This is a genomic window from Paraburkholderia pallida (genome assembly GCF_004524855.1).
GTDB classification, from domain to species: domain Bacteria; phylum Pseudomonadota; class Gammaproteobacteria; order Burkholderiales; family Burkholderiaceae; genus Paraburkholderia; species Paraburkholderia oxyphila.
In genome coordinates, this window is the sequence record NZ_CP038152.1 from 458,156 (window position 1) to 514,275 (window position 56,120).

At 61.0% G+C, this 56,120-nt stretch carries 57 protein-coding genes and 3 pseudogenes (2 of these 60 running past the window's edge); 16 read left to right on the top strand and 44 right to left on the bottom strand.

Annotated elements, in window-relative coordinates; translation table 11 throughout:
- The 11 genes from E1956_RS44810 to E1956_RS44855 all read right to left on the bottom strand — a co-directional run.
- On the bottom strand, positions 1-1,242 hold the 5' portion of the coding sequence (locus tag E1956_RS44810; RefSeq protein ID WP_134760446.1) for a DUF5710 domain-containing protein. 1,410 nt of this gene lie to the left of the window's left edge; 1,242 of the gene's 2,652 nt are visible here — the first part of the coding sequence; its start codon is at positions 1,240-1,242; the stop codon falls past the left edge of the window.
- Positions 1,235-3,577, bottom strand: coding sequence for a type IV secretory system conjugative DNA transfer family protein (locus E1956_RS44815; protein ID WP_134760447.1), 2,343 nt, complete (start codon positions 3,575-3,577; stop codon positions 1,235-1,237). The genes E1956_RS44810 and E1956_RS44815 overlap by 8 nt, the downstream gene beginning before the upstream one ends.
- Positions 3,574-4,341, bottom strand: a complete 768-nt coding sequence (locus E1956_RS44820; RefSeq protein WP_232072507.1) for a FadR/GntR family transcriptional regulator — start codon at positions 4,339-4,341, stop codon at positions 3,574-3,576. The genes E1956_RS44815 and E1956_RS44820 overlap by 4 nt, the downstream gene beginning before the upstream one ends.
- Positions 4,338-5,489, bottom strand: a complete 1,152-nt coding sequence (locus E1956_RS44825; protein ID WP_134760449.1) for an ATPase, T2SS/T4P/T4SS family — start codon at positions 5,487-5,489, stop codon at positions 4,338-4,340. Before E1956_RS44825 ends, E1956_RS44820 begins: the two co-directional genes overlap by 4 nt.
- A 22-nt stretch (positions 5,490-5,511) precedes the next feature.
- On the bottom strand, positions 5,512-6,735 hold the full coding sequence (gene virB10, locus E1956_RS44830; protein WP_134760451.1) for a type IV secretion system protein VirB10: 1,224 nt from the start codon (positions 6,733-6,735) through the stop codon (positions 5,512-5,514).
- Complete coding sequence (locus E1956_RS44835) at positions 6,728-7,576, bottom strand: TrbG/VirB9 family P-type conjugative transfer protein (protein ID WP_134760453.1); 849 nt, start codon at positions 7,574-7,576, stop codon at positions 6,728-6,730. Before E1956_RS44835 ends, virB10 begins: the two co-directional genes overlap by 8 nt.
- Positions 7,573-8,463, bottom strand: a complete 891-nt coding sequence (locus E1956_RS44840) for a VirB8 family type IV secretion system protein (RefSeq protein WP_134760455.1) — start codon at positions 8,461-8,463, stop codon at positions 7,573-7,575. The genes E1956_RS44835 and E1956_RS44840 overlap by 4 nt, the downstream gene beginning before the upstream one ends.
- A complete protein-coding gene (locus E1956_RS47475) occupies positions 8,460-8,585 on the bottom strand; it encodes a hypothetical protein (RefSeq protein ID WP_256377831.1) in 126 nt (41 codons plus the stop codon). The genes E1956_RS44840 and E1956_RS47475 overlap by 4 nt, the downstream gene beginning before the upstream one ends.
- A gap of 63 nt (positions 8,586-8,648) precedes the next feature.
- Complete coding sequence (locus E1956_RS44845) at positions 8,649-9,005, bottom strand: hypothetical protein (RefSeq protein WP_232072509.1); 357 nt, start codon at positions 9,003-9,005, stop codon at positions 8,649-8,651.
- Positions 9,006-9,030: 25 nt separating this feature from the next.
- Positions 9,031-9,969 carry a TrbL/VirB6 family protein gene (locus tag E1956_RS44850; protein WP_134760468.1) on the bottom strand — a complete coding sequence of 313 codons (939 nt, stop codon included), beginning with the start codon at positions 9,967-9,969 and terminating at the stop codon, positions 9,031-9,033.
- A 14-nt stretch (positions 9,970-9,983) separates the two neighbouring features.
- Positions 9,984-10,634: a TrbJ/VirB5 family protein gene (locus tag E1956_RS44855; RefSeq protein WP_134760470.1), complete on the bottom strand. Its 651-nt coding sequence runs from the start codon at positions 10,632-10,634 to the stop codon at positions 9,984-9,986.
- Positions 10,635-10,685: 51 nt separating this feature from the next.
- Between E1956_RS44855 and E1956_RS44860 the strand changes: the two genes are divergently transcribed.
- Positions 10,686-10,874, top strand: coding sequence for a hypothetical protein (locus E1956_RS44860; RefSeq protein WP_134760472.1), 189 nt, complete (start codon positions 10,686-10,688; stop codon positions 10,872-10,874).
- Positions 10,875-10,995: 121 nt separating this feature from the next.
- On the opposite strand, the gene E1956_RS44865 is transcribed toward E1956_RS44860, so the two are convergent.
- The 16 genes from E1956_RS44865 to E1956_RS44940 all read right to left on the bottom strand — a co-directional run bounded on the left by E1956_RS44865 (position 10,996) and on the right by E1956_RS44940 (position 23,596).
- On the bottom strand, positions 10,996-11,490 hold the full coding sequence (locus E1956_RS44865; RefSeq protein ID WP_134760474.1) for a hypothetical protein: 495 nt from the start codon (positions 11,488-11,490) through the stop codon (positions 10,996-10,998).
- Positions 11,487-13,886: a VirB4 family type IV secretion/conjugal transfer ATPase gene (locus E1956_RS44870; RefSeq protein WP_134760476.1), complete on the bottom strand. Its 2,400-nt coding sequence runs from the start codon at positions 13,884-13,886 to the stop codon at positions 11,487-11,489. Before E1956_RS44870 ends, E1956_RS44865 begins: the two co-directional genes overlap by 4 nt.
- Positions 13,877-14,089 (bottom strand): hypothetical protein, encoded by a 213-nt coding sequence (locus E1956_RS44875; RefSeq protein WP_134760478.1) that lies wholly within the window; start codon positions 14,087-14,089, stop codon positions 13,877-13,879. The genes E1956_RS44870 and E1956_RS44875 overlap by 10 nt, the downstream gene beginning before the upstream one ends.
- A complete protein-coding gene (locus E1956_RS44880) occupies positions 14,082-14,510 on the bottom strand; it encodes a VirB3 family type IV secretion system protein (protein ID WP_134760480.1) in 429 nt (142 codons plus the stop codon). Before E1956_RS44880 ends, E1956_RS44875 begins: the two co-directional genes overlap by 8 nt.
- Positions 14,511-14,515: 5 nt before the next feature.
- Positions 14,516-14,863, bottom strand: a complete 348-nt coding sequence (locus E1956_RS44885) for a hypothetical protein (protein ID WP_232072510.1) — start codon at positions 14,861-14,863, stop codon at positions 14,516-14,518.
- 12 nt (positions 14,864-14,875) lie between these two features.
- Positions 14,876-15,535 (bottom strand): lytic transglycosylase domain-containing protein, encoded by a 660-nt coding sequence (locus E1956_RS44890; RefSeq protein ID WP_134760482.1) that lies wholly within the window; start codon positions 15,533-15,535, stop codon positions 14,876-14,878.
- Positions 15,536-15,572: 37 nt separating this feature from the next.
- A complete protein-coding gene (locus E1956_RS44895) occupies positions 15,573-15,866 on the bottom strand; it encodes a hypothetical protein (protein WP_134760484.1) in 294 nt (97 codons plus the stop codon).
- 3 nt (positions 15,867-15,869) lie between these two features.
- On the bottom strand, positions 15,870-16,082 hold the full coding sequence (locus E1956_RS44900; protein ID WP_134760486.1) for a hypothetical protein: 213 nt from the start codon (positions 16,080-16,082) through the stop codon (positions 15,870-15,872).
- Positions 16,083-16,146: 64 nt separating this feature from the next.
- Positions 16,147-16,362 carry a hypothetical protein gene (locus tag E1956_RS44905; protein ID WP_134760488.1) on the bottom strand — a complete coding sequence of 72 codons (216 nt, stop codon included), beginning with the start codon at positions 16,360-16,362 and terminating at the stop codon, positions 16,147-16,149.
- 358 nt (positions 16,363-16,720) lie between these two features.
- On the bottom strand, positions 16,721-17,023 hold the full coding sequence (locus tag E1956_RS44915) for a hypothetical protein (protein ID WP_134760492.1): 303 nt from the start codon (positions 17,021-17,023) through the stop codon (positions 16,721-16,723).
- Positions 17,024-17,471: 448 nt separating this feature from the next.
- Positions 17,472-18,473, bottom strand: a complete 1,002-nt coding sequence (locus E1956_RS44920; protein WP_134760494.1) for a fatty acid desaturase — start codon at positions 18,471-18,473, stop codon at positions 17,472-17,474.
- Positions 18,457-19,170 carry a helix-turn-helix transcriptional regulator gene (locus tag E1956_RS44925; RefSeq protein ID WP_134760496.1) on the bottom strand — a complete coding sequence of 238 codons (714 nt, stop codon included), beginning with the start codon at positions 19,168-19,170 and terminating at the stop codon, positions 18,457-18,459. Before E1956_RS44925 ends, E1956_RS44920 begins: the two co-directional genes overlap by 17 nt.
- A 27-nt stretch (positions 19,171-19,197) precedes the next feature.
- A complete protein-coding gene (locus tag E1956_RS44930; RefSeq protein WP_134760498.1) occupies positions 19,198-19,449 on the bottom strand; it encodes a hypothetical protein in 252 nt (83 codons plus the stop codon).
- Between the two features lie 1,083 nt (positions 19,450-20,532).
- Positions 20,533-21,561, bottom strand: a complete 1,029-nt coding sequence (gene mnmH, locus E1956_RS44935; protein ID WP_134760500.1) for a tRNA 2-selenouridine(34) synthase MnmH — start codon at positions 21,559-21,561, stop codon at positions 20,533-20,535.
- Positions 21,562-21,970: 409 nt separating this feature from the next.
- The gene (locus E1956_RS47480) at positions 21,971-22,099 is read right to left on the bottom strand and encodes a hypothetical protein (RefSeq protein ID WP_256377832.1); all 129 of its coding nucleotides are present in this window, start codon (positions 22,097-22,099) and stop codon (positions 21,971-21,973) included.
- Between the two features lie 102 nt (positions 22,100-22,201).
- A complete protein-coding gene (locus E1956_RS44940) occupies positions 22,202-23,596 on the bottom strand; it encodes a replication initiation protein (RefSeq protein ID WP_134760502.1) in 1,395 nt (464 codons plus the stop codon).
- Positions 23,597-24,651: 1,055 nt separating this feature from the next.
- Here E1956_RS44940 and E1956_RS44945 point away from each other — a divergent pair.
- The 3 genes and pseudogenes from E1956_RS44945 to E1956_RS44955 all read left to right on the top strand — a co-directional run.
- Positions 24,652-25,857, top strand: a complete 1,206-nt coding sequence (locus E1956_RS44945) for a ParA family protein (RefSeq protein ID WP_134760504.1) — start codon at positions 24,652-24,654, stop codon at positions 25,855-25,857.
- On the top strand, positions 25,854-26,843 hold the full coding sequence (locus E1956_RS44950; protein WP_134760506.1) for a ParB/RepB/Spo0J family partition protein: 990 nt from the start codon (positions 25,854-25,856) through the stop codon (positions 26,841-26,843). The genes E1956_RS44945 and E1956_RS44950 overlap by 4 nt, the downstream gene beginning before the upstream one ends.
- Before the next feature lie 678 nt (positions 26,844-27,521).
- Positions 27,522-27,656 (top strand): annotated as a pseudogene (locus E1956_RS44955) (type II toxin-antitoxin system ParD family antitoxin); the annotation flags it as partial.
- 223 nt (positions 27,657-27,879) lie between these two features.
- Here E1956_RS44955 and E1956_RS44960 read toward each other — a convergent pair.
- From E1956_RS44960 to E1956_RS44970, 3 genes are all read right to left on the bottom strand, one after another.
- The gene (locus E1956_RS44960) at positions 27,880-28,137 is read right to left on the bottom strand and encodes a tyrosine-type recombinase/integrase (RefSeq protein WP_167760360.1); all 258 of its coding nucleotides are present in this window, start codon (positions 28,135-28,137) and stop codon (positions 27,880-27,882) included.
- A 2,050-nt stretch (positions 28,138-30,187) separates the two neighbouring features.
- Entirely contained in the window at positions 30,188-30,865 is a 678-nt protein-coding gene (locus E1956_RS44965; RefSeq protein ID WP_134760512.1) for a hypothetical protein, read from the bottom strand.
- Complete coding sequence (locus E1956_RS44970; protein ID WP_134760514.1) at positions 30,834-31,811, bottom strand: AAA family ATPase; 978 nt, start codon at positions 31,809-31,811, stop codon at positions 30,834-30,836. Before E1956_RS44970 ends, E1956_RS44965 begins: the two co-directional genes overlap by 32 nt.
- 108 nt (positions 31,812-31,919) lie before the next feature.
- Here E1956_RS44970 and E1956_RS44975 point away from each other — a divergent pair, with 108 nt between their 5' ends.
- The 4 genes and pseudogenes from E1956_RS44975 (at position 31,920) to E1956_RS47290 (ending at position 34,360) form a co-directional block, all read left to right on the top strand.
- Positions 31,920-32,417, top strand: coding sequence for a transposase (locus tag E1956_RS44975; RefSeq protein ID WP_134760004.1), 498 nt, complete (start codon positions 31,920-31,922; stop codon positions 32,415-32,417).
- Positions 32,393-32,749, top strand: a complete 357-nt coding sequence (gene tnpB, locus E1956_RS44980) for an IS66 family insertion sequence element accessory protein TnpB (protein WP_034194821.1) — start codon at positions 32,393-32,395, stop codon at positions 32,747-32,749. The genes E1956_RS44975 and tnpB overlap by 25 nt, the downstream gene beginning before the upstream one ends.
- An 81-nt stretch (positions 32,750-32,830) precedes the next feature.
- Positions 32,831-34,141 (top strand): annotated as a pseudogene (locus E1956_RS44985) (IS66 family transposase); the annotation flags it as partial.
- Positions 34,142-34,249: 108 nt separating this feature from the next.
- Positions 34,250-34,360: a transposase domain-containing protein gene (locus tag E1956_RS47290; protein ID WP_232072627.1), complete on the top strand. Its 111-nt coding sequence runs from the start codon at positions 34,250-34,252 to the stop codon at positions 34,358-34,360.
- A gap of 85 nt (positions 34,361-34,445) precedes the next feature.
- Here the strand turns inward: E1956_RS47290 and E1956_RS44990 are convergent, their stop codons facing one another.
- From E1956_RS44990 to E1956_RS45020, 7 genes are all read right to left on the bottom strand, one after another.
- Positions 34,446-36,440 (bottom strand): integrase, encoded by a 1,995-nt coding sequence (locus E1956_RS44990; protein WP_134760516.1) that lies wholly within the window; start codon positions 36,438-36,440, stop codon positions 34,446-34,448.
- On the bottom strand, positions 36,437-37,084 hold the full coding sequence (locus tag E1956_RS44995) for a hypothetical protein (RefSeq protein ID WP_134760518.1): 648 nt from the start codon (positions 37,082-37,084) through the stop codon (positions 36,437-36,439). The genes E1956_RS44990 and E1956_RS44995 overlap by 4 nt, the downstream gene beginning before the upstream one ends.
- Before the next feature lie 618 nt (positions 37,085-37,702).
- Positions 37,703-37,837 (bottom strand): HHHH-motif protein, encoded by a 135-nt coding sequence (locus E1956_RS47295; protein ID WP_232072513.1) that lies wholly within the window; start codon positions 37,835-37,837, stop codon positions 37,703-37,705.
- 68 nt (positions 37,838-37,905) lie between these two features.
- Positions 37,906-38,178 carry a hypothetical protein gene (locus E1956_RS45000; protein WP_232072515.1) on the bottom strand — a complete coding sequence of 91 codons (273 nt, stop codon included), beginning with the start codon at positions 38,176-38,178 and terminating at the stop codon, positions 37,906-37,908.
- 927 nt (positions 38,179-39,105) lie between these two features.
- The gene (locus E1956_RS45010; protein ID WP_134760520.1) at positions 39,106-40,083 is read right to left on the bottom strand and encodes a zinc-binding alcohol dehydrogenase family protein; all 978 of its coding nucleotides are present in this window, start codon (positions 40,081-40,083) and stop codon (positions 39,106-39,108) included.
- A gap of 53 nt (positions 40,084-40,136) precedes the next feature.
- A complete protein-coding gene (locus E1956_RS45015) occupies positions 40,137-40,685 on the bottom strand; it encodes a YybH family protein (RefSeq protein WP_232072517.1) in 549 nt (182 codons plus the stop codon).
- Positions 40,686-40,713: 28 nt separating this feature from the next.
- Entirely contained in the window at positions 40,714-41,706 is a 993-nt protein-coding gene (locus tag E1956_RS45020; protein WP_134760523.1) for an amidohydrolase family protein, read from the bottom strand.
- 230 nt (positions 41,707-41,936) lie between these two features.
- On the opposite strand from E1956_RS45020, the gene E1956_RS45025 reads away from it, so the two are divergent.
- Positions 41,937-42,848, top strand: a complete 912-nt coding sequence (locus E1956_RS45025; protein ID WP_134760525.1) for a LysR family transcriptional regulator — start codon at positions 41,937-41,939, stop codon at positions 42,846-42,848.
- Between the two features lie 14 nt (positions 42,849-42,862).
- Here E1956_RS45025 and E1956_RS45030 read toward each other — a convergent pair whose 3' ends face one another.
- The 3 genes from E1956_RS45030 to E1956_RS45040 form a co-directional block, all read right to left on the bottom strand.
- Entirely contained in the window at positions 42,863-43,489 is a 627-nt protein-coding gene (locus tag E1956_RS45030) for a queuosine precursor transporter (RefSeq protein ID WP_167760361.1), read from the bottom strand.
- A gap of 119 nt (positions 43,490-43,608) precedes the next feature.
- Complete coding sequence (locus tag E1956_RS45035; RefSeq protein ID WP_134760529.1) at positions 43,609-44,520, bottom strand: LysR family transcriptional regulator; 912 nt, start codon at positions 44,518-44,520, stop codon at positions 43,609-43,611.
- A gap of 111 nt (positions 44,521-44,631) precedes the next feature.
- Positions 44,632-45,090, bottom strand: a complete 459-nt coding sequence (locus tag E1956_RS45040; RefSeq protein WP_232072519.1) for a nuclear transport factor 2 family protein — start codon at positions 45,088-45,090, stop codon at positions 44,632-44,634.
- A gap of 213 nt (positions 45,091-45,303) precedes the next feature.
- On the opposite strand from E1956_RS45040, the gene E1956_RS45045 reads away from it, so the two are divergent.
- From E1956_RS45045 to E1956_RS45065, 5 genes are all read left to right on the top strand, one after another.
- Positions 45,304-46,770, top strand: coding sequence for an aldehyde dehydrogenase family protein (locus E1956_RS45045; protein WP_134760898.1), 1,467 nt, complete (start codon positions 45,304-45,306; stop codon positions 46,768-46,770).
- A 92-nt stretch (positions 46,771-46,862) separates the two neighbouring features.
- Entirely contained in the window at positions 46,863-47,501 is a 639-nt protein-coding gene (locus E1956_RS45050; RefSeq protein ID WP_134760531.1) for an NADPH-dependent F420 reductase, read from the top strand.
- A 42-nt stretch (positions 47,502-47,543) separates the two neighbouring features.
- Positions 47,544-48,803 carry a hypothetical protein gene (locus E1956_RS45055; RefSeq protein ID WP_134760533.1) on the top strand — a complete coding sequence of 420 codons (1,260 nt, stop codon included), beginning with the start codon at positions 47,544-47,546 and terminating at the stop codon, positions 48,801-48,803.
- A 33-nt stretch (positions 48,804-48,836) separates the two neighbouring features.
- A complete protein-coding gene (locus E1956_RS45060) occupies positions 48,837-50,201 on the top strand; it encodes a hypothetical protein (RefSeq protein WP_134760535.1) in 1,365 nt (454 codons plus the stop codon).
- Positions 50,202-51,377 carry a hypothetical protein gene (locus tag E1956_RS45065; RefSeq protein WP_134760537.1) on the top strand — a complete coding sequence of 392 codons (1,176 nt, stop codon included), beginning with the start codon at positions 50,202-50,204 and terminating at the stop codon, positions 51,375-51,377.
- A 568-nt stretch (positions 51,378-51,945) separates the two neighbouring features.
- Here E1956_RS45065 and E1956_RS45070 read toward each other — a convergent pair.
- Positions 51,946-52,215 carry a DUF1488 family protein gene (locus E1956_RS45070; protein ID WP_134760539.1) on the bottom strand — a complete coding sequence of 90 codons (270 nt, stop codon included), beginning with the start codon at positions 52,213-52,215 and terminating at the stop codon, positions 51,946-51,948.
- A 246-nt stretch (positions 52,216-52,461) separates the two neighbouring features.
- Between E1956_RS45070 and E1956_RS47985 the strand changes: the two are divergent.
- A pseudogene (locus tag E1956_RS47985) lies at positions 52,462-53,560 on the top strand (IS701 family transposase); the annotation flags it as partial.
- A gap of 167 nt (positions 53,561-53,727) precedes the next feature.
- Here the strand turns inward: E1956_RS47985 and E1956_RS45080 are convergent.
- Positions 53,728-54,657 carry a hypothetical protein gene (locus E1956_RS45080; RefSeq protein WP_134760541.1) on the bottom strand — a complete coding sequence of 310 codons (930 nt, stop codon included), beginning with the start codon at positions 54,655-54,657 and terminating at the stop codon, positions 53,728-53,730.
- Positions 54,658-55,247: 590 nt separating this feature from the next.
- Positions 55,248-55,439, bottom strand: a complete 192-nt coding sequence (locus E1956_RS45085) for a hypothetical protein (RefSeq protein ID WP_134760543.1) — start codon at positions 55,437-55,439, stop codon at positions 55,248-55,250.
- A gap of 257 nt (positions 55,440-55,696) precedes the next feature.
- On the opposite strand from E1956_RS45085, the gene E1956_RS45090 reads away from it, so the two are divergent.
- Positions 55,697-56,044 (top strand): hypothetical protein, encoded by a 348-nt coding sequence (locus E1956_RS45090; protein ID WP_134760545.1) that lies wholly within the window; start codon positions 55,697-55,699, stop codon positions 56,042-56,044.
- On the opposite strand, the gene E1956_RS45095 is transcribed toward E1956_RS45090, so the two are convergent.
- A protein-coding gene (locus tag E1956_RS45095; protein WP_134760547.1) for an H-NS histone family protein crosses the window boundary here: on the bottom strand, positions 56,045-56,120 show its end. It continues 266 nt past the right edge of the window; only the last 76 of its 342 coding nucleotides appear in the window; the start codon falls outside the window, past its right edge; it ends in the stop codon at positions 56,045-56,047.

The window sequence follows — 56,120 nt, forward strand, 5'->3', positions numbered from 1 at the left end:
GTCAACCTGCCGGTCAAGTGCTTCGCGAACGTGCGACACGAACGCAGTCCGTGCGGGCGGGGACAGGAACGCAAGCTCCTGATCGAGCGCTGCGGCAACTTCAGGCGCGCTCCGGCCTTTGCCGAACTCATCCTGGATACGCCCGGTCAGCCCGCGATAGTCGGCAAGGTCCTTTGCCACCATCGACCAGTTGGTGCTGTCTGCCTGGTCACGACCGGCAGCAAATACCGCCTCCCCAGGCGCGAACACTTCGGCGATGTCCGCGAAGGTGGCGAAGCCGTCGTCGCGCTCCGGCTCATGATGGCGATGCGGGTGTTGCGGCCCGATACCGGCCACGTCCACCGGAAGCTCGTCCTCCGGCGGCCCGGAATCCGTCACGTCGCGCGCGGGCGTGCGCCCGTCGACCTCCATCGGGCTCAGCCCTGCCTCATCACGGAGCCTGTTCAGCGCCTCGGCCGCGCGCGGCGGCAGCGCCTGCGCCGCAAACCCGGTGCCGGTGCGGATCTGCTCACCGATCGCGCCCTCACCGTCGACCGGGTTACCCGACCTGCGCCACGCGTCGCGATGGATCGTTTCGAGCCGTTGTTCGAGGGCCAGTATCCGGGTGACCTCGGCCCCATGCAGCGTGACCGCCGTCGTGATGGACTGGACCATTTCACGATAGCGGCGGCCAAGCGCTGCATCGTCGAGCTTCGGACGTGCAGCTTGCTGGTCAGCCCGCGCGCCCGGTTCCGGCGACCGGGACTCGCCTTGCGCATACAGATGCTGCCGGTCGGCGAAATACCGGTGCCGCGCCTGCAGGCCAGCCTTGCGTAGCCCGTCGATCATGTCGAACGCCGACGCGCCCTGCGCACGCAGGCGGTCCCGGGCTTCCAGCCCCGCCTTTTCCGCGGCGGCCTGCACGGAGTCCCGCACGAACGCGCGGGACTCTTCGAGCGGTTGCCCCATCAGTGCGCTCAGCCGCACGGCTTCGCGCTCGATGTCGGCCTCACTCCCCAACCAGGCCCGCGGCTGGTCCCGCGCCGCGTCAGGTGTACCTGGCGCACCCTGCGCTGCCTGCAGTCCGGCTGCCGTCATCCAGCGTGCAAACGGCGCAACGTCGGCCCCGCCCGGCACGTACCACTTCTTCGAGCGCCGGTCGAATTTCGCGCCCAGCCCGCGTGCCGCCTCTTTCTCCCTGAAGGGCACGTCCAGATACATCCGCCCGCCTCGCTGTGATTCAGGCCTGTTCCAGTCAACCATGTGATACCTCCTTTACCTCGTTGTCCGCCGGCGCCACAGACGCGGGCGCCCGCCCAATCTGCCCCTGGTCAGCGTCATCCCCCGCTCCCACGTTAGCCCCGCTGAAATCGATGCGGATGCCGGCGAGCATTTCGCGCACGTCGTCGCGCATCACGACGCCGAGTTCGCCCAGGTCGGCCTCGAAGCCGGCGAGCGCCATGCCCGTTGCCAGCGGTCCGGGTGTGCGCTGGTCGAGCGCGAGAAGTTCGGCCGCAGTCAGCGGCTTCGCACCGGCCTGCCGTGCGAGACGGATCTCGCCGGCGGCCTTCGCAGAGAGCGCCGCGTGATACGTTTCCGGGTTGTGCGTCGGGATGCCGGTCGCACGCAGCTCCCCGGCCTGCCAGGCGGCCTTGATTTCCTCTTCGGTGGGCAGGCGTTTGTCGATCGCGGCGAGCCTCGGACTGACCGAGCGCATGCGGTCGATAAAGAGGTCATCCTCGTAATAGGTCGCCTTCTCGCACAGGATCGGCCGCTGGAAGCCGAGCACGATTTCCTCGTGCTGTTCCATGCGCTTGAGTTCCTGGTCGAGCATGAGCGCACGACCCTGATCCGATGTGCTCGTGCCCGTCGACGTGTTGCGGCCGTGATTGCGGCTTTTCGAGGTCGCCTTCTCGGTGAAGGTGCCCAGCGTCTCGGACAGCTCCTTCGCGTCGGCCTGATTGCCCGGCGCATACGCGACCAGTACCGCGTGATTGGTAATCAGCGTGCGCGCCCCGGCCGGGCCGTACAGATCGTTCGGCTCGAGCTGCGCCTTCGACTGCAGGATCGTGAGCAGCCGAATCCAGTAGCCCGCGATGAACGCATTGCCCTTGCCGAGCACTTCGATGCGACCGAGCGCCGTAATCTCGTCCCCGACAGCCAGGCACTGGTATTTGATCGCCGGATCTTCACCGGGCAGCACGTCGAGGTTGTCCTCGATCAGCTGCGTGTAGAAGAGATTGCCGAGGAGGCTCGCGACAGCGAGCTCCCGCACCGGCAACACGATGTAGATCGACATCAGTTCCCGGCGCACACGGTCCAGCTCGAAGTCGCAGGCGCTCGTCGCCTGGTCGACGATCGGGTTGCTGAAGAGGCGCAGCCCTGCATTGAACGTCGCGACGATGTTCAGCATCGTCTCGTCAGGCGAGGCCAGCACGCGCGAGAGCGCACCGAGGCAGTCCCCCGACAGCGGCACGCCCCTCTTCGGCTCGTGCTGCATCAACTCCGACAGGTGCTCACGCACCTTTTTGTCGGGCGTGGTCGCCAAGCGCAGCACCTGGCCGAACGTGCAGTCGCCAGTCATCTCCATCAGATACAGCGCAAGCCCCATGAACAGGTCGGCAGCCTGTTCGTAGAAGAACTTGTTACGCCCGTCGGTGGTGTGATACAGGCGCGCGGCGATCGCCTGCAGGCGACCCACGCGCACGAACGCCGGACTCTTCGCAATCTTGAACAGGGGATTCCAGCGGTGCGTCAACCCCTTCTGGTCGAACGGAGCCCAGCGGACCACCTGCTGGCCACAGGCCTGCCGGTAACGCGAGGTCAGGTCGAAGTTTTCTCCCTTCACGTCAAGACACGCAACGGAGTGCGGAAAGGTGAGCAGATTCGGGATCACGATGGCCACGCCCTTGCGTGAGCGCGTGCGCGCGGCCACCATCACGAACTCCGTGCCACGAAACGTCAGATACCTGCCCTTGTATCTGCCGACGATGATCGAGGGATCGCGGTCATCGTCCCGGCGGCGCCCCCCGCGGTTTCCCCTGTGGCGCCTGCGGCCGTTCGCCTCGTCGAGCAGGCCGTCGCGTCGAATCTCGTAGCCGTAGGCGAAGCGTGCATCGCCGTGCAGCTCGCGCTTCGGTTTCGTGACCAGCGCCGCGACGATCGCCGCAACCGGCAGCAGCGGCACGATCACCGATACCACGGTGGCCATCTGCAGCGAACGTTTCACCGCCTTCACGTCGCCCCAGGCATGCCAGTAGTCCCGCAGCGTCCAGAGGCCGATGGCGGAGTCCGGCAGCTTTTCCAGCTTCGCGAACGCCATCGCGCCCGCGAACTGGCCCGCGACCGCGAGACCGGCCAGGACCACGAGCGCAAGCAGGGCAGCCGCGATGATGCGCTCAGCAAGCGTCGCGGTTTTCAGCAGCACTGCGCTCGCGCAGACGCCCCACAGCAGGCACGCGACGACGACGAGGCCGGCCACTGCGGCGATCTCTACCGGATCGGTGATCGCGTCGAGATGAAGCAGGCGGGCGGCGCCGGACACCACTGCGCCGGACAGCACGCTCAGGACACCGGCAACGAGAAGACGGGTCTTCATGCCGACGCTCCCGCAGATCCCCGGTGGCCGTGCGCACCGCCATCGCGCGGCAGATCCCAGCCGTTCAGGCGTTCAACGCCTTCGTGGGCGGCCACCGGATTGCCGTTACGGATGGCCGCTTCCAGGAGTGCGAGCGCCTGGCGCTCACCGTCGGCCATCTTCGGCGCGCCAGTATCCGGATCCACCGTCTCCCCCAGCGGCGGCACAAGGCACGTCAGCTGCTGCAGGAACTGGTTGGCGCTCGCGGCGAGGATCGCCACATGCAGTTCGCGACGTGCGGCGGCGTAGCCGGCCAGAGACGTCGAGGCCAGTCGCGCGGCGCTGGCCACCATGATCCGCGCGCGTTGCCTCGGGCTCGCATGTCGCGCCACCTCAGCTGCAGCAACCGGCTCGAGCACGCGCAGAATCTCGGCGAGGTCCACCACGAACGACGGATCCGTTGCGCGGGCGAGGCGCCAGGCCACCACACGCCGGTCGACGATCTGCCACTGCCGCTCATCGAGCACGCGTGAACCCACCCTCGTCCGTACATCGACGACGCCGCGCGCGACGAGCTGGTTGACCGCCTCGCGCAGCAGGGTCCGGCTCACGCCCAGCGCCTGGGCGAGTATTCCCTGCGATGGCAGCGCGCCGTTCGCATCGCACATGGCCGGAATCTGCCGCGCCAGGCGATCCGCCGCGGCGTGCGTCTGCCGCTCCAGGGCTTCGAGGCCGGCGTGTGCGTCGCCGTTCATGATGACGGGGTCGTTTGCGAGCGTTTTCATGCATCCCCCCGCAGCAGCTTCATTTTCGTGACCGGATCGAACCAGATTTCCGTCAGGTCCCGGTTCGCCATGAACAGCACGACGTCGACCGTCGTGCGGATCTCGCGCATCAGGTAGTCAAACGGCAGCGTCTGTCCCACCGGACTTTGCTTCACGAGCGTGGCGATGCGTGCCAGCGCCGCGATCGAGTCGTTTGCGTGCACCGTCGTCAAGCCGCCCTGGTGGCCGGTGTTGAGCAGGGTCAGGTAGTCCCACGTTTCGTCACCCCGCAGCTCGGTCAGCAACACGCGATCGAACTTCATGCGCAGCGTCGCCTTGACGATGCGCCGCGCGGGAATCGCCTCGCTGTAGAACAGGTGCACATGGTTTCGATGCAGCGGCAACGGCAACTCGTGGGTATCCTCGATCGTCGCTAGGCGCGCCTCGTGCGGAATGATCGGGATCAGGTCGGCGAGCGCCTTCATTAGCGTGGTCTTGCCGGAGCCCGTGCCACCGACGAGCACGATGTTCAGCCGGTTCAGCACGGCGAGCCTCAGAAACCGCACCACGTCGCGCTGCGCAAGCGCGTCGAGCATTTCCTGCTGGAACTGCGCGAGTCCATACGCATTCAGCGCGCGGGCCGGATTGAACACCGCGGTGGCACGGCCGACGTCAATCCCATCCGGGCCCGCCCGTGCCGCCGCCGCGTCGATGTCGCGCTGCGTCGTGCCCTCACCGCCCGCCGGATCACCGCGAACGACATCACGGAACCGGTCAAACCGTCCGGCGTCCGCCCATTCCTGCACCGAGTAGCGCGTCGAGCTCGGCACGCGGATCGTCATCGACACCGTGCCCGGCTCGCACGCCGGCGGAATCACGATCTGCCCGCGCTCGCCGTCGGGCAGGCGCACCGGCTTTTCCGGCTCGGCCGCCGACAGCGCCGGCTTCGCCTTGTTGTAGATCGCCAGCGCCGGCGCGAACTGCATCAGCATTTCCAGCGACGCGTTCGGCAGCTCATGGCGTTGCCAGCCGTCCCGCGTTTCGGTCCAGCCTTCATACGGCCGGTTGATTGCCAGTTCCGTGACGCCGGGCGTAGCCAGCAATCCGGCGATGCCCAGTGTCCCGAGATGACTGCGTACCGTGACACTGTCGTCGTATCGCATGTTCATAAGCACTCCGCATGAAATTGAATCAAGGCGTCGCCAGCTCGTACACGCTGGAAAAGTCGACGTCGCGCGCGACGAAAATCGTCGTCATCGCCCCGTATTTCGAATAGGCGGTCGGCGGCACATTGATGGTGTTGCGCAGCGCTTCGGCCGCAACCTCGCCGCCGGCATTCGTCGTGTTGTTGAACTGGATGCCGTTGCTGCCACTGCCCGAGTTCGCCGCAATGGTCGACAGCGCCCGCCCGGCATCGCTGATCAGGCTGACCATCATGGCGCCGCCAAACCGCGTCCAGAAGTGGTTGTCGACGTAGGCCGGCAGGCCACTGCCGCCGAGCGCGTCGGCCGCCGGCGAATCGAGTTGCACCATCACGCTGTCAGGCGTCGTCAGACGCGTCCAGATCACGAAGATCCGGGCCTGCCCCTGCATCAGCGCCTGGCGCTGCTCGCCCACCACTTCAGATCCCCGCTCGATCAGCAGCACCTTGCCGTTCGCGGAATAAACGTCCTTCGCCACATGGCAGGTGGTCATGCCCGGGTAGTCGGTGACGATCTCCGCGCCCTGCACGCACGGAATCGTGGTGCCCGCGATCAGCAGAAAGTCGCGCGACGGCATCAGTTCGGCCTTGACCGTCGCCAGCTTCGACGGCTGCAGCTTGCTGTCCAGGCCATCCTTCGCGAAGTCGGGATGCGGGGCGGTCAAACCGGCGAGACCAGGCAAGCCGCCCGCGCCCGCGGTACCCGGCGCCTTCTGGTCATTGTTGAAGTTGAGCAGCACGTCCCCGTCGAGCTTGCGCTGCGCGGCCGTCTCGACCGCACTGGCTGCAGTCGACGCGCCGGCACCGCTTCCGCCCGCGGCCGTCGCCTGCGTCGCATTCGCGGCATCAGCATGGACTGGTGTGGCAAGCGCGGAACTCGCAGCAGCAGCTTCCGAGGCCATCGCGGCTTCCAGCGCACGCTGTCTCTCGATCTTCGCCTGATCACGCGCAAAGTCGTGCCGCTCATCCGAAGGCTTTTCCTTTTGCGCTTCGAGCCTGGCGGCCTCGGACTCGGCATGCTGCTGCGCCGACCAGCGCTTGATCGCGACACCGACCGCGATCGCGCCGAACAGCATGACCAGCACCATCCCGAGGACAATCGGCAGCATGCGGAACGGGCTTTTGCGCTTCGTGCGGCCAACACCCGGCACGCCGCGCTCGCCGATGCCGGCCGGCTCGACCGGCGACGGATTCAGGTTGATTTCGTCACTCACTGCCCGCCTCCTTCTGCTTCACGAGCCGCACCGCGCCCGGAATCGTCGTGCCCGTCGGGTTCAGCTGGCCGTCGGGCCGGTATGCATTGTTGCGGATACCGAGCACGGCATCGCCCACGCGCAGGTTGAAGCCCGGCGCCGTGTCGTGCACGACGAGCACGGGGCCGCGCACGTCGTCGGGATTCACGAGCGCTTCCTTGCCGTCCGCGAACACGCGGTAGATCTGCGGCAGGTCGCGGCTCGTCCTGAACTCGAAGTAGGTAAAGCGGCCGTCATCCCACAGTGCGGTCGGCGCGAGTGTCGTATCGCCGTGCATGTCGTAGTTGAAGTTGCCCGTGCCCGGCGTGCTGACGGTCTGCGCAAGCAGTGCCCGCGCTTCGGCCGAGCGCACGGCGGCGGCCGCCGACTCCTTCGCACGCGTGTCCGGGTAGTCGAAGGTCAGCGACCACACCGCCTGCTCGCGCCTGGTGACCGGAACCAGCTTCAGCACGTAGCGCCGCCGGTTCGTGAGCAGGATCAGGTTGGTAGCGGCCTGCGCGGCTTTCGGCTTGAAGAAGAAGCCGTTGCCAGCCGGCCCCGCGGACCAGGCCTTGCCGTCGCCCATGCCACCGCCGTCGATTTTTTCGCCTTTCTCGAAGATGAGGACCGTCGCCTCGCCGGGCCGGTAGGCGATCCGGTACGTCTCGGTTGGGTCGTACACCGCGCACGCCACATGGGGGTCGCTCCCGCACGGGCCCGGTATCACTTCAGCCGCAGCCGGTCGTACCAGGGTGACCAGCACGGCCGCGATCGTCAGCACACCCGCCTGCGCGCGCAACGTGTTCTGGAACCGGGCTTTCATTGGCTCGCCCCTCCCTGCACATCCGACGGCGCCGACTGGGACGACGTGGCCGCCGACGGCATCGGCGCCACGCCGTCCGTCGTGCTGCTGCGGGTCCAGTCACGATCGACCGAGTAGCTGGTGACACGAAATCCGGTCGGATTGCGCACCTGCTCATCGCTTTTGGCCGGTAGATCGCCCATCTCATAGGTGATCGTCGCGACCCAGTACTCCGTCCTCGGCGGCGTAGGTATCGAACTCCCCTGCGTCGACAGCGAAATGATCTTCTTCGAGAAGAACACCTGCGCGGTCGAGCCGACAAACGTAATCGCACCGGGTTGTGCCACCACGCGGTATTTGTCGATCAGCACGTTTTGCGGCGCGTTCTTGCGGCTGTACAGCGCCGCGTACCCCGTCTGCTCGCGCGGGGAGTTCATCAGCGATACGGTGTCGTAGTCGTCCTGGATCGTGTACCAGTCATACCGCTCGCGCAGTTCGACGTACCTGCGCAGTGCTGCGCGCAACTCGAGTTCACCGAAGGTCACGGTCCCGCTGTGCGCGACGTCGATCACCTGCACGTCGCCGGTCGCGGTGTTGTCCTTGATGATCACTGGCGGTGACGGTCTCTTTAGTTGTACTAAAGCTGTTGAGCCAAGAATAGAAGCCAGAGCAACAAGCATGGCGCCACCCGCGACACGCCAGGCGATCTTCGTCATATTCTCCTGCAGCTGCTGCCGGGACTTCTCGAAGGAGAGCGCTTCCCTGAAAAATGTACGCGCCATCTCGCGCGGGTCAGCGTCGGCGAGCTTCGCCGCGAGGTCCTGCAGCGCAGCCGCGGAATTGGCGTCGGTCGCAGTCGCGGCTGGCTCAGCCTGCGCTTTGGCCGTCTTCCCCGGAATCCATTTCATTGCGCGCTCCCCTGAGTCGCATGGTTCACGGGCATCCACGGCCCCTCAGGTTGCGTCGGCTTTGTCGCCGACGAGCAGGCCGCAAGCAGCGCAGCGCTGCAAAGCACGACGATGAATTTCATTTCAATCTCCGGGTGGGTTGTACCGCCCGCCGTCGCTGGCTGCTCCGGCGGACGGTCTCTCATTTACTTCGCGCGTTCAAACTCGGCACCAGGAGCAACAAGGTGTCCGGTTGCTTTGTCGATCGTGATGACGTACGGAACCCCACCGCTCACAACCATCTTTCCGTCCTGGACTACGGCTGGTTCTCGCACGTTTTGCCATCTATCCGCTTCGCTATCAGCGGCGAGATTCGGAATTTTGTGAGAGACGTAGAAATCGTCCCCATCGCCGTTCCGGGCAATGTCCACTTCGAGCCAACCGTTTGGGCTAACACGTTTCCAAGTACCCACGAATTCGTTCCCGTCATGCTTGCCGCAACCGAATTGAGTTACGGCCACGATAACCATCACTACTGCCGTCACGAACCGGATTGCCCTCATCTATTGCTCCTGTTAGTAGTCGAAATCACGCGCGGCCAAGCGAGTTGCTGGACGCACCCGACGACCCACCGCCGGACCCGCCCGAGAACTTCATCGCCCTCATGGCCATGCTGGCCGCAGCTCCGATCTTACCGACCATCGACGAGATGCCCACGCCACCTGCCAGTTGCGAGGCGAGTGACGGCATGTTCAACGACACCACGATGAACACCAGCCCTGATGCGACGATTTTTCCTTCAATGGTGTAGGTCAGCATGACGTCCGAGACGCTGAAACTCTTCGGGAGTACCGAGGTCATGAAGCTCACCTCGAGGGCGCCGACCGCGCCGAACAACGCGACAAGCAGGCCATAGTTCAGGCACTGCCCGACCCAGTTCTGGAAAAACTGGCGCGTTGCCGGGAACAGCGCCGCGACGATAAAGGCCGGGCCAAGTGCGAGCAGCAACCCCAGTGCGAACTTCGCGAGGATGATGTAGGCCGCCGCAATCGCAAGGAACGGGACGCCGACCAGGAGGATGCAGATTGCGAGCACCGAGACCTCTACAAACAGTCCGACGTCAGTAATGCCCAATCCGTTGTACATGCTCTTGATCGCAGAGATATAGAGATTCAACAGCGTATCCAGCCCGTTGCTCAGACTGTTGCCCCCCATCAATGCGGTGCTCAGATCGTCGCCAAGGCCGTTGAAGAACGGCACGACGTACTCGCTGTAGTAGCTGATGTTCATCCCGAGCGTGAGGACAGCCGCCCACCCCGCCGTCTTCAGCAGAAAGTCGGATATCGGGCTGTCGTTGTGGCCACGCCAGTACGACACAAGGACGAGGAGGACATAGAGGCTGAAGCAGGCGGCGACCAGCGGACTGATCAGCGAGATCATCCGGGCCGAGCCGGTATTGATCGTGTTCAGCACGTTCTGGTCGAACGAGTTGAACATATCGGTGAAAATCGTCAGTTGCGTGGTCATGTTCGCGCTCCTGGCTATTGACTGGCGGAATCGTCGCCGTTCAGACGCTGCTGCATGTCGTTATGCGCCGCCTGCTGCGCGAGCTCCTTCTCCGCGTCCTGCAGCCGCCCCGCGAGATCCAGCTGCATCTTTTCCGCGTTAATCGACGAAATTTCCGCCGACCACCGGTTCTGCAGATCGGCCTTTGCGGCCGGATCCTGCGTCAGGTTCGACTGCTGCATCAGTTGCTGGATGTTGGTCAGCCGGTCGATCGACGCCTGATACGACCGCATCGCCATCGCCTTGTTGGCAGCCAGCGTATCGTTCAGGCGCTGCTGGCCTGGCGTGTACGCGGTCATCCCCTCCTGGCTCTCGATGCTGCTGGCGAGGCCGCTTATGCCGTTCAGCTGCCCGCTCTTCACTTCGTCATAGACCGACTGCCATTGATCCGGCAGGAAGTTGCGCAGTGACGGGTCATTGAAGATGTCGCCGAGGCCGCGATTGCCGATCGTCGATGCGTACTGGTTCGAGAGCAGGCTGTATTGCTGTTCCAGTTGCTTGACGGTCTGGATCGCCTGCGCGATCGCCTGCAAATCGAGCACCGGAACACCCTGCGCGTGTGCTGTCTGCATCAAGCAGAAAGCCGCCAACACCGCGGCGCCGGTCATTTTCCGAATGGTTTTCATCGTCCTGTTCTCCAGGGGGTGGGCACACACTCAATGGCCGGCGGTGTATTCATGCTGTTCGAACTCAAGCTGGAGCTGTTGGAGATGAAGCTGCCGCTCAAGCGTGGTATCGATCCGGACCAACCCGGCGAGAATCTGCTGATTCGTTTCGACAGACGGCGACGCCGCAGTCCTGTCCGTTTCCGCATAGTCGACGGCAGCGCGCCGGGATTGGCGGGCAATCCCCGACTCTGCGTCTGAATACCCCTCGCCTGCGCGACCGACGCCGGCGACGCCGTGCCGTTAACCAGTGCCTGGGCGTGCGCGGCGGCGGCCACGGTCGATGTCATCAGAGCGGACTTCATCCACATCGTTTTCATCGTCATGCTCCCTTGCTGGACTGCTGTTGCTGGCGAACCATCGCCAGTACGTCGAGGTCGTGCGGCACGATTGGCCGGTGCTGATGGTGAATCGCATCGAGATACGCCAGCGCCCCCGGGAAATCCGTGTTCTGCTCCTCGAGATCGGCAGGTGTAAGGTCGATCGGGCGCCAGGGATTGACCGGACTGGAACGTGACAGCACCAGACGATCCACCACGGTGGTTGTGAACACACCGATCGCCATACCCTCAATCACCAGGGTGCCGAAATCAACATGGCTTCCGTACCATGTACCGATGCGGGAAATGTGGAGCCTGGACATGCATGCAGCACCCACAAGGGCCGCAATGGCAAACAGAAGGACTCCGAACCTGATGCGTCGCACACGGTTCTTCCTGTCCCACATCCGGTCGTGCTCATCCGCCCACTGCCTGAGCTGCTCGCGTGTGGCCGGCCCGATAGCCGACGCGAGATGCAGTTCGCCGATCGTCGTCATTCGACCTCCTCTGTGAGTTCCGCCTCGGGCGTGCGATTGCGCTTGCCCTTACGGCGCGCCTGGAACAGCTGCATGCGCAGATCCGTATCGCCGTGGGCCTCGCGCGTACACTCCTCCCAGATCGCCACGTTGTCGAGACTGCTGGACAGCACCGCGATCTCGTCGTTCATGCCGCCCAGATCCAGCGTTGCAAACGCCGACTGGTTGCTTTGCTTGATCAGGAAGGTCCGCGACTCCTTCGAGAGCCGCTTGAGCGTGTCGAACTCGCGATCGGTCAGGTTCAGGAGCTTGTAGCCTTCGCGCGTCGCATCCGGATTCGGCAGATAGATCTTGGTCGCCGTCAGGTCGCGGATCTCGGCGAATACCGGACACTGGATCGCGTCTTCCGGAGACTGCGAATCCAGGATCATGAATTCATCGGCCTTGCGGCCCGTCTTCAGCGACTTGCGGATCAGCTCCTGCGTGGTCGGATAACTCGCCGGCAGCCAGAATTCGGCGATCACCGTCGCGAGCAGCCCGCCCTTCTTCTGCATCTGGTCCTTGAGGTACAGCAGGTGCGCGAGGACCGGCTCCGTGGCGGCATAGTCCTTCTTCAGGAAGTCCGTGACGTCGAAACCGATGCGGCGCACGTCAGCGATGTTCGTCAGCGCGCTCGGCACGTTGTCCAGCGCCCAGGCGAATCGACCGTTAGTTGCGCCGCACCACTGGCTCAGGCGCAGCCACAGGCTGTTTTCCTCGCCCGTGTCCGGAATCGACTCCAGCAGGCGACTGAAAGTCCTGTGCTCGATGTTCTCCAGCTTCATCACCGTGTCGACGGCATGCTTGATCTGCCGCTGGTCGTCGGCGCTGAGCTTGCCGTTCTCGTCGCGGCAGCATGCGCCCACCAGGTCATACAGGTGCGCGAGGTTGCGCTTCGTCTCGGGCAGGCCGAACGGCGCAAGACCCGTCGGCTCGCCTTCGCGCAGCGTGTAGTAGAGCGCGCCCATCTCCTCGAGGAAGATCCGCAGGCCCTGATCGAGGTCGAGCGCGAAGATCTTCGGGTCGAAACGCTCGAGGAACCCGAGCAGCATCGTTTCGAGCGTTGTCTTGCCCGTTCCCGTCGAGCCGAGAATCAGCGTGTGGCCGGCCACCTTCTCGCCGACGCTGTCTTCATCCAGGCGTGAAGCGTGGCAGTTCAGGCTGAACAGGCTCTTCGCGACCGTCTGCACGGGCATGAGTGCCGAGCCATCACCGAGCGGATTGCCGCGCGCCTTGCCGGCCGAATAGGTGTGCATCGAGAACGACGACGCGAGACTGCGGGTCGACTTCGGCATCGGCCGTGGCTTCGTCCTGAATCCCGGCACCTGGCTCATGTACGTGAACGGCGCCGACGCCGTCGCCTTCACGAACTTGAAGCCGCAGTCGTTCAGCGCCCGGCTCGTCACGTACGCGCCGTTACTGATCGCCTTCTCCGGCGTGTCGCCATACACGATGAGCGCACCGTGATAGTCGCCGAAGGCAAGGTCGCGCCCGGCGATCAGCGCGACCGCCTGTTTCAGCTCGTCAATCTGGTGCTTCGCCTTGTCTTCGACCGAATTCAGGTTGTTGATCTGTTCTTCGATCGCCTTCATCGCCTCAGCGGTGCTCAGACAGCCGAAGCTCTGCGTGAGGGTGAATTCGACCGGCAGCGACAGCAGCGGATTCGTCTGCCCCCAGCCTGCCTTCGGAAAATCCTTCAGGTCGTAGCAGACCGCGAAGCGCGTCGAGCGGTCGGTGCGGATCTCGACCGTGTCATAGTGGAAATGCAGGTGCGACGTCGGGATCAGCTCGCGTCCCGTCGCCTGCGTGACCGGCACACGTTCATCGATGCCGTTCACCAGCTCGCCGATGAACTGGTATGGCTCGGAGAACAGGATGCCGTTGTGCCCGTACGTTTCCAGCAGTTGGGGATCATAGGACACGAGCGCCTTCATCAGCCCTTCGCCCAGCTCCTCGAGCTCGCGCACCGTCTCGTCCAGGTCATCGCCCTGAAGGATCATGGTGAGGTAGAAACTGTTCTCGAAGTGGTCGTGCCTGCGGAAACGCTGCAGGTACTTGTCGACGGCCTGCTGGATGAATGGTTTGTAGAAGCGGTACTCGTCGCCGAACGAGACGCGCCGCCGGCGGAACGTGGTCCACAGGGACAGGCGGTTGCCCTTCTCCAGCGTCATCGCGGCCAGTTGACGGTTCCAGCTGTCGTAGCGGGCCTCGATCTCGCCGCGGCTGACCGATTCAAACGGCACGCCGTTCACACGCAGCACCATCATGGCGCCGCCGCTGTCCATGCTCGTCGCGTTCACCGACACCGGGCGACCAATGCGCGGCAGCCTGTCCTCTGCCGCCGTGACGAGCCGGTTCAGCTCGTTGCTCACGCGCATAGGTCGTCTCCCGCGTCCGAAGCATCGTCAGACGGGTTGCCGCTGCCGCGCACGAGGCGGAACTCCCACTCCGTCAGGCGCAGCATGTCGTAAAAGACGTTGCAGGTGGTCTTGCCCGCGCCAGGGCGCCCGGGAATCATCGTGTAACCCCGCACGACAGGTCGCGCGTCGTCGACGGGCTCGACAGGGTGACGGCTACTCATCGTTGTCCTCCAGTGCCTGCGAGAGCAGGCTGTGACGCAGCGCCTCGAAGCGCTCCAGGTCCCGGCCGTGCGCAAACGAACGGGTGTACACGTCCAGATCGCGGCCGTAGCGCATCGGCGCGAGCGTGCAGGTCTTGCCGAACACCGATACGCGCCGGCGGTCGAGCCAGCAGAGGAATTCCAGCCAGGTCAGGCTCAGCGCCTGATCATCGGTCTCGCAGACATGGCGGAAAAACAGGAAGACCGGCACGCCGGCCGAGCCGATCAGCAGGCCGCCGGGGCCCAGCACAAAGCCGCCTGTCATGCTGGCGATCAGCGATGTACAGCCGATGATCAGCGCCGGGAACATCGGGACGCCGCCGATCATCGCGATCCGGTTCAGGCCCGCGTAGGACGGGTAAAGCGTACGGTCGTCTTCCATGGCGATCAGCCGAAGAGGCCGAATGCCCAGCCGGCCAGCACGAGTGCCGAACCCACACCGGCCACCTTCGCAATGCCGCCGCCAAAGTCATGGATCCAGTCCGCCTTGTTGGTCCAGCACTGGATCCCGGTCCACAGGAGATACGAACCGGCGCAGATACCGCAAAAGCTGTAGAACCACGTCGTGAAAGTGTTGGCGGCCTGCGTGCCCGCGGCCAGACCGCCACCCGCGCAGGCGGCGCGAGCAACCATCGACATCACCACGCCAGCCCCAATGCTGCGTGCATGCATGCTGCGCATGCGCAGCAAGGCCACGGCGCGGCCGGCCACGGTTTTGGGAAAGATCTTCTGCATCTGTCTGCTCCGTTAAAAATCGCCCAGGGCGTCCCAGGCTGGGTGGTGATCGGCCTGCCGGGCATGGTCGGCCCCGGTGGCGGCACTGGATGAGTCATCGGCCCGGCGCACGCGAGCCGGGTGCGCTGCCGTGCGCGCAACCGGCGCCGCGCCATCCGGCACGACAGCGATCGGTGGGACGACCGTGGCGCTCGCACCGATATCGACCGCATTCGCAGCCACGCGCTGGACGTAACTCGTGCCCCCTTCGTCCGCCCTGAAGCCGCGCGTGAAATTGCCGCTGTAGTAGCAACTGAGCGCTGCCCGCACGGCGTCCTGCGGCGCGCGGCCGCCGGCGGCTGCGCGGGTGTAGCAGCCGGAAAGGATGGCGCCGCCGGCGCGCAGGTTCGCACACGGGTCGAACACGGTTTCGCTGGTGAGGCCATAGACGCGCAGGTTCGCGCGGTTGACCTGTGCCAGGCCCATGCTGTAGTTCCAGCCAGCCGCCTCGAGCGCACGCGCGGTGGCGATGGCTTCGTCGCGGGTGCGCGGTTGCCGCACCAGTCGGCCGCCGACCACGCCGATTGCAAAGGGATTGAAGCCCGATTCTGTCTTGACCAGCGCCTGCAGGGTGGTGGGATAGACCGCAGGGGCGCACTGCTGCGCGAGCATCGCGAAGTCGATCGGCATCATGACGGCCCCCATGCATGCGCGAACCTTGGGGGTGTGTTCATACGTCACCTCGCCCGCGCCAGATCCGCTGCGCGGCGCCCTCCGCGAGGGCAACCGCGATCGGGGGCAACTGGAGCGTCACCAGCACTACGGCCGCACCGGCCAGGGCCAGGGCGAGCGCCGCTGGCACCACGGCCAATAGCGATAGCCTCTGCACCCGCTGGGCAGCCCAGGGCACGTAGGACTCCAGAAACCACTGCATGCCACCGCAGCCCCACGCGATGAGCACGCCCAGTTGCATCAGGCCGACTCCGACCGGCTTCGCGAACGGATGCCTAAACAGGTTGCGCATGGCTCACCACTCCCGGTTATCGCGCGGCCAGCCGCGCCGGTATGCCAAATAGCCAATTGCAGCCCAGCCCAGACCCACGAGCGCGACAGCAATCAGATCGCGCAACGACGAGTGCCGCTGGATCACCCAGTACGCGAAGCCAAGGAACGATGTCGACGCCAGGAACAACAGCAGCGCGCATACGCCCTTTCGAATCGACCCGACAACCCTGCCCATTACGGTGTCCTCCGATCTGGTCAGATCCCACCGGCATACAGCCAGCCGGTGGCGCCCCTGCTTGCTACCCGTCCTGTCCGGTCTCATACGCGCGAACGAAGCCGCGAGACGGCAACTCATGCTTCGGCTGGTCGAAGAAACGGCGCGTTGCCAACGAATCCAGCGTGTGAAAAGCATGCGGATAGGCAGCGCGCAGGATCTCGATTTGCGCGTCGATCGCATCGACACCCGTAAGCGATGCATTTAGTAGTGCTTTCTTTTCCGCGTTACTCAATGACATGGCATTGTCCTCCGGGGAAAATCAATCAGGGACGGCTACCAAAGCCGTACAAGGGCAGCGGCGGGATCGTAGTGAGGTGGCGACGAGGCGATCCCGAAGTATTCGGGGCGGGATCTTTGCTTGTTTTTGACGCTCGACCAGACACGCCTATGGGCCTGTCCATTGAGAGCACGCGCCGAAGCATCGGACGCGCGAGTAGCGCGGCCGCCACGGCAAGCGTGTGCAGGTTTGCCTTGGTCGCACAATGGGACCAATACGCTACAATCCGCGTAGCCATTCCGGTTTTCCTCAACAGTTGCTGCGTAATGGTCAGGTTGATGCCGGTGTTGGCGCACTGGCATCGACCGTTCAGTTCTCGCTACTTCACTTTATCCGCCGCGTCCGCGTGTAACCTCCAGAGTCGCCCTTCAACCTTGATCGTAAGGTGGTGACAATTGGCGCAATACTCTTCGACGAAGAGCAAGACATCCTCCAGGTACCGCCACGTCTTCGTTTTCCCCCGGTTGGTCTGCACCATGTAGGTTTGTTGCGCCCTCGTCGCGCCGGCAAGGATCGTCACGCGAACCACCCACTTGCCGCTCTCGTCCTTGAGCAGGTCAAGCAGGTAGTTATCAGCACCGGTCAGAGCCACTGCAGCCAATTCCCTAAACGTGAAAAACATAGTTCCCTCAGCCGTTAGCACAGGCCGTATTTTCCACATGCTGACGTCAAGAAGGGAATTTCGATGCGAATTCACTTTTAGCATACACCAAAATATCTGTATTGACATCAAAACAATCATTTTGATTTCAACATGAAATTATCGGGAACATGCTAACTGTGGTTCCTGCGGCGATGTCTCCGTGCGTTTCGTCTCGACCGCCGCCCGCCGGGCACGAAGCTCCACAATGAGCTGAGCGTTTTTCGACCGCGATTCAAGCTTTGCGCGCGCGGCCAGCCAATCGTTTAGCTCCTTGGGAAGTCGACACTGCGAGCGAATGATGTCATCCATTCCCTCCTCCTCTTATGCACTCCCGTGCTGTTTGCCACGTCGTTTATCGAAGGCAACACCGAATCGACACCACCCTGATACCTTCGCCGAAACGCCCTGATAACTTCAAGATGCGCGTTTATTCTTGATTTTTGTGCATGTCGGTGCTACGGACACGCGCCGGCATAGCCGGATGGCGGTCCATGACCGAAAACCAGAGCGGCGGAACAAGCGCAAGGAAGAACATGTGCACGTAGCCTGCTGGCAGCATTGCACCAGCGCACGTGAGGCGCTCGTAGGAGAGCGTTTGTTCGAGATGGTGGCGGGTATGAAGACCGTTATTCACGAAAAGGCGGTTGGAGAACCAGGAACAAACGTTCCACGCGACAGGATCACTGCCCTCAACAAGGCCGTAGTGCTGTATGTAGCCGATCGTTTCGACAACAAAAACGCAGATCGCACTTTGCCCCAGATAGAACAGCAAGCCGCGGCCACCGCAAAGAGCCGTGAATGCCATCACCATTCCAAACCACGCCAAGGCGGGAAACAGAAGTCGGCGACTTCGTCCCTGGACTATTCGGCAGCGATCGGCGACGAGAACCGCGAGAAGTGAATTTCGGAAGGAACGGCCGACATGCATCCAAAGCGACAGGCCGACGTGGGCCGTTGAACCAAACTGGGGATCCCCTACGTGTGCGTGATGCAGTTCGTGTACCAGGCGATAGTGTGGGTAGCCTGCGAGCGTCATCGCGATATCCGCTGCCCTTCTTCCCCAGCGGCTGTCGTGATGCATCACTTCATGAATGTGCGCCATCGCAAACGCACCTAGAACGCCGCATACCACCGTAAGGCCCTCGAATTCCAGCACGGTGACGTGCTCGATTCGGGCAGTCGAATCGAGCACCGCAAGCAACCACAAGCAGATAAAGCCGACAGGAACAGCGCAGCCCGTCGATGCCGCATCGATTTGTTGGTTGTCTATGTCGACGTGCTTCCCGAGTATCGTATCGAAGACAAGAATTGCAACTATCAGGGAACCGAGGTACGCCCACGGGTGACCACATTGAAACGCAACGATAGCTGAAGCAGGCATCGCCGACGACAGCCAGTACCACACAGGTTTCTCACGCCAGGAGGTCATGCTCCTCCGCGAATTTCACCGCTGCTGTGATGCGTGAAACGTGGAGCTTTTCGTTGATGCGCTGAAATTGACGATAGACCGTCATCGACGATACCTGCAGTTCGTTGGCGATATCTGTGGCGGTGAAACCGGTCTTTACGAGCCCCAGGAGCCGGAGCTCTTCGTGCGTCAGGCCGGTCGTCTGCAGAGCTTCCTCTCTCACGGCTCCGGACGACCACTCGAGGAGTTCCATTGCCAATGCGCGAAAAAAGGGGCGGGCTTCGTGGAATCTTGGCTCCATCTGTTCTGGTGGACGGTCGGAACCGAGATAAAGAATGCCGATGCGCCCTCTTTCACTCGTGTGAACAGGAACGACATAGCCGCTGCGGAACCCATATTTCGCTGCAACGGCGAGCATGCGCTGCTGTCCTGCGGTTCGGACCGGCAAAGCGGAACCTAACAAGGGTGCCGTGTTCGAGCGCGCATATTCCAGGCACGGGTCGGTCAGATACCAGCGGTGTGCGTTATACAACTGGCACCACTCGGGGCGACAGCCGATCAGGAACCGGTAGGTTGATCGACTATCGGAATAATCGGAAGGGTGCAAAGTGACGAATACAAACCAGTCAGCACCATGAGCCTGAACCGCGCGTTTGACGAGTGGAATCAATTCCATCTCGTCCGCAGCGTTCAGGAGATCATCAACACTCAATTCCATGACTGCCGCCCTGCTCAATGCGTTTCGCTAGCCTTGACTTCCCCACACCAGTTGCCGAACTTCGCCATAAATGGCCCGCATCAACAGATAATGCGGATCGGACAATGCGAAGCCCTCAAAATCAGCGAGAGCAAACATCGGAAGTACCTGCACGGCAACCATCTGATTGCCCTGGACGACAAACCTCTCGGCGATGAATCCGGTCGCAACGCGGTACAGCCTAACGCCGACTTGTTCGGCCGACGCACCGATGTGGCGTTCAAACAAGAGATTCTTCATAGTCCTCACCAATGTCATCTGGGTGATGGCCGCATTTTTTGCACGTGCGATCGACGCACTCCTCCGACGACATGGAGGTAATCACATTGTCCGCCACGCAGGCTTCACATTCGAACAGGCTCGTGAAAAAGACGGCCCGGCATGTCTGGCACGTCATTTGATGAACCTCGCCCTCTGGCAAGAATTCCCACGGGTCATCGCCGAAGACGGTGCCGCATTCCGGGCAAATTATGCTGGTTGACTCGCTCATAGTTCCCTACGCAACACTTTGGCACCGATGCAACAGCAACGGCATTCGCGTCACACCTGGCCTGGTATTTATCTGCAGCGACTCCTCACGGCGGACGGCGTCGTCTCGCTAGCTCCTGAACTGAATTCTGCGTCCCCTAACCCTCTGCGCCGCCTTTCAGGGCCCCGTCAACGTGCCCTGCTCTCCCTATCCCGCCATGATTGAAAGAAGTCGAATCCCTGCTAAGACAGCATGCCTATCTGGAGTGGCAAGTGCTGAACATATTGTATGAAAATACAGCGTTGGCAATTCGACATGCCAACGCTGTTACATTCCGAAATATTCTCCACAGCACAGCGCTTCCATGCAGTAGATTTCGGCCAATAAAAATTACCGATATATGCACAGTAAATAATCACCGGAAATAAATACGCGATTAAAGTTCCATCAAACAGCTTGACAATTTATTCTGCAAATCAATCAAGACGATTGATCAAATTCCACGCGCATTGATTCAGCGTTACTGATCGCAGCGGTATGAACCGGCAGCGCGGAGCGCAACAGGGGACAGTGTTAGAGCGTGCATATTTGCATGGATCGGTCGGTTATCGTTGTGGACATGACACAACAATCCCGATCCGAGAATCCGATTTGTGCGGAACAAAATATTTCGTAAGGCGTTACTCCTTCTGCTTCAGAGCTTGCTAGCGCTGTTACATCCGGAGACATAATCCGATGCCGTCCGCGTAGGTTCGGCAAAATTGCACTTGATTGAGGACATGAAGTCCGCACAGCTTCGCAAGATGTGCGGATCGTGACGGGATGACTGATGCGGAGTTTATCTTCTCCGCATATCAGTCAAAGCGATTGATCAAGTTCCGTGCTACCTGGTTCAGGCTTTCAGGCTGCAGGGCTTTGAGTGCGATGAATGGAGCATCGGAGAGAGACTGATAGCCTCGCTTCGTAGATCGCGCATAACTAGGATCGTAGTGCGCGACCATAAGGCGTTCGAACAACTCAGGAATCTTTCGAGATGCAGCCAGCTCACGCCATTGATCGATCTCCTTCCCGCCCACCAGGCTTCGCAGATGAGTAAGCCGCTCAACCAGCGAATCAGGATCAGTTTCGAAGTGCGCATAATCTTCCCGCCAAAGTCGAACGCGCTCGGCCATCGGTGCATCGACCCGCAAGACAGTCCCCGACGAATGCATCGTTTCAAGCAGTGCCGGTGGAAGCTGGACATTGCCAATCTTTTTGCTTTCAGCCTCAACCCACACCGGACGCGACGGAGAAAAGGCCGAGAGCCGCTGGAGAAGCAAGCTGTCAAAATACTTCTGGGTCGGCTGCGGCACTCCTGGAATCGCTCCGATGATAGAACCACGATGAGATGCTATCGCTTCGAGATCGAGCACTTGCGCGCCTTCGATCGCGAGTTGCTCGAGCAACCGCGTCTTCCCGCAGCCGGTCGGCCCCGAAAGAACCACGTACGAGAACTGGCGCGGGCGGCTTTCCAATTGTTCATTGACCCAACGTCGGTATCCTTTCCAGCCTCCCGGCAGCCGGTCGACCTTGTAGCCGACTGTGTCCAGCGCATCAAACCATAAACGGCTACGTTTGCCTCCTCGAAAGCAGTACACCAAGATTTTGTCTCGGCGGGAACGGGAAGCGATCACGGTGTCCAAGTGACGCGAAATGTTCTTCAGCGAATAGGACACGCCGATCAGGTACGCGCGCATCTTGTCGGTTCGATGCAAAGTTCCGACTTCCGCATACTCGTCGTTGTTGACCACTGGCAGGTTGATTGCGCCGGGTATGTGATCTTCGGCAAATTCGCGCTCACACCGCGCGTCAATGATAAGGTCGTAGTCTTCAAAACGATACATACGCGGCTACCCTCTCCATTGGAAATTTGCCAATGCCTGCTATCCTGGCAAATTTGTGGTTGCCTTGACTTGCGCGCGCATGGTTATCTGGGACGCACTAGCCGATGAAGTCCTGCAAGGCACGATTGTGCATGAACTGCGAGGATGGTGGCCACCGAATCGGCGATCGATGAACGCGCGCCAGCTCAATTGACTGAACTCCGCGAAAGGCCCTGCGCGCGGGGGCCGCGCCTGATGACACCGATCGCTCTCTTGAGACCGTGCGCGGGACGTTGCCGACTAGGAACAGCTGGGTGCCGCTCGTGCCGGGCAGGCTTGCCGCCCCTGTAATGCTAATCAATCAGGCCTCCCCCGCACCCGACCCATAACTCGGCGTTACGGACGAATTGTTGTGCAATGTGAATGCCAGTCATGAAGCGACATCGAATGGCAGATCGATATGCTCGCTACCGATCAGCCGGTCGGCCTCCAAATCAAAAGGCAAAACGCGGAGGTGCACCCGCAATTCGGCCACCTTCTGCGGCTGCACGAGACGCATGGTGATGAAACGGTCTGGATTAACGCAACGACCGTGAATGCGAGCTAGGGGGAGATGCTTGAGCAGGTCTACAGGGTGCGGAGCCGAGTGATCGCGTACCGTTTAAGCCTTGGCGGCGGCTTTCGCTTTGGTGCGCAGAAACACGAACGAATAGAGCGCAAAGGATAGGTCCTTATGCGCCAGCACTTCCGACTCATGAATCGTCGCCGGGTTGAGCTTCACCCGCTTGATGGCCAGCTTACCGGCCGCGGAGGCGATAAAGGCACGCATGAAGTCCTTTTGCGCCTTGCTGTCGGCCATGTGATACACCTCACGACCGAGGTCGGCATTCTCGACGGTCTGTGTTTTGCTGCGCTCCTCTGCCGCTGCCGTGCTTGCGGCGACTGCCGCTGTCGCCAGTTGCTTCGCGCTGGACTCCGCCCTCTCCTGCTCCTGCTGCTGTTGCTGTACCGTTAGCATTTTGCGGTCGGCGTCCGATAGCTTGTAGCCATCGGTGATAGCTTTTAACAGGTAGGCGCCCGGACTCTTCTTGACTTGGCCGGAGTCGACCTTGGCGCGGGTGTATTCGATTGCCTGGAGAATACGCTCATCCGACCACACAGCTCGGTTTTGCGAGATGGTGTTGAACTGCTTTTCGGTGAAGCCGAATTCGTTCTTCAGCGTCGTGTATATCTCTTGCGCCCCAAGCAGGCTCGCTCGAATGGCGCCAGCGGTTTCCTTGCGCGTCAGCCTGAAGCGAATCCGGTCAATCTTTTTCGACTTCGGGCTCACGGTGCGAGTCTCGTAGCTCAGGTCGATGTCGGAGACTGCGTTAATCTGCTTAACCGCCTTGTCGAGGTTGTCGCGTTTGAAATACTTGAATTCGGTTGCAGTCGACGCGGCCTTCCCAGGCCAGCCACGGACCACATCGACTTCGAACCACTCGGTTATCCCTTCAGCCACGTAACCGACGACGTGGTCGTAAATGGCTCGAGCATAGGTAAGCGTGAAGGCAGAGGTGATTCGCAGGCTCAGCCAGTGCGACTTCACCGGGTCCTTGATGTGCGGAATGAGCGGTTCAGGAACCGCAAAAGTGATGCGCCCTTTGTCGATACCGACGATACCGATGAGCTGTACGGAAACCCACTTTTCGTCATCGACAGACGTGCTGCCAGGGGGCGAGGCGGAAACCTGAATCAAGGCTTTTTGAGCCTCGGACACAACTGTTCGTAGGTGCTTGTAATTGTAGCTGTCGTAACGCATGAGCCATCGGAAGTAGCTCAGCTCGACGTCATAGACCTTCGGGGTGGTCGGCTCCTGCGCCACGATGAAGTGCGCTGCGTCCAGGAGTCGCCTGGCCGTAATGCCCACATCGGTGATGTCAATAAAAACGTTGTTACGCTGATAACCAATCTCCTTCGTCGATTCGGTGATTGGCGTATCGGTGGCGAGCATCTCCTCGAACAGCTCAAACGACAACTGGCGCGAGGTTGCGCGTGTCGTGATGTTGTTTGCCATCGAGGTCCCTGTCCCTAGTTGCCGGTCGCGCAGACTCTAGCACGTGTAGGTGAGATGTCAAAACAAAAAGACTCACCATGACAGGGGGCGTTTCAACAAATCTGCTCACCTTCCTGCTTTGGGGTCGCTGGGCGTCCTGACGGATGGTTGTATGTCTTTCAAAATCTTTTAAAAACGAAAACCAACGAACCAACAACAGAGAAAACAAACCGTCGTAAAAACAATGAGTTACCCCCTTATAGGTGAGCAGTTTTGTGCTTGAGGTGAGGAGTTTTGTGGGCCGAAGGTGAGTAGAAATCCTTGGCTAGCGTGAGAAGTTTACCAGCGTCAGGTGAGTGATTCTGTGGGCGCGGAGTGACGGTGAGCATTTTTGTTGAATGTTGCTCCCCATCGCGGAGAGCCTTAACTGGCGGGGCGCTCCGACGAAAATAGCCCGAAATGGGTGAGTCGTTTTGTTGAAGGATGGTGAGTGCTTTTGTGGCACGGGCGTAGCTGGGGTGCTCGATTTATCGGCATGAACAGCATCCAGGCCCGCAGGACGGCGGTTTGCGGCTAGGGTATCTGTGGATAAGGCGATTACCGGTTGATCATGGTGAGCATTTTTGTAGGCAAGTGCAGTCGTCCCAACAATCAGAGCTGGTGTAACGCTTACGTTATGGGCTGCCGGAAGACTTCCGACCAGGCTGCCGAGAACTAACTGGTGCAAAAAGTGCCCCGCCTTGCGCGCCAAGGCGATGTCTCGACGATGGGATGGTGAGAGGAATTGTTGAAAAACCAGACATGGCACGTCAGCTGGCGCATTTCAACAATTCTTCTCACCCACGTTCAGGGCGCCGCTTTTGCACATTTCAACAATATCTCTCACCATGAAATTTCGGAAAGCTTTCACAAGCGCCGTCAGTTCTGGTCCTTTCGTTGTGCCGTTTGATCTTTTTACGTTGTTTTCCAGCAGGTTAGGCGGGGAATTTAAGAAACTAGCTTATGCGAGGGCGATTTTTCTAAAGTTTTCTAGTATTCTACGCTTCGTCCTGATTTCCGGTGAAAGTGTAAAAATCATGTCTAAAGCCGAATTTCCCGCTATCACACGCAAGGTTCCTCTCGCGAAAATCGCTAAATTTGCGAAAAAACTGGACGGGCTGACAGCCGAACTGCGCGAGCAGATTCTCACGCCTAGGCCGCGAAAGGCGCCGCCAAACTTTACGACTGCCGAAGTAGCAGACCTGTGCGGGCTGGACCGAACCAAGCTTCACTACCAAGCGACGCGGGAAGGAAGCACGTTGCCGTCGGGCGTTGCGCATGGCACGGGCCGTAGCCGCCTGTTCACCTTGGCCGAGGCACGCACCTACGTACAACAGTTGTCGGAGATCTATCAGTCGCCGCTCGTCACTGGTCGCGAAGCCGACGGCAAGATTATTCTAGTTGCCAACTTCAAGGGTGGGTCGACGAAGACTACGACGACGATGTGCATCTCGCAAGGGTTGTCGTTGCGCGGACGGAAAGTGCTCGTGGTTGACCTGGACCCGCAGGCCTCCCTGTCTGAACTCTGCGGACTCTATGCCGAGAACGAGGTCGACGAGGATTCGACCGTTCTCCCCTTTATCTATAACGAGGAGATGGAAGGTGGACTGGAATCTGCCATCAAGGAAACGTATTGGGACGGCCTGGATGTGATTCCCGCGCATCCATCACTGTTCAGTGCTGAGTTCTTCATCCCCTCGATGCTGAAGACTCGCCCGAGCTATCAGTTTTGGGCAATCCTGCGGAAAGGCCTGGAGCCGCTGCGCAAGAAGTACGACTACATCATTCTGGACACAGCGCCCTCCCTCTCCTACCTCACATTGAACGCGTTGATGGCGGCTGATTCGATGGTGATGCCCTTGGTGCCGGAGAGCTTGGACTTCATCAGCTCGGTATCGTTCTGGGGGCTGTTTTCGGATATTGCCGCGAACTTCATGGAGAAGGAGTCAGACAAGGTCTACGATTTCATCTCCGTGATTCTGTCGAAGGTGGATACAAGCCCGACGTCGTCAGCACCCATCGTTCGCTCGTGGACGCAACGCGCCTACGAAGACTGGCTGACCACGACCGAGATTCCGGCGAGTTCGGTGATGAGCAACGGCGCACTCGCGCTCTCGACAGTGTTCGACCTCAGCAAATCCGACGGGGTCTCAAAAACGGTGCAGCGCGTACGGCAACCTCTGGTTGAATACTGCAGGTGGATTGACAACATGTACGTCGACGAATGGAGTCTCGCACAATGAGCAGCATTCGTGACCGTATGGCTCTACAAACCGCCAACCTCCGGAAGACGTCCTCAATCTCTGATGAGGAGATGGACGCGACCAAGCCCGTGGTCGAGAAGCCGAAGACAGGGCCTGGGATGGCAGGTGCCTTAGCAGCCGCACAACTCAAAATTCAAGAGTTGGAAGCGAGTGGCGGCCAGGCAACGATTCCGGTTGCGGAGGTTGTGCCGAATCCGTGGCAACCGCGACGGATTTTTGTCGAGGCCGAGCTCACGGACCTTGCCGAGTCTATTCGCGAAAAAGGATTGGTTCAGCCGGTGGCGGTGCGGCGCGTTGAGTCCGGCTACCAGCTGGTCGCTGGTGAGCGGCGATTGCGCGCGCACAAAATCTTGGGCATGGAGCAAATCAAGGCCGTCATCGTCGAGTGCTCCGATGAGGATATGGTTGTTCTCGCGTTGGTAGAGAACATCGGGCGGTCCAACCTAACCGACTATGAAATCGCGATTTCGCTTCGTCGTGGGGAAGCAGAGTTTCCGAATCGAAAGCGGCTTGCTGAGTCCCTCGGTATGTCTCGCACTGGACTGTATCAATTTTTGGCGTTCGACAAGCTGCCTGATTTCATCAAGGAGCAATTGGACTTGCAGCCCGCATTGCTTGGGTGCAACGCTGCAGAAGAAATTGTGTCGGCTATCAAAAAGCATGGTGCTGCCGGTTTGGCTGCGGCGAAGGACTTGTGGTCGGACGTTGTCAAAGGAGAAATTCTCCAGGGCCGATATGCTGCGGCAATCGTAGCGCAGGCCACCCGTCAGGGTTCACGAGCGGAGGCCCGTGAGCGGAGCATCGCGAAGTTCTTTTCGGGCAAGGAACAGGCCGGGAGCATTACCAAGGACGTGAACTCGTTCACTGTCAAAATCAAGACCGGGTCGCTTAGCGAAGCTCAAGAGACTCGAATCCGGCAACTTATCAGTGAGCTGTACAGGGAGGAACCAAGCGCGCAGCAGTAATCGAACTGACCTGTGAGAAGCCCACAGACTGAACTGTGGGTTTTTTTTCGTCCATTGCCAAAAGCGGGCTGCGCGCAAATCAACACTGGAGTGTCAGTAATACGGACAATCAGAGACAGCGTTCTGAGAGAGCGTTTCGCGTGCCAGCAAAGCTTTGACACGCCGAACCTCTAGTTGGCGCCACGCCCCAGGCGACGGCGAGCGGTGTCAGTAGTACCGACACTCCGGACCTTCGTTGCGGTCCAACCCGCATCGCACGTCCCTCGTGGAGACGTCGAGTGTCAGTATTACTGACATGCCGAACATCCTGATATCGTCGGCCTCGTCAACGTTCCCAAGAGTGTCAGTAGTACCGACGCTCTGGCGACCCAGCCCGCCTAGTGCAGTGCCGCCTGTCACTGGCTGCAATAGTGTGCACCGCCGCTGGCTTCGCCGGCTCGCGTTTCCGCGGCGCCATGCGGGCCGATGGACATCGGGCGTGGCGTGTCCGTGATCCGCCCATGCAACGCGGCGGCAGCTTGCCTGCTTTCGACGGACGGCTGCCCTCGCACGACGTACGGTAAATGGCGCACATCGCCTTCTCCGGCCAGGCTTCACGACGTTAGCAACCTGATTTGGGCCGGGGCGGTTGCTCGCAGCTAGCGGTCGAGCCAGTCGAGATGCGGCGGGCGTAACACGTCCGTTTCCCTCGGCGAGCGTCCCGCAGACTTGGTCGATACGCAGGTCCGGTCAGGCCGAGACGGCTCCGCGGGTGATCTTTTGCGCGCCGGGCTGCGTCCGCTCGAAAGCACTGAGCCCAATCACGACGAATAGAACAGTTGAGTAGCCTAAGACGATGAGCCTTTCAGCCGGCTCCATCACTTGTTTCTTGATGTCACCGTGGGATTTTCCTGCGCCGTTGTTTGAGCGAACACCGGCCGCTTTTTATTTGTTTTGGCCACGATTTTTCCTTGCCAGGTAAGACCCCGGTGAGAAGACCGGCTTGCATGATTGCAAGACCGTATAGCTATGGTTTCGGGGGCGCCCAAAGGTAAAATCAGGAGGCGTCGCCGAAGAGCTTGGCGACTTCCTCGATGCTGCGTATGCGCTCGGCGTGCGTGTAGATGACGGAGGTGCTGAGAAGCGCGTGACCCAGCAGGAGCCGGACGACGTCGAGCGGTATCTTGCGCGCGACTGCATCCGTGGCCCACGCGTTGCGAAGGGCGTGCGGAGCCACCTCGCGCAGCAGCGCGCGCTCAACCTGCTCGAGTTGCAGGCTCTCGTCATCGGCGGGACGGAGCAGCGTGGACGTCAAAGGCGGGTACAGGGCCGCCGGCGCGAAGACATCGCCCCCTGTGGTTGCCGCCTTTGCTCAGATGCTTGTCCTTCGCGGTGGTCGTCGCAGGTCCGATGACGGCCGAGACCAGCGCCATCGCACAACAACGCGTCGAAGTCGTGGCCACGGTCGGCCCGGTGAGCGTGCAAGGCGCCAATCACTCGCTCCGGAAAGACTATCGCGCGCCACTTGTTCCCCTTGCCCAGGACAGCCAGCAACCACAGCTGCAGCTTCCAGCCGCGGCACTCAATGACCGGTCTGAGCTTGTCGTGTGTGGTGCCTGCCGCTTCCGTCTGGTGCACCCTGTCGGCAGTATGGCCGTTCGCGGCCCATATTGGCCACCGACACCCGAGGGCTCCGGGGCAAAAGCGGCCGACCCAGAGGCGCGGCGGTGTAGCGCGCGCGTACCCGCTCGAGGATTTCTCGTCCTTGGACGGCGTCGCCCTGAGATGACCGGACAGTGCCTTCTTGATGGCTCCTTTAGCGCGACGACGGGCAACGCTACCGTCAGCCAAGGATCGCCGCCGAGATGCGAACGGCAGTCAGTCACTCGAACAGCCACGCAGCACGAGCACGGGATATCGTTGGGTGTCAGCCGGGAGCGGGCCGGCAAACGGGAGCTAGCCTGACGAGAGGCGACGTGCTTTGGATTTGCCCACCCAGTCAAGTGACGGGGTGGCGAGGAAGTCTTTGTAGCGCTCGTACTCGTCGGCGCTCACGCCAGACATGGCCTTGCGCTCGATACATACGCACCGTAGGAGGAAACGTTCCAGTTCCCTCTGATAGCGGCTTTCGGTCTGCTCGAGGTCGCGATAGCGGCGCAGGTAGGCCCGGATCGTATCAAGGTCATGCCAAACGGCAATGAGACAGAAGCCCCGTGCAGTTGGGCCGCTCGCGCCCGTTCAGGTTTCACGATGCCGCACCTGTGTCCTGATGGCACTCAGATATCTTGCGGACCGAGGCCGACGAGCATCAAGTCTACGCGCGGCGTTCCCGGTTTGACCTTGATCGGGTCCCCAGTGTCGCAGCATTCATCTTCGGCCACTTCTTCTCGATGGCGCCCGCCTCAGAGGCGCCGATGAGTTGCACGGGCACAAACCAGTTTGGTCCGTCCTGTTCGATGTAGGCCTTGAATAGCGACGATGCACCATAACCGGACTGCTCTGGCACCGTGCCTTGTCCCACCGGGCAGAATACACCGGTGACAGCGGCCCGCCGGGCATCCCTGCCGCCTTCATAACATTCGCATGATAAGACCCTAATTTTTTGCGCTTTAAGCGATCAACTGCGTCCCAACGCTAGCGCCAGCATCGACGGTATCCGCGCGTGATGATCGTCCGTGGGCGGCTGGGGAACGACGAAGGTTTACGCCCTAAGGTATTTGAGGAGGTTCTGCTCGCTACTGGGAATGAGCTCCGTTTTGCACGAGGCGTACGCGTGAAACATCAACGAAAGACAATCGATTCGGCTCAATTCCTTATGCAGCGGGACATTCGGAAGAATTTAGGGTCAATGTTTCACGAAAAAATACATGCGCAGCGGCGAAAATCGTCGAGACACCTGCCGATCTCCCTCATGTGCATCGCCTGAGTAATATTCGTAACAAACACTACGTAATGCGTAATCTGGTTATTCGTCTGCGGACAAAGCTGCCGAATGATCGCAGCGACCGCAGTCAGCCGTTCACTCGGCAGTCTCAAAGAAGTGAAGCCGCGCCTGGCTCGAAGTTCCGCCTTCCATGCTCCCTCATGTTTTCGTTGGAACGCGCATCCCTGGACGGGGACAATCAGCCTGGCCGGCGCGTTGCCTCACGGGATGCTGTTACTCCGGGTTAGTTGTCACCGTCCGGTTGCTTTGCGATGAATGCCGTAGAACGTATTAAATCTGTCTCTACTGCGTAATTAAATGTGTCAACTCGCGTCGGAGCTGTGGGCATGCAACTAACCGTCATTCGCCACCGCCGCTGCCACTGCTTCGCCATAAACCGTTCGGTAAAGGGGAGGGCAGTCTGCTACTCCCGCAGACGGCATTACCCGTTCGACACACCCGAGGCATCAGTGCCTAGTCGTAGAAGCACTCGATCCCGGATCGCATGGCGGTCTTGCCGTCGCATCGCCTGCGTCGTCGAGCGGACCACGAGGCGCCCATAGCAGAAATGTGCACGACACCAGACGCAGCGGAATGGTGCTTCGATCACGCTGCTGTTGATAACGAACGGACTCTGCCGGTGGCACTGCGGACATCGCGTCCGGAGTTCTTGCCGATGGGCCGCACAGCGATCTTCCTCCGCAAGCTGATGCAGCACACTATGGTAGCCGTGGGCCGCGCACTGCCGGCAATACCTGAAAGCCGCGTGGTACCGATCGCGCGGTAAATTGTCGAGCAACGATGTGCGCAACACGTTCTCGGACAGGCGCAGCAGCCGGCGAAGTTCAGTGAGATTGAGCGTGCTTCGCAACGGGATCACCCCTGCGAGTGGATCAACGTCGGGGCACATCAGACGCATCAGCACCTCTCCTGGGAGGGCATTGGCGCAGGCGAATTTCCACAGAATCGAGACGAGGGACTCGCCGGGGATGAGCCAATCGATCTTGAACACGCGGCGCGGCGACCTTCCGGGCTGCCATTCGTCCCAGGTCAGAATAGGAAAGCGCGGTGCCTTGAGCGCTTCACAGCTACGCTGTTGCGAGCACGCGTCCGGTTGCATGGCGAGACTGGATATAGCCGCAGTGCTGTACGGCGTGGGACCACAAAGCCTGCTCGGGGCAGTAACCGGGCGCATCCTTGATCTCGCTTTCCTTCAGGACAATCTCGACGGCGCGTACGAACGACTCCATTGGTAAATCGAGGTTGCCGGGCAAGCTTGCCTTGCGATGTGCAGCTTCGAACGTCTGCCATAACTGACCGGCGTCGCTCACCAGGCGATAACCGGCGTCAAACGCCTCGGGTACGTAAAAGCGTGTGAAGCTCCAGGGCGTGCCCTCCGGGTAGGCAGTCTGATCGTAACCGTTCAGGCACGTGGCGACATCCCGGGCATTGCGGATACCGTAGAACGCGAGTTCGTCGACCATGAGACGCGCAACGATCTGCGTCTTGCCTGCAAGTTGCAAGGCGGTCTTCTGTGCGAGCAGTTCTTCCTGGCCGACGAGAAACGTGAAGAGCTTGATCTGCTGGCGATCAAGCACGTCATGCACGTCTCGCAGCCACTCGTATTCATTTTCATTGAACCTCTGGGCTTCGTCGAGGAACAGGAGCACGGCATTGCTTCCTGAGCGCGCGGCTGCCTCGCGAATACGCAATGACAGGCGGGAGCGTTTGGCCGAACTGGTACCGGCGTTCGGTGCGTGATCATCTACCGCCTCCAGCAGATTCGCGAAGAAGGGCCCTTCAGCATGCCGCGGCCTATGTTCGCACTGCGCATGATAGGTGGTTATCTTCGGGTACTCACGCGCGAGCAGGAGTCGAACATATTCGATGGCCCGCGTTTTACCAACCCGCGATGGCCCATAGATGAGCGCGCCCATGATGCGGTAGCGCAGGCAGCGCGTGACGAGTTCGTAGAACACCTCGATCGCTGGCGTCGCCAGACGATAGTTGCCGGTGACGAGTGGATGCAGTGATGGATCGACTGGACGCGGAATCTGAAGCGACATGACACACCTCGCAGCTTGAACGTATGCGGTCGAGGAACAACGTCCTTCCAATGAGTGGCTGAAGGTCTGAACCTAAGTGTCCGCGTGGACACATGCACTCAGACCGCAATGAACGAGAATCGAGACCTTCGCAGCAGGCTGGTCGTTGGCCAGAAACGGGATGGCCGGCGCGAATTCAATGAGGACGCTGTACGGGAACTGGTCGCACTGTGCCTGAAGCCGGGCGTGTCGATCGCGCGCGCGGCCATGGATCACGACGTCAACCCGAACCAGTTACGTCGGTGGATCGCGCGCTATCAGCCGCAGATCCTGCACGATCCGCGAGAGCCAGACTCAATGGTTATCGATGGCGTCTCGATCGACATTTCTGCGCCGACGGTCAGAAGCGCCGGCAACGCAAATGCCTTCCCGGCGTTTGTTCCCGTCATCCCTGCGCCTGTGTCGCCGTCGACACCGTCTACGCCGGTTCGGTCGATGGCGCTCGCGCTACATGTTCGGTTGCCCAACGGCGTCGAACTCGACTTCGGCGAGGCGGGCGTCGAAGAGATCACGACGATCATCCATGTGCTCGGGAGGCTGGCGTGTTCCGGTTCGACGAAGGTCTGAACGTCTATCTGCACCGCGATCCGGTTGATTTCCGCTACGGAATGAACAGCCTGTCGATTCTCGTGGAACAGGCGATGGGCCTGAACCCGATGGATTCGTCGCTCTACGTGTTCACGAACCGGCGATGTGATCGTATCAAGATCCTGGGCTGGGACAACAACGGGTTCTGGCTATTGCTCAAGAGACTCGAAGCGAAGGACCGCTTCGTCTGGCCCGACAGTAGTACCGGAGTCGTCGCGCTGGACGTCGAACGGTTGCAGTGGCTGCTCAAGGGTGCTGACATTGCCGCGCTTCGGCACCATCCAAAACGACATTATGCTCGTGTGAGTTGAACACGACATTGGCGTGCCGGTCTAACCGACATGCCGATCAACGTCACCCTCTCTGCCGACGAGCTCAAGGCACTCCTGGCGATGCGCGAGGAGCACGCTGCGCTTCAGCGGGAACGTGACGAGCTGCGCAGCACGCTGCGACTCGTGACAGCAGAGCGTGACCTCGCCGAAGAGCGCTTACGCGCTTACCGCCGCGAGCTGTTCGGTGCAAAGAGCGAAGCGCGGGATTCTGATCAATACGGCTTGTTCAACGAAGCTGAAGCGCTTGGTGCAAACTCCACGCCCGCGCAGGAAGACACACCGGAAACGAAGGTTGGCGCACACACGCGCAAGAAGCGTGGTCACCGCAAGCCGCTCGATCCCAGTCTGCCGCGCGATGTCGTACGGCACGAACTGCCCGAAGCCGATCGCTTCTGCGCCAACGACGGACACGCGCTTGTGGAGATCGGAGTCGAAACCAGCGAACAGCTCGACGTGATCCCGGAGCAGCTCCGGGTCATCCAGCACCAGCGCGTCAAGTATGCCTGCCCGTGCTGCGATCTTGGCATCAAGGTCACGCCAGCGCCGCCGCGCATCATCCCGCGTGGACTCCTGAGCGAATCGGCGCTTGCGTGGATCGCTGCCGGCAAGTATCAGTTCGGGATGCCACTCTACCGTCAGGCCGGCCTGCTGCGACGCTTCGGCGGCGATATCTCGTCGAACACCATCGCCGCGAGCATCGTCCGTGTCGGGCTCGCGACGCAACCCGTGATCAACCTGATGCGCGATGCGTTGCTCGATGCCGATCTGATCTACTGCGACGAGACGACATTCCAGGTCCTGAAGGAGAAGGGGCGCAAGCCACAAACAAAGAGCTATCTCTGGTCGCAGATGACCGGTTCGGGCACGCCGATCTGCTGCTTCACCTACACGCCCGGAAGAGGTGCAAAGCTAGCTGACAAACTGTTCACGGGGATCCGTAGGGCGCGGTCCTGATGACCGATGGCTATGAGCCCTATAACGGTATCGCCGAGCGATACCAGCTCGTGCACCTCGGATGCTGGGTTCAGTTGCCGACGCTACTTCGTCAAGGCAGAAGACAATGTGCCCAAGGCAGCGCGCTCGCCCGATCTGCTCGCGACGCGCTTCATCAAGCTGATCGGAAAGTTGTTCGTTGCCGAGGCGCGTAGCGCGGAGTGGGTGGCCGAACGTCGACAGCGATTGCGACGACGGTACAGTACACGCGTGCTCGATGTCATCGAAAAGCTGATGCTCGAGCAGTCGCCTGGCGTCGTGCCGCAAAGCTTACTCGGCAAAGCGCTAACCTACCTGCGCGAACAGTGGCCGAAGCTGGTCCGCTACATCGAGAATGGCGACTGGCCTATCTCGAACAACCCGTGCGAAAACTCAATCCGCCCCTTCTGCGTCGGGCGCCGCGGATGGCTGTTCTCGGACACCGTCGACGGTGCGAACGCTAGCGCCAACCTGTACTCCCTCGTCGAGTCGTGCAAGGCGAATCGCATCGACCCATACCGATATCTCACCTGGCTGTTCCAGCGGTTACCTCTGGCGAAGACTGTCGACGACTACGACGCGCTGCTTCCCTGGAAAATGCCTGCCCACTTCCGCTGACCCACACCGCTACCACACATCACGCGCTCTGCCACCTCGCTCTGAGGGGCGTCCTTCGTGGACCGCATACGCTTGAACAGCGGAGTTAAAACACCTGACCGGTCCCGATCAAAAGCTTTCGGGGGCGAACCAGGGTGCGTGCCTCAAGCTCGTTGACCGTAGTCGCTTGCGCATCCATCCCTGACGCTGGGTCCGGCATGACGGTATATGTGGGCGGGCGGGGCGGACCGACGGGAGTACGTACAGTCGGAGCCGATCCGAGCAGTTGCGTCGCATGAGCAAGTTCCGTCGCCGCCTTGCGGGTCTTCTTCGCCTGTTTCATCTTCTCGTCGACGTAGGCTTCAATGGGGTTGAGGCCGAGGCTGGCGTTGCGTCGCCGCCTGCCGGGTTGCCTGAGAATCTGCTGGCGCAGTTTGAGGTTGTGTGGCGCAACACGCCACGCGCCCTGCGCCTCGAGTACGCCCAGCTCCATGCCGTCAGGCAGGAAAGCGCGCACGGAGCGCAGGTCGTCGGCGTTCATGTAGATCAGCAGATGCTGACCGATGAGGTGCGCGCTCGTTGCAAGGACACGGTTTGTGTAGCGCACGCCATACAGGTTGATGTGCGGACGTACGCCCTGTTGAAGGTAGGCCCGCACGCGACACTGTCGTGCCGACTGCATCAGGCAAAGCGTCCGGCGCTGATGTTCTGCCAGCCAGACGAGCATCGTCTCCCTGCCGCGCACGAAGTACTCCATCGCTTCGAGCGGAGTCGCGTTGTTGAGTCCGCGGTGCGGCGTGCCGTTGTAGCCAGATATGGCGTACTCAACGAGTTCCGCCAGTTCATCAAGGGAGACGTAGAGACGCAGATCGCCCTTGGGATCCGATAGCGCCCGGCGAAGGTCGCGTACGTGAGAACCGGTGTATCCAGGCAAACGTGAAGACAGCCGACTGGCAATCGTGCCGAAGAAGCGTTCGATATAGGGCCGCTCGTCCGGGCTGTGTTTCGGTCCGGCATCAGCGAGGCAGCCGACGAATTCGCACAACGCCGTCAAAGTCTCGTCTGCGAGGTTGGCCTTCGCGTTGTCGAGTCTGATCCACTCCCACGTCACATAGGCCAGTTCGGGCATATGGCCTGACGGGAAGCCATCATGCGGCCCGTACGCGAGGCCTGGTATTGTGAACGTTCGCGCGCGGTGGGGTGTCAGCGCATTCTCGATAGTCTTGATGACGTCGTAGCGGCTGTACTCCCCCAAGGCGATGTGATATCCGATCACGGCACGCGTGCAAACGTCGATGATCACCAGCAGCCATACTCTCTCCATCTCGAATTCATGCGCGAAACCTAGCGGATCGCGCACCACCACCTTGAGACGGACGTCAAGCCGGTGACCGTCAAACTCGACGACCTGATACGGCCGGACCGCTGCGGGTGGACCGGAGTCGTCAACACGCGGCAGGCCTTTGAGATGCGCGGCGCCCGCGGAGCGCGCAGCAGAGCCGAAGCTACGCAGCATCTCCGCCTTCACACGTCGGGAAAGCGAGCGGATCGCATGGTCTGCCGTGTTGAGCGGGTAGTCGGCCGCGGTCAACCCGACTGACCGGCGTTGGCGCAGGAAATTGTCGTGTAGAGACTGCAGGCCGCGCAGACGCGTACGCAGGTGCCCGTCAGTATGGACCTGCTCAAGCCATACATTGCGTTGCTTCACCTGAAGTAGCAGCCACCCTGTCAACGTCGGGTAGCGGTCAAGCAGCTGCGCGAGAGCACCGGCGGCACCGCGGCTGCCGCGCTCGCCGCGTACTTGCACATCACGCACTCGCGCATATTCTGCGATGCGCACGTAGTGGATGAGTGCACGGAAGCCGAAGGGGCGCCCGTCAGGGTGAGTTGTCTGGGCGCGCTCAAGCCAGCGGTACAACTGCCGGCGATTGAAGTGTGTCGATTCTTCGATGGCCCTGATCGGGTCACCAGCGATATAGCGCAATATAGCCTGCCGCCGCGCCTCGAACTTACGGCGGACTGGTTCGTCGAGTTCGGTATGGGCGACAGTGGGCCATGCGTTGACATCGATCGTCTGTAGCTCCGGCTTGCGGCGACTCATGATGTTGGATCCAGCGCGGTGAAGGAGGTGAGCAGCGACGATGGTTGCGTCTGAAGTGCAGAAGCGTTGACGCGACCGGTGTGGAGCAGGCCGAACAAGGCGGCGCGAACGATCACCGGCTCGCTGGTCAGGAACTCGCGCTCGATATCGAGCAGTCGTCGTGGCTCGTCCACGAATTGCAGGATGGCCCGTGGTAACGTTGCCGGCACGAGGCCACGGTTTGCAACAAGGTAGGGGAGGATGCGCTGCCAGTTGTCCGTCCACGCACGCGCCGCGGCGAGCTCAGCCGATGCGACAAACCGCACATCTGCGGTGCCGGCGTCAAGCTCGGTGCGGCGCCCGGCGTGTGACGCGTCTCCATTGGATCCCCCAAGTAGTTCGCTTAGCACAACGAATTCATCGCGATCAACGTAGTGTGCCCAGAAATCGGCAAGGTGACGGTCGTCGTTGATCAGCACATAACCCGGTCGTTCGCAGAAGGTGATTACCTTCGGGTTCGCTTCCAGCAGTAACCATTGTTCAAGCAATGCACGACGGTAGAACATGACGCGGCGCGCGAGCTTGGGGCTGAAGGCTTCGAATCGGTGTGCGCCGCGAGGACGGCCAAGCGCGACCGGCTTGGTTATGTGAAAGGTATCCGCCATGAGATCAGTCTCCTGCCGACGGGATTCGAAGTGTAGGAGGTGAGTTGACGAATTTAATACGGACATATGCGAGTTGACACTTTTATGCCGATTCGAAGGGAAATAAAAGTGTCAACTCGCGCGCGTTGTGGCCCGCGGTTACTGGCGAGGGCCGGTGACAGATTCATTACGTCCTACGCCTACCTCGACACACGTCTACTTATCGGGCGCCGTTTCAGCTGTGCGTCCCGTCCAGCGTCGAATGACACCAGGAAGAACTCCGCGCGGCAAGTGAAGAAGGAAGCCCCCGCAGGCGACATCGGTGGTGGGGCTTCGGCTTCGAAGATAACGTGGCCGCGAGGTCTATGCTGGATCTCCCGGGGCAAACGCACACGCTCGGCAAGCAGGCCTTCGGCAAAGTCGTTCGCCTCGACTGGCAGGTACGTCGACCGAGGCATTGGGCACGAAGGTGCCGGTCCGGCCCGGGATGCTTTCGATGACGGAGATGATTTTCTCCATCTTCGCCGGCAAAGTCGGCCCTCTGGCAGGCAGGTGGCGGTCTGGCTGACCGGCCGCCGACCGTTGTCGATCAAGCGATTTTTCCAGGGTAGAGCGCCGCACTTTGCGCGGCGTGTGCGCTTAATGCACCCAGTGGCAGACGCGATGGTGGTGGTGGTCCCAGTTGCACACCTTGTGCTCGTGAGCCTGCGCAAGTGGGACGAAAATCGTCAGGGCAACGGCGGCCAGCAGGGTGGAGAACAATGCGTTCTTCATGGCGGATCCTTTTGTGGTCAGTCTTGAAAGATACGGCTCGGAATAGGTACAACGGTTGATCGCGCGTTTTACTGCCAGTCGTGATGATCGTGATCGTCGGGGTGGTCATGATGATCGCGATCCTCGGGGTGGCGCGCGACCCATTCGTCATGCTGCCAGTAGCGGTGACCATCCCAGTAGCGGTCGCCGTGCCAGCCGATCGTGATCTGTGCGTTGACGGCAGGTGCGTATGCGGGTGCTGGTGCATAGGCGGAGGGTCCCGCCGGGTACGCGACGCAGCCGGAAAGCTGCGCCGTGATCAGTGCTCCGGCAGCAGCGGCGAATGCAATGCTTGATCTCATGGTTTTATCCTCCTGTTGTCGGTATGCCCGATTATAGGGAGCGCAATTCATGCTGTTGCAACAAGTTGCAACGGTTCGTGACGAAGCCTCGATATTCATATGACGGTCATCCTCAAATGCCGGGCCTGCTGTCTTCGTCAGGTCGAGAGGGAAACAGTTGTCAGCCACACGAGCATTCGTGCGTCCCGGCTATCTGAAGCTGCTGGATGACGCGGGTGCCGGTGAACCGGAGCTGGCGCACTCGCAATCGGGCACGGCGGCGACCCGCAGTTGCTGTCGACCAGCGGAGCCCATTTGCGGTTGCTGACGATGGACGCAGGCGCCCCGTGCACGTGCCACTCAGATCCGGGTCAGGCAACGAATTTTTCGTTGATAGAGTTGTCGCCGCCCAGACGTAGACCGCAACAATTATCACTTCGCCTGAGACCGGATTAAATTCGTCACTTCGCATCGCCAGACAGTGAGGTTGCCCGTTGCCTTGCCTTGACGTGAGGGGATCGCACGATAGAGCTGAACTGCGCTGCAGGTGGGCCGATTTGCGCCAGGCGAGTTACGTCAAAAAACGCGGCCGTCTCGCTAATCCAGAGGATTTTTTGCGGACCGGAGACGGCGCTGCGTGAGGAATGCTCGTAGCCGGATGTTCATGCACTTGCGAAGCAGAGGAGGGTTACCGGTCCTTTCCGGCCGTTCAGCTCGGCTCGAACAATGTGTCGGCAAGCGGGGGGCATCATGGGGAAACAACAGTGGCGGATTCTCGTAGAAGTCGAGGTCCTGCGCGCTGATGGCGGTGACTGGGGCACTCACGACCTTGTCGACATTGCCCGGGGCGAGTGCTGGTCGCAGCAGAGCCATTCCTTCCGCTGTTCGCAGGACCGCAACATGCATCGTGGCCTGCGTCGCTCAGCGGCAGATTTATCAAGCTCTCCTTCACGGCAGCACAACGATCTTGCCACTGGCCTTGTTTTCTTCCATGCATCGATGGGCTTCCACAATGTCCGCGAGCCTGAACACTTTCCCGACCGGGATACGGAGCGTACCTGTCTTTACCTGATCCAGCAGTTCATCGTACGGCGTCGCCATGAATTCATCGACGCCGCCGTCGTAGATCGTCAGTCTCACGGTGCTCGGGATCACGTCCATCGGGCTGAAATTCTCGAACGCCCACTGATTGCCGACGATGCCGGTCATGCACACGACGCCGCCCGGCTTCGCGCAGCGCAACGAGTCCTTCAAGGTCGTGGTTCCGATGAGTTCAAGCACATTGTCGACGCCGCCGGGGGAGACTTCGCCGATTTCCGGCGCGACCGTGCCCGAGTCAATGACGACGCGGTCGGCACCGTTCATGCGCAACGCGTCGCCTTTCTGCGGGTTGCGCGTTGTCGATATCACGAACGCACCGTGCGCTTTGGCGATCGCGGCGGCGGCGAGACCAACGGAGGTCGTTCCACCTCGAATCAGCAGGCGATCCCGCTTCTGAAGCGCAAGCGCCTTGAACAGCGAGCCCCAGGCGGTCTGAAGCATTTCCGGCATCGCGCCGAGCGTTTCCCAGGGCAGGCTGGTAACCAGTTTCTGCACCTGCCGGGCGGGAACGCAGGTGTACTCCGCATAGCTGCCGTCGAAGTCCCGTCCCATGCCACCCATCGCGGTAGCCACTGTATCGCCTTTCGCGAACTCCATTCCGGGTGCGTCTTCCACAATGCCGACAGCCTCGATCCCGAGCACGCGCGGAAACTTCACGTTTGGAGAGAGTCCCTGACGCGTAAACATCTCGGAACGATTGAGTCCGAACGACTTCACGCGGATCAGAACCTCGCCTCGCTGCGGCGACGGTATCGGACGTTGCTCGAGCCTGAGCACTTCAGGCCCGCCCGGCTCGTGGATCACGGCTGCATTCATGGTCGTCATGGACGCCCTCTTGCGGCTCGCGCGCATACGTACACGCGCAGACCAGTTAGACTTCAACCTTCTCTCTGCCTGGGGTCCGTATTGAACGTGTAGAGAACGATCTTCCACGTCCCATCGATCTTCCGAAGCACGAAGACCTCCCGGTTATAGTCGGTCACCTTCTTCCCGTTTTCAATGACGGTGGCCCCCACATGATGGTGCGTGCGAACGACTGCGGTATCGCCATAAACGTTGATCACATCGTAGGCAAAAACGGTCGAGAAATTGGCAATCCTGAAGAGTTTATTATACCCCGCAATCTTCTGCTCACGTGTCGCATAGGTGCGCTTGTTGTTCCATTCGGCGACGCTGTCCTCGGCGAACAGCCCGATGATCGCGGCCGTGTCCCTGGTGTTGAGGGCGTTTTCATAGCGATGCACGACGTCGTAGACCTCGCGCTGTTCTGCGCTCACGGCCGGATCCGACGAGTACGGAATCGCGTCTTCCGCGCAGACGGCCATCGGCGCAGCCAGCGCCAGCCACGTGGCAAGCATGAGTGCCGCCTTGCAGACAATGAGATCACGTTGTTTCATGACCCAGACCTCCTTGTCGAAACGATCCATGACTGTTGCGGATAGCGCCGCCGCAGGCTCATAGCCTGAACAGCTGCATGGCATTCCCGCGGCCGATCTTTTCGCGGTCATTTCCGGCGATTACCGCGTTGTCGAACCACTCGCTCGCCACGGCCATGTTCTCGTACGGGTAGTCGACAGAGAACATGACACGGTCCGTGCCAATTTCAGCGATCGCTGCGTGCAGTCCGGCGGTATGGAAATGGCCGCTGGTCGTGATGTAAAAATTGTGGCTCAGGTATTCCCCCACCGGGCGTTTTGCTGCGCCGAGCCCGATGCCTTCGTGCTGCATTCTCAGCCTGTGCTCGAGGCGTGGCAGCATCAGCGGCAATCCTTCGCCGAGATGCCCGAGTATGATCGAGAGATTGGGGTAGCGGTCGAACAGTCCGCTCAGCATCAGCCGTATCGCGTGGGTCGCCGTTTCGTGTGCAAAACCCCACGCGGATCCGACGAGCGATTCATAGCCTTCGTAGATGCGCTGCTGGCTCGGCAGCGGTTCGCGCGGGTGCAGATAGACCGGAACATCGAGTTGCGCGACGCGCTCCCAGAATTCCCAAACCGGCGCCTCGTCTAGGTATTGAGCAGAATCCGCGCCGCCGACATTCGTATAGCCGTTGATCAACGCGCCGAGCATGCCGAGTTCCTTTACCGCCCGTTCGAGCTCGTCGGCCGCTTCCCTCGGCGATTGCAACGCGACGGTGGCAAATGCGCGAAGGCGTTTCGGGCAGCGTGACGTGAATTTTCCGGTGATTTCATCATTGGTCTTGCGCGCAAACCCGACAGCTTCGCGTGGGTCGATAATCGATTGCGCGCCGGGGGACGTGAGCGAAAGGATCGCAATGTCGATCCCGTTGCGGTCCATGTCCTCGATACGCCGGTCGACGTCGAGCAATCGTGACTCGACGTCGTCCATATAGGCCTGACCGTTTCGGGCGGCTTCCGAAGCTGCGTCCCAAAGGCCGTTATTCAGCGGCGTGCTCAGGTGTTCCTCGAGAACGATCTTTCCCTTCATGACTCGCTCCTTTGAAACGCGGCTTGGCCGGGGCTCGCTCACCGCATGTTGGGAACGTTATAGCAGCGGCGATTTTCCGGTAGCCGGCAAAGCGGGAAAGCGTTTTCCATATCCAGGAAGATCGGAAGGCTATTGCCCGGCGCATTTGCTGCCGGGCTGCCAGTTGGTGTGCCTGGTTGCGACATTTCCGGGAGGCGGCGCACAATTGTCTTTCCAGTGGTGGAAAAGCGATGGCGAACCTCAATTCGCTGGTGATTTTTGCAAGGGTGGTCGAGTCGGGCAGCCTTTCCGGGGCAGCACGGCGGCTCGGCATGCCGGTCTCCACGGTCAGCCGGCATATTGCGGAGTTCGAGCGGACACTGGGCGTTCGCCTCCTCGAGCGCTCCACGCGCCATCTCGCCCTCACCGAACTCGGGAAGGAGGTGTACGAGCACGCCGTGCGGAGTGTCGAACTGGGTAAGGCCATCGAATGCGTCGTCTCCAATCATTTCTCGGACATGTCCGGGGTCCTGCGTCTTTCGGCGCCGCCGAGCATTTCGGATACCTTTCTGATGCCGCTCGTCCTCGAATTCCAGAAGAGCTATCCGAACGTGCGCTTCCAGGTGCTCGTCACCGAGCGCTACGTCGAACATATCGCGGACGGCGTCGACCTCGTGTTCCGTTTCGGCACATTGCGCGACTCGTCGCTGGTCGCGAGGCGTCTTCTGGCTTATCGGCATCGACTGGTGGCGACTCCGGCCTACCTCAAGCAATGCGGGTCGCCCCGCAAGCCGCGGGATCTGCTCGAGCACCGGCTTCTTGCGTTCTCACACTGGAAGCCGGATAGCACATGGTGCTTCGTGCACGAGACGGGCCGCGAAAAACAGACGCTCACGTTTCAGCCGTTCTTTGCCATGAACGATTTTGCGGGCCTTGCGCCGATGCTGTTGTCCAGCGCTGGCATTGGCGAACTGCCCCCTGTAGTTCGGCCTGATCTGGTCCGCGAGGGCAGACTCGTTGAAGTGATGCCGCACTGGCATCTCCAGACATACGATCTTTCGCTCCTGTACCTGGGCAACCGGCATATCTCGAAGCCGTGCAGGCTTTTCAAGGAATTTGCCATTCAAATGGCGCCGGTATTGTTTCCGGATCTACCGGAGTAAGATGTTTCGGCAAGCTAACGTATGATGAATGGGTTGAAATTGGTGCCGTAGTCGTAGTGATCGAGGTTTTCCGCCTGCTTCAGCAAACGAACGACCCGGTACGAGACGGGCAGCATGGCGATTTCCACGAGTACCTTGATTGCCCACCCGACGGTCATGCCGCGAATCAGAAGGCTGCCGGGTAGCAAACCGCGTAATGCGATGCCGTAGAAAAGCGCGGTGTTGACGCCTTCGCCGACCAGGGTCGAGCAAGCAAAGCGTGCCCACAGCCGCCTGCCCTGATCCCAGATCTTCATTTTCGCCAGCACGTACGAGTTGGCGATGTCGCCGGCGAAGAAGGCGGCCAGACCGGCGACCGAAACCTTCACGCCCGGTGAAAAGAGTTGCTGGAACGCCGGGTCGTAGGCAAAGAAGCTCGCCGCCGGCACCAGCAGTTGGGCCTTGGCGATTCCGGAGCCGGTGATCGAGCAGAACATGGAAATCCAGATGACGCGCCGGGCTTGCGCGTAGCCGTAGACCTCGGTCAGCACGTCACCGATCAGGTAGGAAAACGGAAAGTAGAAGACCGTGACGGAGACGCCCAGGCCGAACATGGCAATGATCCTCGAGCCAGTGAAGTCCGACACGAGCAGGAAGGTCACGTTGAGCGCCAGGAGCACACCCAGGTATCGAGGCGCTGCATCGGCATGTCGCATTGGCCCCCCTGTTCGATTCGTTAGTGACCGTGTCGATTCCCGATAGCGGGTCTCGCTATCGTGGTTCAGACCGGCAACGACGCAAAGAGGCCGGGCACCATCTGCGAGGCGAAGTCCCTGAAGATGCGGACCTGCCGGGGCAGATACCGGTCGCGCAGGTTGGCGATCGTGAGGTCGAATACCGGCAGATGCCAGTCCGGCATGACCTCGACGAGCAGCCGGTCGCGCATGAGTTCCGGCTGAACGATGGGCGGCAGCTCGCCAATGCCGCAGCCTTCGAGCAGCGCCACGATCAGGCCCGTGTAATCGTTCATCGCGACCACGGGCTGGAAGGAAACCGTCTCCGTATCCCGGCCGTTGACGTGAACGAAGCTCCAGCTATAGTCCGGCTTCCAGAAAGAGAACGCGAAAAGCCGGTGTCCGAGAAGCTCTCTCGGCGTTTCGGGAGCGCGGCACTGCGCGAGGTATTTCGGACTCGCGACCACCTGATGACGGTATGTCAGCAGAGTGCGCGCAGCGAGCGTTGCATCGGTGTAGGTTCCGACCTTGAACGCGATGTCGACGTCCTCGGCGATTTGATCGACGATGCGTTCGGTAATGAACGCCTTGACCCGGACGTTGGGGTAAGCCTGCTGAAAGGCACCGACCACAGGAACGATCAGCGAGTCGGAGATGCTCGGCGGCGCACAGAGCCGCAAGGTGCCGAACACCTCCGGGAGCCGGTTCGAGATGACGTTGTCAACCGCTTCGCTGACCTCGCTGGCATGCCTCGCGAGTTCGAAAACTTCGGCGCCAAAGTCCGTGAGCCTCAGGTGGTGTGTCGTTCGCTCGAGCAGGCGAACACCCAGCTGATCCTCGAGTTCAGCGATACGGCGGCTCACGGAGGAAACCGGCATCTTGAGACGCCTGGCCGCCTCCGAAAAGCTGCTCGCCTCAACGACCATTGAGAAAATCAGCAGGGAATTCAGATCCTTCATCACCGCTTCGCTCTATCCGAACCTCACCGCGCGACGGCATACAGGTTACTGCCGCAATGAGACGGGAGCAAGGCGGCGGTCCGCAGAGCGTGCCGCTCACGGCCTCGCCGTTCAGATCACGACCTGCTCGCCGTCCGGATTGCTCTGGAATGTCCAGCTTCCCCCGCTCCGGAATGATGCGCCCGTCGCGAACGTGTCCTCCATGAACTGGAGATAGGTGCAGCGGCCTTGCTCGACCTTTGCGAACACCGCGAAGGGCGTCGTGACGAGTTTGGACAAAACGGTCGATCGATACGTGAATCGGCCGAACATGGCCGCGTATTCGCTGGTGCCGAACAGCGCTTCGGGTTCGAAGGATTGAATCTCCCAATATCTGCCGACGTCCACGAAGGTCTTGACGATGCTCTCGGGGCCGCGAGACGTGCCGGCCCAGGGCATGATGCGCTTCAGGTCGAGATTTTCGTAATTCAGCGAAACATAGATCACGTCGGGCGTAACAAGTGATCGGACATGGTCGATATCGGTGGGCTTCTCCACTATCGAGGACAGCACTTCGGTCGGAGCGAGCATGGCGGTGACTCCCGGACGGGCGCCTGATTCCAGGCACACGCTTAAGCATACAAAGGCCACTCCTCCTGCGAGCTTTCCAGATATGGAAATCCGATTTCCGGATTGCCCATTAACGGTCAGACGAGCGGTTACCTACCATGCAGAACAACGCGTGACACGCGGGCGTGTCGGCGGTTCCTCCGGCGACGGCGGCCAACCGCTCGGGAGTGTGATATGGCTTCTCAGTTGCGAGCTCGGCACTGGATCGGCGGCGAATGGGTGGATGCACCGGATCTCGCCGAGAGCATCGATCCGGCAAGTGGAGAGACGATCGGCACGTACACCGAAGCGTCCGGCGCAATGGCAACCCGGGCGATTTCCGTCGCGCGCGAGGCCTTCAACAACACCGACTGGCGCGAGAATCGTCGCCTGCGGGCAAAGGCGCTCAACGAAATGGCGGACCGCTTCGAGGCACGGACCCGCGATCTGGTCGAGATCCTGATGCTCGAAAACGGCAAGGTAAGAGCTGAAGCCGAATTCGAAGTGACGATGGTGCCGTCCAAACTGCGCTTCTACGCCGCCGTGGCCCTCACCGATTACGGGCGCGCCATGGAAACCGCGCCGGGACGCTATACGACGACGCTGCGCGAGCCGGCCGGCGTGGCCGGCATCATCGCGCCGTGGAATTCGCCGGTCGTGCTCTTCATCCGTTCGCTGGCGCCGGCGCTTGCCGCAGGCTGCACGGCTGTCGGCAAGCTTCCCGGATTTACCGCGCAGACGAACACGCGGATGTGCGAAGTTTTCAGCGAAGTCGCCAGCTTGCCCGCGGGTGTCGTCAATGTCTTTACCGAAGTCCATAGCGCCGGCGCGCGGGTGCTGGTCGGATCTCCCGATGTGCCGGTCATCAGTCTGACTGGCAGCTCGAAGACCGGACGGGCGATCATGGCGGCCTGCGCGGCGAGCATGAAACGCTTCGGTGGCGAGCTTGGCGGCAAGACGCCCATGCTGCTGTTCGACGACGCCGATCTCGACGCGGCATTGCCGAGGATCGAGAAGGCGCTGACCGTGTTTGCCGGACAGTTCTGCATGACCGGTAGCCGGCTTCTGGTCCACCGTTCCATTCTGGATACCGTGCGCGAGCGCCTCGCGGCGCGGCTGGAAGCGGTCAAGGTTGGCCCGGCTGCGGATCCATCGAGCGACATGGGACCGATGATCAATATGGCCAATGTCCGCCGTGTCGACGGTATGGTCGAGGCTGCGATTGCAGCGGGTGCCGCCGTCATCGTGCGCGGTGGCCCGTTCAGGGACGGGCCGCTTGCGCGGGGCGCCTTCTACCGGCCGGCACTTCTCGAGATCAACGACCAGGCGATGCCGATCGCACAGGAGGAGGTGTTCGGCCCGGTCCTCGTCATGCAGGCCTTCGACAGCGAAGAGGAGGCGGTTGCGCTGGCGAACCAGTCTGAGTATGGGCTTGCCGCATCGGTGTGGTCCGCGAACGTGGACCGCCCGCAGCGCATCGCGCGACAGTTGCAGGCTGGCACCGTCTGGATCAACAACTGGGCGGTCGTCTACGACGAGACGGAAGAAGGCGGCTACAAGCAGAGCGGCCTGGGCAGGTTGAATGGCGTGTCCGCCGTCGACGACTTCGTGGAATACCGCACGGTCATTCACGAAATCGACCTGGGCGCGACGCGCCGGTGAGGGCCGCGCCTCTTTCGCCTGACGCGGCGTCGCGCACGCCTCCCGGTTCGTTCCTGCCGTCCCGGCAGGAGGCGGAAAGGAGATCCACTGTCATGAAGACTGCGATTATCGGCCTCGGAAATATCGGCGCCCGGCTGGCGAGGAACCTGACTGCCGGCGGCGAGAGGATCATCGTTGCGGCGAAGACGCTGGAAGCGGCGGAGAAAGTCGCTCACCAGTTGGGAAGCCGTGCCGAAGCCATGACGGTTGAAGAGGCGATCGAGAAGGCGGACGTCATAATCCTTGCCATCTACTTCGATGCGATCAAGCAATTTTTGACCGCGCATCGCGACGCGCTGGCTGGAAAGATCATCGTCGATCCGTCGAACCCCATCGCCCCGGATGGAAAAGGCGGCTTCAGGAAGACGATTCCGGACAAGCAATCATCTGGACAGCTAATTTCTGGGCTTCTCCCGGATCGCGCGCGGCTCGTCAAGGCGTTCGGCACGCTGGGTGCCGGATCGCTCGAGGCCGCCGCGAACCGGTCGCCGGAGCGGGCGGTCCTGTTCTATGCGGCCGACGACCCGGAGGCCGGAAACATCGTCGCAAGACTCATCTCCGCGAGCGGATTCGCCCCCATAAGGGTGGGCGGCATCGACCAGTCTCTGCGGATCGAGGTCGGCGGTGACCTGCATGAGTTCGGCAAGCTCGGCAAGCTGGTCTCTGTCGAAGAGGCCGAGTCGCTCGTCTGAGCAGGGTGCGTACGTCGCGCCAGATGACAGGGAGCATTCATCGTGAACATCGAAACGCGCCAGGTTTCCACGGTTGCCGAATTGCGAACGGCAGCCGCCGACGACCATGTTCAGCAAATCGTCGTTTCCGCGCCGATTGCCGACGTTCCGGGTCTGCGCCTGTCGCCCGGTCAGACGTTGACGGGTATCGACGCACAAGTCGCACTGCGCTTTGCGTCCGGCAGCGACGGGCTGGAGCTTTCGTCTGATAACCAGGTTCACGGCCTGGAGCTATTCGCCGATCCCGATCGGCGTGTGGTTTTCAACGATACAACGGTCGACGGACTGGGTCGGCTCGTGCTGCACGACCTGACTGTCGAAGGCGTGGTGCGATTGCTGGCCCGTGACCGGGTGCTTAGCGGCCACGTCGAGGCGCACGATATCGACATTCGGACTGCGGACGCACGCGGCTACGAGGAGCGGCCGAAGGGGTACGGCGTGGAAGTCATCCCCGGCGCATTCACCCTCTGGAACCAGCACGACGATCGCGCCGTGACCATCACGGCGGACCTCACCGGATTGTCGGCGGGCCGCGCGGGTGCGCCTGTTCGCGGGAGCGGCATTTTCGTCAGCGGTGGCGGGGAGACGGGCGGGCGGTTGGTGGCCCATCGTCTGGAGACAGGCGCCGTCCACAGCGATGGCGGAATTGCACCGGGCACGCCGAATCGCATCACCGGCGGCGTGTTTGTCGTGTCGGGCGCTTTCGTCGCGAGCGTGCGCAATCAAGGCCCGGTCACGACATATGGCCCGAACGACATGGTGCTCGACAACTGGGGGACCGTCGACCGCTGGATCGCCGATGGCAAGGTCACGTCCTACGGGCCGAGTGCGATCGGCTTCGTCAACTTCGGCACCGTGGATCGGCTGGAGCTCAATGCGTTGATCGAAACATTCGGCCAGGGATCGCGTGGCTTCAACGTCTATACAGGAACCGTGCGTTCGGCAGAATTCGAACGTGTTGTCACGCATGCCGACGGCGCAGTCGGCATGCAGATCAGCCAGCCCGTCGGTGAGATCACGGTACGTCGAGGTATTGAGACCTGGGGCGGCACGGGAGATTCGCTGGTCAAAGGCGTCGTTATCCGGCTGGCTGCGACGGCACTCAGCATCAAGCCCGGAGGTTCGGCGCGAAAGATCGCGATTGCCGGTGGCCTCATCACTCATGGCGAGAGCGTGAATCCACTGGAACTGCACGGCGCGATCGACTCGCTCGAGATTAGCGGCGGGTTGGTGGCCGCCGGCGGTGGATTCGAAAAGATCTAGAACCGAACGTCAACGCCACAGCGAGGGATCGCCATGGACAAGTCGACAAAAGCTGTGCCGGCAACGAATGATCGCTCGAGGCGGGCGTTCCTGCGGGCAGGCTCGACCTCAGCGCTCATGCTTGCCCTGTCCGGACCGGCGCTGGCCGGGTACGAGAAGACTGCAGCCAATGTGGAGCGATCCGCGTCGCTGCACTCTGGCGGTCCCCTCCGGTCGGCAGGCGCGCTCGAGTTCGGGCCCGGCAATGTTCTCTTCGTTGGCGATATCACGGGTGCAGCCGTCCATGCGTTCGCGCTCAGGAATGCTGATCTGACCTCGCAAGCCGACGTGGAAGTGGGGAATTTCCAGAATTTCGAGGGCCGCGATCTGGTCCTCGGGCTCGATCAGAAACTCGCTGCGCTTTTCGGCACCACCGTCAGTCATATCGTCGTCAACGACATGGCGATTCATCAGCCCTCCAGGCAGATCTTCATCTCGGTCGAGCGCGGGCGCGGACCGGACGCCATACCTGCCATCGTGAAGATCGACCACGGCAAACTGGAGGTGCTCGAACTCGACGGCATCCCGCACACGCAAGCCGCGATTCCGAACGAGCCGGACCGCAAGGCGATGCTCGAATTCGAGCCGCAGCGGGTGTATGCCATCACGGACGTCAAGTACTACAACGGCGAGGTTTTCGTGACCGGCATTTCGAATCAGCGATTCGCGTCGACACTGTATCGAATCCCGTACCCATTCAACTCGCGCCAGGCGACCTGCACCGTCGAGATCTGGCATCCCACGCACGGCGAGTTCGAAACGCGTGCCCCGATCATCCGGCAACTGATCCGCGAGATGCAGGGGAAGCCCTATCTGTTTGCCGTGTACGGTTGCACGCCGCTCGTTCGTTTTGATCTGAACGACTTGAAGGACGGCGCTCACGTGCGTGGGGACACGATCGGCGAGCTGGGCTATGGGGCCAACCCGCTGGACATGCTGATCTATACCGATCCATTCGATCACAAGGACTATCTGCTGGTCACTATCGACGTACGCAGCGCTTCACGCATCGAGGCTGCGGAGTTGGTATCGGCGAAACCGGAGCCGACCGGTGGCCCGATCGATTTTGGACCGGGCGGCCTCGGCCGCACGCAGCGCGATCTGCCGATCCGTGCGGAACATCTCGCGATCCTCGATCCGAAAAGGGCGGTCGTCGTCTGGCGGCACCCGAAGACGTCGTATCGGCTGGACGTCGGCACGTTGATGGTCCCGTACTTCTTCGACCGCAGGTTGGGCATGGCGGAAATGAACTGGCCAAATGGTCCCGATCCTTTCCACTATCGGGAGCATCGTAACGAGATCGACCATGCCAGGGCGCCGGTCCGGCAGCCAGGTGCGGACATTGCGAAAAGAGATTGAATGAGGATTCAGGTGATGCTCCAGCCGACATTGCGGGTGGATGACGATGCGGGAGAGAGCGGGGTGGCCTGCGTTGGCGTTCACAACCTCGATTCTGACCTGGTCAGGCTTCTTGATGAACACCGGCGTTCGGACCGCTTGCTGCAGTCCGTGCTTTGCGTGAACGTCGCCGAACCAGATGCGCCTTGCTGTGATGATCTCCCGAATGTGCCTGGCCGCTATCAATTCCTGGAGGCTGCGGTCCGATTCATTCCGCGTTTTCCGTTCGAATCGGGCCTGCGCTATCGCGCGAGATTCGATCCACGGCCGCTCTGCCGCGCGGGCTGCCAGAACGTGCTGACGCTCGACTTCTCGCTTCCGAGCCCGGTTAGTACCGAGCCGACCTCCGTGAGTGGTATTTTCCCGTCCGCCGACGTACTGCCGGAAAACCTGCTTCGTTTCTACGTGTGCTTTTCCGGGCCGATGCAGCGCGGCCGGGTGGAAGAACAGATCAGGCTTCTGGGCCCGGACCGACGGCCTGTGCCCGATGTCCTCTATCGGCCGCCGCTCGAGCTCTGGGACAGGGGCATGCGGTGCCTGACGGTCCTGCTGGATCCCGGCAGGCTGAAGCGCTGGGTAGGACCGAATCGCGAACTGGGCCCACCGCTGCGGGCTGGGCAACGGTACGTACTGGCCATCGGTTCAGGCATGGTCGACTTGTCAGGTCGTTTATTACGCCAGAACTTCTACAAGCCGTTCGTTGCCGGGGAGGCAGTCCGCGAGCCTATCGAGGTCGCGCACTGGAAGGTCCTGTCGCCTGTCGGGAAGAGCCGGGAGCCTCTGACGATCCTGTTTCCCAGACCGCTGGATTGGGCGTTGCTCCGACATGCGATTGTGGTTGATTCGGACTGCGAATCACTGATACCGGGGCGTATCTCGGTCGATCGTGGCGAAAGACGATGGCGCTATACACCTGCGTCGCCCTGGGCGGGGGGGTGGTACTCCGTTCGTGTTGCCCCGGACCTTGAAGATGTCTGCGGCAATAGTCTGCTCGCGGCGTTTGACAGACCGCTCCGGACTGGCAGTAGCGTGACTGTCGAGACCACGAATTGCATGATCCCATTCCTGGTACGCGGCCCGCTCGACCACGCCTCGTCGATACCAGACAGCCATGCTCTTCGGCATTCGGCGCGGTAGTCTGATCGCGTGGTGACCCATCTAATGTCGCAACTGTGACACTTTCGACGCGGCCTACGGTTTGAGGCCCTTCAATTAGTGTGCCAACCAGGTAATCAGGATATCGCAGGGCATCGTAGTGCAGGCGAAAACACCCGCATCGCGGCGGTGGTGCAGCGCTTCGACGATGAGTCCGAAGGCGGGTGCACGGCGGCTCGCACGCGATATCATGGGCGATGTTCGGATCCTCGAGTCGAAGAAATCGTCCGGTGCTTTGTCGAAGTTGTAGCCGTAGTCGGCGATTCTCAAGTTGACGCTATGGCTCGCCCGGTTCCGCGAGTCTCGCGAGCAACGCCGCGGAGTCGGGCAGTGCATGCAGATAGTCGACCAGCGCGCCGATAACGGGTGGCTTCACGGTTGCCCGGGCCGATTCGGTGAGGGAATAGCGGTCGTCTTGGGGGCGCACCCATTCGATGGGCTATGGGATCTCGACCTGCGCAGAGGCGGGGGCGCTTACGTGGAGTTACGAAACGTACAATTCCAAATCTCTGAAAGGAGCAATTGGGTAGCCGTCTAACGTGCAGGTGCCTCAGTGGCGCGCGAAATCCGCCGGCGTCAGCTCGATGTGTGTCGCGGGACGGGCGAGCAACTTCCGTTCGGCTATCGCGCGGATGCGGCCGTAGCCATCGCGAAAGGTTTTGAGGATGCGGGCGTCGCTCGCGTGTGGCTCGAGCCAGAAATACGCTTCCAGCGTCGCGATCGTAATCACGCATCCGATCGTGCTGTTCTGGCGTACGAGTCCAAACTCCACGCCGAGACGACTGGCGAGCACCTGAGGTTCAAGATCGGCTGTTTCCATAGACGGCGAGGATTCGCTTTGGATCAGGTCGCGGTGATTTGATTTTTGCACATGTCATGCACTTCGGGTAGCGGCGCTGTATTTCACAATGCATAGCGCTTGCCGCTTCGGGCTGTGGGCGATCAGAAAGGTGGGCCGGAGAGAACAACACCGTCCGGCAGCCTCGCCGGTGTCTCTGGTTCACGAGAACACGAGACACTGCTCGTCGACATGGATGTGCAAGGTAACAGCAACGCCGTGAGTCGGTGCGGTCACTGGACGGCGTATTTCAAGCTTCTGGAGCGCGGCACCTGGCGTACGGTGCCAATCGCGCGAGCGCTGCTGAGACTGGTGCTGCAGACTTGCCCAGCGGCACGCTCACCATTGTCCTGGACGATACGCTGATCATGCGGTGCTCGAAGAAGGCACCGGGCGTGGCTTGGCGACACGAGCACAGCGGCAAGACCAACCGGCCCAAACACGTCTGGGCGCAATGCATCGTGACTCTGGGTGTGAGCGGGGCGTCGGCGTGGTGCTGCCGATCATCTCGCGACTGGTTCCGGAAACGGGCAACACCACCAAGCTCGAGATTGCGCTGGCGCTTGTGCGTGCGGTCTCGGGTGTGACGGAGCGCTCCATACGTGTGCTGTTCGACTCCTGGTTCATGCGCGCGCGTCTGGTCCTGCCATTGCTGCGTCGGAACATGCACGTCATCGGCCAGGCGCGTATCGATACTGCGCTGTTTCTGCAGCCCGTACGATCCGGTGGGTCCCGGCGTGGACGGCCGCGTATCTATGGCAAACGTCTTTGCGCTGAGGTCATCGAAGCGCTGCCCGCAACTGAATTGACGATAAGGCTCTACGGCAAGGAACAGCTCGTACGCCTGCGTTCGATAGTCGCCGTGGCTCGCTTCCTCAAGGGCACGACGGTGCGCGCCGTCTGGTGCCAGTTCTACAACGACAAGCGGCAGGAATGGACAAAGCGACATCTGATCCTGGCTTCCGAAGTGGATCTGGAGGCACAAGCCATCGTTCAGCTTTACGCGCGCCGCTGGGGCATAGAACCGCTGTTTCACAATCTCAAGCGCTGGTGGGTATTCAACAAACTCTGGTAGCGGACGCGCACCGCACTCGAACTCCGGATGCAGATTCGTTCGTGCGCCTGGACACTCACGCAGTTGCTCAGCCTGGCGATTGCCGACGACTTCCCGATGCGCAAGATTGCGCCGTGGAGAATCGGTCAGCTTGTCATCGCTGGCCTCGTCGCCCAATGGCTGCGTCGCGAATTTACCGGACTTGCCTATCACACTCCCGTGCATGGGAAGTCCCGAAAATTCCAGAGGCCCGAAGCGCGTCGCGCCCCTTGATTTACCAGTCGATGCCGCTTCTGCGGCTCTGCATGTTTGCTTCATCGCGATCTCGGTCTCGTTCGCTGCCTCGCCACTGCCACTTAGCAACGGTCGGCGACGGCGTTCGAGTGTCTAAAGTCCAGGAAGCAATAGACGCTCCTACCTTGCGAATCTGACTGAACCGATCAATACGCCAGGCCCAGACGGACTGTCCACCCTTCGACGTGGGGACCAAATAGATAGGCTGCTCCTACCCGTAGGCGCTTCGACTGTGCGTTGTCTCGCGAAAGCGGAAGTTCGAATCCGCCCCCGATGTTCGCGATCGTTGAAAACCCAAGAGCGCCATGATTGGGGCCGAAGAATCCGCCATATCCCGTATTGACGACGTAATTCAAGGGGCGCGCAAACAGCTGGGCGCCCGTCGGTCCCGCGTAAGCCAACTGGATCGACCATGAGCCGGCCGCTTCCCTGAATCGCAGTAGAGGATCCGACTCATCAAAGCTGGAGACCCAGGACCACGCAATATGACCACGAATAGTTAGCGTCTGCGCTGGCGCTATGCTCGTCGTCCATTCGAGTGCGGTGTTCGGAGTAATCAGCCATGCGTTTTCGTGCCAGTTGAACAACGGCCCGTCAGTGAGTGGCTTTAGGGTAGGCGCTGCGCCCGCATACGAAGCGTCATTGAGCAGCCTGGCCACGCTAAGGTCCAGGCCAGGCTCAAATGTGAACCCATAACCCAGTTTGCTTTTCAGGAACAGGCCGCCCGTCGCGCTGAATGCGAACCACTTGCTCGCGATGCTACCTGCCGCGTCGTTCGGCCCGCCGATTGCGAACGTGCCCTTTTCACGAAAGTAACCGGCGGAAACTCGCCAGCCAATACTGTTCCGATCCGAAAGCGCTGCCAAACTGCCCTCATAGGGGATCCGGGTAACGGTGAGCGATTGCACACCCGAGATGTCGAGGTGTGCGGAGCTGATGTCCGGCGTCGCGATCAAGTTCAGAATTTGTGAATAGCCCGAACCGAGACGCGCGGCGCCGATGATGTCCCGGCTGGACTGCGCAACGGCTACGGGTGTGCCTGCGACGGCGGAAAGAACAACAAGAAGCCGGGCCACACGGGTCAGCGAAATGCTACGGTGATTTCGGCTCCAAGATCGTATGCGGATTTCTCTTCGTTTTGCCGAGCATATACGCGCCAGACGGACAATGTGGCGTATAGGTAGCCATAATTTTCATTTATATTAACATCGGATTCCTATTCAATTAAGCATCCGGTACATGCGGGGTGCGTTATGGCCAGAATCTTGAGGGATTCTGCGGTGCCGACACACCTTGTGGTGCCGCGACCACCTCAATCGCCGCTACTTTTGACGCTGCAATCTGCGCGCATTGCCAGAGGACGGCTTCCTCCCAATGTGATGATGGCTGGATTGCGTTGCTTTGCCGTTGGCCACTGACAGCTTCGCCTCTCCTGGGCGGCAATTCGATGTCCGACAGTGATCCCGCGGGCTGCCCCGCACCATCAACCTGGCCTGTCGAGACTACGCGGCAGTGGAAGGTGTTGCAACTAACAGTCGTTCACACTATATTTAGGCAACGCCCGACGGCGGCCACACCAGCGCACAGCAATGGGGGAGCTTGCCGGACCTGAGGCTGGTCCCCGGGGCGCAGCGTTCGTGAAGGGCCGTCATCCGGCGGGGGCCGTCTAGAGAAGCCTGAGGTTGCGGATCTGGCCAATCGAGGGCGACCGTTCAATGATCAGTCTGGCGACATATTCAGCCAGCAGTGCGCGCGGGATGTTCGCAGGCACGTCGGCCACGACCTGTGACGGGACGTGAACGATGAATTCGTCCGGTGCGGAAACGAGACTGTGCTCGTAACTGACGCGTACTTCCATGTTAGTTTCGTTTGGGTAGCGGGTTGGCGGCGTTGTACACGGCATGGGTACCCGCCTGCGAACAGGGACTGTGCGGAGTGTAGCGTGGGTTGAGCCATGCCGGAGGAACGCCTGCTCGGACTTGGCATGTCTGCGGCCGTGGTCTTCAGGCGCGCGCGGTTGCGGATAAGGGTACCGGTTATGGGAGACGCGTTGCCGCTTTCAACGACGATAGCCAATCGTTCAGTGATGGCGGGCGGGGCGAAACGAGGACGCTGATGGACGAAGAGACGAAAGCGGAGCTGCTCGCTTTCCTGGTGGTGGGGCAGCTTGTGGCACTGGCACGCAATGGCGACTGGCTGAGAACGGACCACATGATCGAGTCATCCTGGATCTGGCTGAGTTCGAACAGTGCGCGATGCGACTGGCTTACCCGCGCCCGGCTGGTCGCCGCCGCCCGGGAACTGGCTCCGCAGGTGCGTCACTGGCCTTTTCCGAAAGATGAGACGAGTCTTCTGCGGCTTTCCAATCTGCAGTCAGGCTGGTTCCTGGATTACCGGACCGAGATCGTGCAACGGCTGCACGCCTTCTGCGCAGAATATCTGGAGCGGCATATCACGGGTTAGTCAGCCCGCAGATGCCAACGATCGCACGTTTCTGGCGAGGCGGGTGCCGGCAAATGGATCATTGCGCCAGTCGATG

Bases quoted from the DNA above. Each gene is read 5' to 3' on its own strand.
- E1956_RS44815 (WP_134760447.1), bottom strand. From the start codon at position 3,577: ATGAAGACCCGTCTTCTCGTTGCCGGTGTCCTGAGCGTGCTGTCCGGC.
- E1956_RS44820 (WP_232072507.1), bottom strand. From the start codon at position 4,341: ATGAAAACGCTCGCAAACGACCCCGTCATCATGAACGGCGACGCACAC.
- E1956_RS44825 (WP_134760449.1), bottom strand. From the start codon at position 5,489: ATGAACATGCGATACGACGACAGTGTCACGGTACGCAGTCATCTCGGG.
- E1956_RS44835 (WP_134760453.1), bottom strand. From the start codon at position 7,576: ATGAAAGCCCGGTTCCAGAACACGTTGCGCGCGCAGGCGGGTGTGCTG.
- E1956_RS44840 (WP_134760455.1), bottom strand. From the start codon at position 8,463: ATGAAATGGATTCCGGGGAAGACGGCCAAAGCGCAGGCTGAGCCAGCC.
- E1956_RS47475 (WP_256377831.1), bottom strand. From the start codon at position 8,585: ATGAAATTCATCGTCGTGCTTTGCAGCGCTGCGCTGCTTGCGGCCTGC.
- E1956_RS44845 (WP_232072509.1), bottom strand. From the start codon at position 9,005: ATGAGGGCAATCCGGTTCGTGACGGCAGTAGTGATGGTTATCGTGGCC.
- E1956_RS44850 (WP_134760468.1), bottom strand. From the start codon at position 9,969: ATGACCACGCAACTGACGATTTTCACCGATATGTTCAACTCGTTCGAC.
- E1956_RS44855 (WP_134760470.1), bottom strand. From the start codon at position 10,634: ATGAAAACCATTCGGAAAATGACCGGCGCCGCGGTGTTGGCGGCTTTC.
- E1956_RS44860 (WP_134760472.1), top strand. From the start codon at position 10,686: ATGCTGTTCGAACTCAAGCTGGAGCTGTTGGAGATGAAGCTGCCGCTC.
- E1956_RS44865 (WP_134760474.1), bottom strand. From the start codon at position 11,490: ATGACGACGATCGGCGAACTGCATCTCGCGTCGGCTATCGGGCCGGCC.
- E1956_RS44870 (WP_134760476.1), bottom strand. From the start codon at position 13,886: ATGCGCGTGAGCAACGAGCTGAACCGGCTCGTCACGGCGGCAGAGGAC.
- E1956_RS44875 (WP_134760478.1), bottom strand. From the start codon at position 14,089: ATGAGTAGCCGTCACCCTGTCGAGCCCGTCGACGACGCGCGACCTGTC.
- E1956_RS44880 (WP_134760480.1), bottom strand. From the start codon at position 14,510: ATGGAAGACGACCGTACGCTTTACCCGTCCTACGCGGGCCTGAACCGG.
- E1956_RS44885 (WP_232072510.1), bottom strand. From the start codon at position 14,863: ATGCAGAAGATCTTTCCCAAAACCGTGGCCGGCCGCGCCGTGGCCTTG.
- E1956_RS44890 (WP_134760482.1), bottom strand. From the start codon at position 15,535: ATGATGCCGATCGACTTCGCGATGCTCGCGCAGCAGTGCGCCCCTGCG.
- E1956_RS44895 (WP_134760484.1), bottom strand. From the start codon at position 15,866: ATGCGCAACCTGTTTAGGCATCCGTTCGCGAAGCCGGTCGGAGTCGGC.
- E1956_RS44900 (WP_134760486.1), bottom strand. From the start codon at position 16,082: ATGGGCAGGGTTGTCGGGTCGATTCGAAAGGGCGTATGCGCGCTGCTG.
- E1956_RS44905 (WP_134760488.1), bottom strand. From the start codon at position 16,362: ATGTCATTGAGTAACGCGGAAAAGAAAGCACTACTAAATGCATCGCTT.
- E1956_RS44915 (WP_134760492.1), bottom strand. From the start codon at position 17,023: ATGTTTTTCACGTTTAGGGAATTGGCTGCAGTGGCTCTGACCGGTGCT.
- E1956_RS44920 (WP_134760494.1), bottom strand. From the start codon at position 18,473: ATGACCTCCTGGCGTGAGAAACCTGTGTGGTACTGGCTGTCGTCGGCG.
- E1956_RS44925 (WP_134760496.1), bottom strand. From the start codon at position 19,170: ATGGAATTGAGTGTTGATGATCTCCTGAACGCTGCGGACGAGATGGAA.
- E1956_RS44930 (WP_134760498.1), bottom strand. From the start codon at position 19,449: ATGAAGAATCTCTTGTTTGAACGCCACATCGGTGCGTCGGCCGAACAA.
- mnmH (WP_134760500.1), bottom strand. From the start codon at position 21,561: ATGTATCGTTTTGAAGACTACGACCTTATCATTGACGCGCGGTGTGAG.
- E1956_RS47480 (WP_256377832.1), bottom strand. From the start codon at position 22,099: ATGCGTCTCGTGCAGCCGCAGAAGGTGGCCGAATTGCGGGTGCACCTC.
- E1956_RS44940 (WP_134760502.1), bottom strand. From the start codon at position 23,596: ATGGCAAACAACATCACGACACGCGCAACCTCGCGCCAGTTGTCGTTT.
- E1956_RS44945 (WP_134760504.1), top strand. From the start codon at position 24,652: ATGTCTAAAGCCGAATTTCCCGCTATCACACGCAAGGTTCCTCTCGCG.
- E1956_RS44950 (WP_134760506.1), top strand. From the start codon at position 25,854: ATGAGCAGCATTCGTGACCGTATGGCTCTACAAACCGCCAACCTCCGG.
- E1956_RS44965 (WP_134760512.1), bottom strand. From the start codon at position 30,865: ATGCAACCGGACGCGTGCTCGCAACAGCGTAGCTGTGAAGCGCTCAAG.
- E1956_RS44970 (WP_134760514.1), bottom strand. From the start codon at position 31,811: ATGTCGCTTCAGATTCCGCGTCCAGTCGATCCATCACTGCATCCACTC.
- E1956_RS44975 (WP_134760004.1), top strand. From the start codon at position 31,920: ATGAACGAGAATCGAGACCTTCGCAGCAGGCTGGTCGTTGGCCAGAAA.
- E1956_RS44990 (WP_134760516.1), bottom strand. From the start codon at position 36,440: ATGAGTCGCCGCAAGCCGGAGCTACAGACGATCGATGTCAACGCATGG.
- E1956_RS44995 (WP_134760518.1), bottom strand. From the start codon at position 37,084: ATGGCGGATACCTTTCACATAACCAAGCCGGTCGCGCTTGGCCGTCCT.
- E1956_RS47295 (WP_232072513.1), bottom strand. From the start codon at position 37,837: ATGAAGAACGCATTGTTCTCCACCCTGCTGGCCGCCGTTGCCCTGACG.
- E1956_RS45000 (WP_232072515.1), bottom strand. From the start codon at position 38,178: ATGAGATCAAGCATTGCATTCGCCGCTGCTGCCGGAGCACTGATCACG.
- E1956_RS45010 (WP_134760520.1), bottom strand. From the start codon at position 40,083: ATGACGACCATGAATGCAGCCGTGATCCACGAGCCGGGCGGGCCTGAA.
- E1956_RS45015 (WP_232072517.1), bottom strand. From the start codon at position 40,685: ATGGATCGTTTCGACAAGGAGGTCTGGGTCATGAAACAACGTGATCTC.
- E1956_RS45020 (WP_134760523.1), bottom strand. From the start codon at position 41,706: ATGAAGGGAAAGATCGTTCTCGAGGAACACCTGAGCACGCCGCTGAAT.
- E1956_RS45025 (WP_134760525.1), top strand. From the start codon at position 41,937: ATGGCGAACCTCAATTCGCTGGTGATTTTTGCAAGGGTGGTCGAGTCG.
- E1956_RS45035 (WP_134760529.1), bottom strand. From the start codon at position 44,520: ATGAAGGATCTGAATTCCCTGCTGATTTTCTCAATGGTCGTTGAGGCG.
- E1956_RS45040 (WP_232072519.1), bottom strand. From the start codon at position 45,090: ATGCTCGCTCCGACCGAAGTGCTGTCCTCGATAGTGGAGAAGCCCACC.
- E1956_RS45045 (WP_134760898.1), top strand. From the start codon at position 45,304: ATGGCTTCTCAGTTGCGAGCTCGGCACTGGATCGGCGGCGAATGGGTG.
- E1956_RS45050 (WP_134760531.1), top strand. From the start codon at position 46,863: ATGAAGACTGCGATTATCGGCCTCGGAAATATCGGCGCCCGGCTGGCG.
- E1956_RS45060 (WP_134760535.1), top strand. From the start codon at position 48,837: ATGGACAAGTCGACAAAAGCTGTGCCGGCAACGAATGATCGCTCGAGG.
- E1956_RS45065 (WP_134760537.1), top strand. From the start codon at position 50,202: ATGAGGATTCAGGTGATGCTCCAGCCGACATTGCGGGTGGATGACGAT.
- E1956_RS45070 (WP_134760539.1), bottom strand. From the start codon at position 52,215: ATGGAAACAGCCGATCTTGAACCTCAGGTGCTCGCCAGTCGTCTCGGC.
- E1956_RS45085 (WP_134760543.1), bottom strand. From the start codon at position 55,439: ATGGAAGTACGCGTCAGTTACGAGCACAGTCTCGTTTCCGCACCGGAC.
- E1956_RS45090 (WP_134760545.1), top strand. From the start codon at position 55,697: ATGGACGAAGAGACGAAAGCGGAGCTGCTCGCTTTCCTGGTGGTGGGG.